The organism is Streptomyces sp. NPDC002324 (assembly GCF_053593335.1).
In genome coordinates this window covers 1-55980 of sequence record NZ_JBSFCF010000052.1, presented here as the reverse complement: position 1 = coordinate 55980, position 55980 = coordinate 1, and the positions used below count along the sequence as shown (strand labels likewise).

At 70.9% G+C, this 55980-nt stretch carries 52 protein-coding genes and 2 pseudogenes; 31 read left to right on the top strand and 23 right to left on the bottom strand.

Features of this window, described 5'->3' with window-relative positions; genetic code table 11:
• Window positions 1-58 precede the first annotated feature (58 nt).
• Together ACWCRJ_RS40135 and ACWCRJ_RS40130 are read right to left on the bottom strand one after the other, a co-directional pair.
• Complete coding sequence (locus tag ACWCRJ_RS40135; protein WP_450943930.1) at window positions 59-307, bottom strand: RICIN domain-containing protein; 249 nt, start codon at window positions 305-307, stop codon at window positions 59-61.
• Window positions 246-904, bottom strand: a pseudogene (locus tag ACWCRJ_RS40130) (alpha-L-fucosidase); the annotation flags it as partial. The pseudogene ACWCRJ_RS40130 and the gene ACWCRJ_RS40135, both read right to left, overlap by 62 nt.
• 294 nt (window positions 905-1198) lie before the next feature.
• On the opposite strand from ACWCRJ_RS40130, the gene ACWCRJ_RS40125 reads away from it, so the two are divergent.
• The 12 genes from ACWCRJ_RS40125 to ACWCRJ_RS40070 all read left to right on the top strand — a co-directional run bounded on the left by ACWCRJ_RS40125 (window position 1199) and on the right by ACWCRJ_RS40070 (window position 12950).
• Entirely contained in the window at window positions 1199-2263 is a 1065-nt protein-coding gene (locus ACWCRJ_RS40125) for a sugar ABC transporter substrate-binding protein (protein WP_450943929.1), read from the top strand.
• Window positions 2264-2309: 46 nt separating this feature from the next.
• Window positions 2310-3872 (top strand): sugar ABC transporter ATP-binding protein, encoded by a 1563-nt coding sequence (locus ACWCRJ_RS40120; RefSeq protein WP_450943928.1) that lies wholly within the window; start codon window positions 2310-2312, stop codon window positions 3870-3872.
• Window positions 3865-4908: an ABC transporter permease gene (locus tag ACWCRJ_RS40115; protein WP_450943927.1), complete on the top strand. Its 1044-nt coding sequence runs from the start codon at window positions 3865-3867 to the stop codon at window positions 4906-4908. Before ACWCRJ_RS40120 ends, ACWCRJ_RS40115 begins: the two co-directional genes overlap by 8 nt.
• Window positions 4909-5016: 108 nt before the next feature.
• Window positions 5017-6342 carry an L-fuconate dehydratase gene (locus ACWCRJ_RS40110; protein ID WP_450943926.1) on the top strand — a complete coding sequence of 442 codons (1326 nt, stop codon included), beginning with the start codon at window positions 5017-5019 and terminating at the stop codon, window positions 6340-6342.
• On the top strand, window positions 6335-7225 hold the full coding sequence (locus ACWCRJ_RS40105) for an amidohydrolase family protein (protein WP_450943925.1): 891 nt from the start codon (window positions 6335-6337) through the stop codon (window positions 7223-7225). Before ACWCRJ_RS40110 ends, ACWCRJ_RS40105 begins: the two co-directional genes overlap by 8 nt.
• Before the next feature lie 67 nt (window positions 7226-7292).
• Window positions 7293-7730, top strand: a complete 438-nt coding sequence (locus ACWCRJ_RS40100; RefSeq protein ID WP_450943924.1) for an RbsD/FucU domain-containing protein — start codon at window positions 7293-7295, stop codon at window positions 7728-7730.
• Window positions 7727-8770 (top strand): zinc-dependent alcohol dehydrogenase, encoded by a 1044-nt coding sequence (locus ACWCRJ_RS40095; protein WP_450943923.1) that lies wholly within the window; start codon window positions 7727-7729, stop codon window positions 8768-8770. Before ACWCRJ_RS40100 ends, ACWCRJ_RS40095 begins: the two co-directional genes overlap by 4 nt.
• The gene (locus ACWCRJ_RS40090; RefSeq protein WP_450943922.1) at window positions 8767-9528 is read left to right on the top strand and encodes an SDR family oxidoreductase; all 762 of its coding nucleotides are present in this window, start codon (window positions 8767-8769) and stop codon (window positions 9526-9528) included. Before ACWCRJ_RS40095 ends, ACWCRJ_RS40090 begins: the two co-directional genes overlap by 4 nt.
• A complete protein-coding gene (locus tag ACWCRJ_RS40085) occupies window positions 9525-10154 on the top strand; it encodes a bifunctional 4-hydroxy-2-oxoglutarate aldolase/2-dehydro-3-deoxy-phosphogluconate aldolase (protein WP_450943921.1) in 630 nt (209 codons plus the stop codon). Before ACWCRJ_RS40090 ends, ACWCRJ_RS40085 begins: the two co-directional genes overlap by 4 nt.
• Window positions 10151-11188, top strand: a complete 1038-nt coding sequence (locus tag ACWCRJ_RS40080) for a PfkB family carbohydrate kinase (RefSeq protein WP_450943920.1) — start codon at window positions 10151-10153, stop codon at window positions 11186-11188. The genes ACWCRJ_RS40085 and ACWCRJ_RS40080 overlap by 4 nt, the downstream gene beginning before the upstream one ends.
• Before the next feature lie 35 nt (window positions 11189-11223).
• Window positions 11224-12237: an aldo/keto reductase gene (locus ACWCRJ_RS40075; RefSeq protein WP_450943919.1), complete on the top strand. Its 1014-nt coding sequence runs from the start codon at window positions 11224-11226 to the stop codon at window positions 12235-12237.
• Window positions 12228-12950, top strand: coding sequence for a FadR/GntR family transcriptional regulator (locus ACWCRJ_RS40070; RefSeq protein WP_046916374.1), 723 nt, complete (start codon window positions 12228-12230; stop codon window positions 12948-12950). The genes ACWCRJ_RS40075 and ACWCRJ_RS40070 overlap by 10 nt, the downstream gene beginning before the upstream one ends.
• 43 nt (window positions 12951-12993) lie before the next feature.
• Here ACWCRJ_RS40070 and ACWCRJ_RS40065 read toward each other — a convergent pair whose 3' ends face one another.
• The 4 genes from ACWCRJ_RS40065 to ACWCRJ_RS40050 all read right to left on the bottom strand — a co-directional run bounded on the left by ACWCRJ_RS40065 (window position 12994) and on the right by ACWCRJ_RS40050 (window position 16810).
• Window positions 12994-13833: an MHYT domain-containing protein gene (locus ACWCRJ_RS40065; RefSeq protein WP_450943918.1), complete on the bottom strand. Its 840-nt coding sequence runs from the start codon at window positions 13831-13833 to the stop codon at window positions 12994-12996.
• 402 nt (window positions 13834-14235) lie between these two features.
• Window positions 14236-14916 carry a 3-oxoacid CoA-transferase subunit B gene (locus ACWCRJ_RS40060; protein ID WP_450943917.1) on the bottom strand — a complete coding sequence of 227 codons (681 nt, stop codon included), beginning with the start codon at window positions 14914-14916 and terminating at the stop codon, window positions 14236-14238.
• Window positions 14913-15608: a 3-oxoacid CoA-transferase subunit A gene (locus ACWCRJ_RS40055; protein WP_450943916.1), complete on the bottom strand. Its 696-nt coding sequence runs from the start codon at window positions 15606-15608 to the stop codon at window positions 14913-14915. The genes ACWCRJ_RS40060 and ACWCRJ_RS40055 overlap by 4 nt, the downstream gene beginning before the upstream one ends.
• Window positions 15605-16810, bottom strand: coding sequence for a thiolase family protein (locus ACWCRJ_RS40050; RefSeq protein ID WP_450943915.1), 1206 nt, complete (start codon window positions 16808-16810; stop codon window positions 15605-15607). The genes ACWCRJ_RS40055 and ACWCRJ_RS40050 overlap by 4 nt, the downstream gene beginning before the upstream one ends.
• Window positions 16811-16881: 71 nt before the next feature.
• Here ACWCRJ_RS40050 and ACWCRJ_RS40045 point away from each other — a divergent pair, with 71 nt between their 5' ends.
• Entirely contained in the window at window positions 16882-17763 is an 882-nt protein-coding gene (locus ACWCRJ_RS40045; protein ID WP_450943914.1) for a LysR substrate-binding domain-containing protein, read from the top strand.
• A 162-nt stretch (window positions 17764-17925) separates the two neighbouring features.
• Window positions 17926-18720, top strand: coding sequence for a class I SAM-dependent methyltransferase (locus tag ACWCRJ_RS40040; RefSeq protein ID WP_450943913.1), 795 nt, complete (start codon window positions 17926-17928; stop codon window positions 18718-18720).
• Window positions 18721-18762: 42 nt separating this feature from the next.
• On the opposite strand, the gene ACWCRJ_RS40035 is transcribed toward ACWCRJ_RS40040, so the two are convergent.
• Both ACWCRJ_RS40035 and ACWCRJ_RS40030 read right to left on the bottom strand, forming a co-directional pair.
• Entirely contained in the window at window positions 18763-19197 is a 435-nt protein-coding gene (locus tag ACWCRJ_RS40035; RefSeq protein WP_450943912.1) for a cupin domain-containing protein, read from the bottom strand.
• Between the two features lie 160 nt (window positions 19198-19357).
• Window positions 19358-20899, bottom strand: a complete 1542-nt coding sequence (locus ACWCRJ_RS40030; protein ID WP_450943911.1) for an AMP-binding protein — start codon at window positions 20897-20899, stop codon at window positions 19358-19360.
• 227 nt (window positions 20900-21126) lie between these two features.
• Here ACWCRJ_RS40030 and ACWCRJ_RS40025 point away from each other — a divergent pair, with 227 nt between their 5' ends.
• The 4 genes from ACWCRJ_RS40025 to ACWCRJ_RS40010 all read left to right on the top strand — a co-directional run bounded on the left by ACWCRJ_RS40025 (window position 21127) and on the right by ACWCRJ_RS40010 (window position 27601).
• The gene (locus ACWCRJ_RS40025) at window positions 21127-22323 is read left to right on the top strand and encodes a carboxylate-amine ligase (RefSeq protein ID WP_450943910.1); all 1197 of its coding nucleotides are present in this window, start codon (window positions 21127-21129) and stop codon (window positions 22321-22323) included.
• Between the two features lie 247 nt (window positions 22324-22570).
• Window positions 22571-24355 carry an N-acetylglutaminylglutamine amidotransferase gene (locus ACWCRJ_RS40020; RefSeq protein WP_450943909.1) on the top strand — a complete coding sequence of 595 codons (1785 nt, stop codon included), beginning with the start codon at window positions 22571-22573 and terminating at the stop codon, window positions 24353-24355.
• Window positions 24328-26724 (top strand): prolyl oligopeptidase family serine peptidase, encoded by a 2397-nt coding sequence (locus tag ACWCRJ_RS40015; protein ID WP_450943908.1) that lies wholly within the window; start codon window positions 24328-24330, stop codon window positions 26722-26724. The genes ACWCRJ_RS40020 and ACWCRJ_RS40015 overlap by 28 nt, the downstream gene beginning before the upstream one ends.
• A gap of 172 nt (window positions 26725-26896) precedes the next feature.
• Window positions 26897-27601, top strand: coding sequence for a phosphodiesterase (locus tag ACWCRJ_RS40010; protein ID WP_450943907.1), 705 nt, complete (start codon window positions 26897-26899; stop codon window positions 27599-27601).
• A 17-nt stretch (window positions 27602-27618) separates the two neighbouring features.
• On the opposite strand, the gene ACWCRJ_RS40005 is transcribed toward ACWCRJ_RS40010, so the two are convergent.
• The 3 genes from ACWCRJ_RS40005 to ACWCRJ_RS39995 all read right to left on the bottom strand — a co-directional run bounded on the left by ACWCRJ_RS40005 (window position 27619) and on the right by ACWCRJ_RS39995 (window position 29827).
• Window positions 27619-28164, bottom strand: a complete 546-nt coding sequence (locus ACWCRJ_RS40005) for a DUF1360 domain-containing protein (RefSeq protein WP_450943906.1) — start codon at window positions 28162-28164, stop codon at window positions 27619-27621.
• Window positions 28148-29119, bottom strand: a complete 972-nt coding sequence (locus tag ACWCRJ_RS40000; RefSeq protein WP_450943905.1) for a Rieske 2Fe-2S domain-containing protein — start codon at window positions 29117-29119, stop codon at window positions 28148-28150. Before ACWCRJ_RS40000 ends, ACWCRJ_RS40005 begins: the two co-directional genes overlap by 17 nt.
• Window positions 29120-29356: 237 nt before the next feature.
• Window positions 29357-29827, bottom strand: coding sequence for an SPW repeat protein (locus ACWCRJ_RS39995; protein WP_450943904.1), 471 nt, complete (start codon window positions 29825-29827; stop codon window positions 29357-29359).
• Between the two features lie 291 nt (window positions 29828-30118).
• Here ACWCRJ_RS39995 and ACWCRJ_RS39990 point away from each other — a divergent pair.
• Window positions 30119-30459, top strand: a pseudogene (locus ACWCRJ_RS39990) (hypothetical protein); the annotation flags it as partial.
• Between the two features lie 137 nt (window positions 30460-30596).
• On the opposite strand, the gene ACWCRJ_RS39985 reads toward ACWCRJ_RS39990, so the two are convergent.
• The 3 genes from ACWCRJ_RS39985 to ACWCRJ_RS39975 all read right to left on the bottom strand — a co-directional run bounded on the left by ACWCRJ_RS39985 (window position 30597) and on the right by ACWCRJ_RS39975 (window position 33267).
• Window positions 30597-31127 carry a cupin domain-containing protein gene (locus ACWCRJ_RS39985; protein ID WP_450943903.1) on the bottom strand — a complete coding sequence of 177 codons (531 nt, stop codon included), beginning with the start codon at window positions 31125-31127 and terminating at the stop codon, window positions 30597-30599.
• A gap of 83 nt (window positions 31128-31210) precedes the next feature.
• Complete coding sequence (locus ACWCRJ_RS39980; protein WP_450943902.1) at window positions 31211-32266, bottom strand: phosphotransferase family protein; 1056 nt, start codon at window positions 32264-32266, stop codon at window positions 31211-31213.
• A complete protein-coding gene (locus ACWCRJ_RS39975; protein WP_450943901.1) occupies window positions 32263-33267 on the bottom strand; it encodes a C-terminal binding protein in 1005 nt (334 codons plus the stop codon). Before ACWCRJ_RS39975 ends, ACWCRJ_RS39980 begins: the two co-directional genes overlap by 4 nt.
• A 737-nt stretch (window positions 33268-34004) precedes the next feature.
• Here ACWCRJ_RS39975 and ACWCRJ_RS39970 point away from each other — a divergent pair.
• Window positions 34005-35273: an MFS transporter gene (locus ACWCRJ_RS39970; RefSeq protein WP_450943900.1), complete on the top strand. Its 1269-nt coding sequence runs from the start codon at window positions 34005-34007 to the stop codon at window positions 35271-35273.
• 561 nt (window positions 35274-35834) lie between these two features.
• Here ACWCRJ_RS39970 and ACWCRJ_RS39965 read toward each other — a convergent pair.
• Complete coding sequence (locus ACWCRJ_RS39965) at window positions 35835-36659, bottom strand: fumarylacetoacetate hydrolase family protein (RefSeq protein WP_450943899.1); 825 nt, start codon at window positions 36657-36659, stop codon at window positions 35835-35837.
• A gap of 139 nt (window positions 36660-36798) precedes the next feature.
• Between ACWCRJ_RS39965 and ACWCRJ_RS39960 the strand changes: the two genes are divergently transcribed.
• Window positions 36799-37830, top strand: a complete 1032-nt coding sequence (locus ACWCRJ_RS39960) for a LacI family DNA-binding transcriptional regulator (protein WP_450943898.1) — start codon at window positions 36799-36801, stop codon at window positions 37828-37830.
• A gap of 94 nt (window positions 37831-37924) precedes the next feature.
• On the opposite strand, the gene ACWCRJ_RS39955 is transcribed toward ACWCRJ_RS39960, so the two are convergent.
• Window positions 37925-38518, bottom strand: coding sequence for an NADPH-dependent FMN reductase (locus ACWCRJ_RS39955; RefSeq protein WP_450943897.1), 594 nt, complete (start codon window positions 38516-38518; stop codon window positions 37925-37927).
• A gap of 472 nt (window positions 38519-38990) precedes the next feature.
• Between ACWCRJ_RS39955 and eno the strand changes: the two genes are divergently transcribed.
• The 6 genes from eno to ACWCRJ_RS39925 all read left to right on the top strand — a co-directional run bounded on the left by eno (window position 38991) and on the right by ACWCRJ_RS39925 (window position 45332).
• The gene (gene eno, locus ACWCRJ_RS39950; RefSeq protein ID WP_450943896.1) at window positions 38991-40301 is read left to right on the top strand and encodes a phosphopyruvate hydratase; all 1311 of its coding nucleotides are present in this window, start codon (window positions 38991-38993) and stop codon (window positions 40299-40301) included.
• A 95-nt stretch (window positions 40302-40396) separates the two neighbouring features.
• Window positions 40397-41410 carry a VOC family protein gene (locus ACWCRJ_RS39945; RefSeq protein WP_450943895.1) on the top strand — a complete coding sequence of 338 codons (1014 nt, stop codon included), beginning with the start codon at window positions 40397-40399 and terminating at the stop codon, window positions 41408-41410.
• Window positions 41411-41435: 25 nt separating this feature from the next.
• Complete coding sequence (locus ACWCRJ_RS39940) at window positions 41436-41987, top strand: carboxymuconolactone decarboxylase family protein (protein WP_450943894.1); 552 nt, start codon at window positions 41436-41438, stop codon at window positions 41985-41987.
• A gap of 60 nt (window positions 41988-42047) precedes the next feature.
• Window positions 42048-43154, top strand: a complete 1107-nt coding sequence (locus ACWCRJ_RS39935; RefSeq protein ID WP_450943893.1) for an alcohol dehydrogenase catalytic domain-containing protein — start codon at window positions 42048-42050, stop codon at window positions 43152-43154.
• Window positions 43155-43285: 131 nt separating this feature from the next.
• Window positions 43286-44194, top strand: coding sequence for a LysR substrate-binding domain-containing protein (locus ACWCRJ_RS39930; RefSeq protein ID WP_450943892.1), 909 nt, complete (start codon window positions 43286-43288; stop codon window positions 44192-44194).
• A 271-nt stretch (window positions 44195-44465) separates the two neighbouring features.
• Window positions 44466-45332, top strand: a complete 867-nt coding sequence (locus tag ACWCRJ_RS39925; RefSeq protein ID WP_450943891.1) for a 3-hydroxybutyryl-CoA dehydrogenase — start codon at window positions 44466-44468, stop codon at window positions 45330-45332.
• Window positions 45333-46037: 705 nt separating this feature from the next.
• On the opposite strand, the gene ACWCRJ_RS39920 is transcribed toward ACWCRJ_RS39925, so the two are convergent.
• The 7 genes from ACWCRJ_RS39920 to ACWCRJ_RS39890 all read right to left on the bottom strand — a co-directional run bounded on the left by ACWCRJ_RS39920 (window position 46038) and on the right by ACWCRJ_RS39890 (window position 53422).
• Complete coding sequence (locus ACWCRJ_RS39920) at window positions 46038-47003, bottom strand: electron transfer flavoprotein subunit alpha/FixB family protein (protein WP_450943890.1); 966 nt, start codon at window positions 47001-47003, stop codon at window positions 46038-46040.
• 43 nt (window positions 47004-47046) lie between these two features.
• Entirely contained in the window at window positions 47047-47838 is a 792-nt protein-coding gene (locus ACWCRJ_RS39915; RefSeq protein ID WP_450943889.1) for an electron transfer flavoprotein subunit beta/FixA family protein, read from the bottom strand.
• A 41-nt stretch (window positions 47839-47879) separates the two neighbouring features.
• Complete coding sequence (locus ACWCRJ_RS39910) at window positions 47880-49058, bottom strand: acyl-CoA dehydrogenase family protein (protein ID WP_450943888.1); 1179 nt, start codon at window positions 49056-49058, stop codon at window positions 47880-47882.
• Between the two features lie 71 nt (window positions 49059-49129).
• The gene (locus ACWCRJ_RS39905) at window positions 49130-50329 is read right to left on the bottom strand and encodes a CaiB/BaiF CoA transferase family protein (protein ID WP_450943934.1); all 1200 of its coding nucleotides are present in this window, start codon (window positions 50327-50329) and stop codon (window positions 49130-49132) included.
• A 98-nt stretch (window positions 50330-50427) separates the two neighbouring features.
• Window positions 50428-50772, bottom strand: coding sequence for a zinc ribbon domain-containing protein (locus ACWCRJ_RS39900; protein ID WP_450943887.1), 345 nt, complete (start codon window positions 50770-50772; stop codon window positions 50428-50430).
• A 528-nt stretch (window positions 50773-51300) separates the two neighbouring features.
• Entirely contained in the window at window positions 51301-51984 is a 684-nt protein-coding gene (locus tag ACWCRJ_RS39895; RefSeq protein WP_450943886.1) for a hypothetical protein, read from the bottom strand.
• A gap of 556 nt (window positions 51985-52540) precedes the next feature.
• Window positions 52541-53422: a radical SAM protein gene (locus ACWCRJ_RS39890; protein ID WP_450943885.1), complete on the bottom strand. Its 882-nt coding sequence runs from the start codon at window positions 53420-53422 to the stop codon at window positions 52541-52543.
• A gap of 276 nt (window positions 53423-53698) precedes the next feature.
• Between ACWCRJ_RS39890 and ACWCRJ_RS39885 the strand changes: the two genes are divergently transcribed.
• The 4 genes from ACWCRJ_RS39885 (at window position 53699) to ACWCRJ_RS39870 (ending at window position 55928) form a co-directional block, all read left to right on the top strand.
• Window positions 53699-54079, top strand: a complete 381-nt coding sequence (locus ACWCRJ_RS39885) for a VOC family protein (protein ID WP_450943884.1) — start codon at window positions 53699-53701, stop codon at window positions 54077-54079.
• A gap of 146 nt (window positions 54080-54225) precedes the next feature.
• Window positions 54226-55008, top strand: coding sequence for an MBL fold metallo-hydrolase (locus tag ACWCRJ_RS39880; protein WP_450943883.1), 783 nt, complete (start codon window positions 54226-54228; stop codon window positions 55006-55008).
• A 26-nt stretch (window positions 55009-55034) separates the two neighbouring features.
• Window positions 55035-55430 (top strand): nuclear transport factor 2 family protein, encoded by a 396-nt coding sequence (locus ACWCRJ_RS39875; protein WP_450943882.1) that lies wholly within the window; start codon window positions 55035-55037, stop codon window positions 55428-55430.
• Window positions 55431-55502: 72 nt separating this feature from the next.
• Window positions 55503-55928 (top strand): PPOX class F420-dependent oxidoreductase, encoded by a 426-nt coding sequence (locus tag ACWCRJ_RS39870; protein WP_450943881.1) that lies wholly within the window; start codon window positions 55503-55505, stop codon window positions 55926-55928.
• Window positions 55929-55980 lie beyond the last annotated feature (52 nt).

Genomic DNA, 55980 nt, shown 5'->3' with positions numbered 1-55980 from the left:
CGCCCGGCCGGTCGGCACGCACGCGCACCGGCCGGCCGTCGTCGTGCGCCGGGGTGGGTCACAGTGCCGTGAAGGTCCACCGCAGGTTGGTGCTGCCGTTGTACGCCCATTGTTCGGCGACGGATCCCGAGGCCGCGTTGCCTGCGCCGTCGAGGGCCATGCCGGTGCCCCGGTCGGTGATCGAGTGCCGGCCGTCGCCCCGGTGGGTGATCTTCCACTGCTGGTTGGCGGAGCCGTTCCAGGCGGACTGCCTCCTTGAGCTTGTCGTACCAGAGCTGGTCCTCCGCCGCCCGGCTGAGCTTCCCATACAGCTTCTTCAGGCTGTCGTCGCTCTGCTGGGGCGCGAACTCGTAGGAACCGTTGCAGTTGTACGCGTGGTGCATGGCGACCAGGAGCTTGAGGTTCCTGCCGCGGATCGCCGTCGTGAACAGGTCCAGCAGGGGGGGCCGACGAACTTCGCGCCCGCGTCGACGAAGAGCTGGACCCATTCGCCGGGGTCGAAGTTCCCGCCGGCCGACTTGAGCTTCGGCGCGAACTTCACGGTGTTGCCCGCCAGGTCCCGGGCGCCGTCGATGAGGTCGTGGTACGGCCAGGAGGAGGGGCTGCCGTAGGTCGTCGTGTGGTGCTTGTCGGCGTTGCTCCCGCTCTGGTACGTCGAGCGCGGGTACCACTCGTTCTCGTAGGCGGGGACGCTGAAGACACCCCAGTGGAAGTAGATGCCGAACTTGGCGTCCTGGAACCACTCCGGGGCCGGCGGGTGCTGGTCGACCGAGTTCCAGTCGGGCGTGTACGTGCCGGGCGCGGCCTGCGCCGTGCCGGCGCCGAGGATGCACCCGGCGACCACCGCCGCGACCACGCAGGTGGCGCCGGCCAGGAGCTGACGTCTGTTGATCGAACTCGACAGTGCCCAGCTTTCCTCGTTTTTGCGACCCGTAAGACATCGCATGTTTCGCCCCGCCCCACCTCACCCCGATCCGTCACGGACCGGTCACGATTGATGGGATGGATTCATCCACTCTGGCGATCCCTCTCGCCATGGAAGCGCCGAATGAAACGGTTTTTCCAGGCAAAACATACGAAGGGCTGGACAGAATGTGAATCCCGGCCTATATATACATCCCATCTCTCCCCTGGCGACGGCACACAGCCGTCGCTCACGAAACATCTCCCGCTACGGGACCAGCGTGAGGAATCACCGATGAGAGTCAGAACCGCCCTCTGTTCCGCCGCCTCCGCCCTCTCCGCCCTGGCGCTGCTGACCGCCTGCGGCGGCTCCGGCAGCACCACCGCGTCGAGCGACTCCGAGCCGCTGGTCGGCGTCGACTACCCGCGCTCCGACACGGACTTCTGGAACTCGTACATCAAGTACACGCCGGAGTACGCCAAGGAGCTGGGCCTCTCCCTGAAGACCACCAACTCGCAGAACGACGTCGCCAAGCTGACCGCCAACGCCCAGACCTTCATCAGCCAGGGCGTCAAGGGCCTGGCGATGGCCCCGCAGGACACCGCCGCCATCGCGCCCACTCTGGCGCAGCTGGAGGCCAAGAAGATCCCGGTCGTCACCGTCGACACCCGCCCCGACAGCGGCAAGGTCTACATGGTCGTGCGCGCGGACAACCGGGCGTACGGCGAGAAGGCGTGCCAGTACCTCGGCACGAAGCTCGGCGGCAAGGGCAAGGTCGTCATGCTCCAGGGCGGCCTGGACTCCATCAACGGCCGTGACCGCACCGAGGCGTTCAACGAGTGCATGAAGAAGGACTACCCGGACATCAAGGTGTTCGGTGAGGCCACCAACTGGGACGGGGCCGTCGCCGCGCAGAAGCTGCAGACCGACCTGACCGCCAACCCGGACATCAAGGGCATCTACATGCAGTCGAGCTTCGCCCTGTCCGGCACCCTCCAGGTCCTCAAGCAGAAGGGCCTGCTGATCGACCCGAAGAATAAGAAGCACGTCTTCGTCGTCTCCAACGACGGCATCCCCGAGGAGCTGAAGTCGATAGCGGCGGGCAAGATCGACGCCACCGTCTCCCAGCCGGCCGACCTCTACGCCAAGTACGCCCTGCACTACCTGAAGGCCGCGATCGACGGGAAGAGGTTCAAGCCCGGCAGGACCGACCACGACAGCACGATCATCCAGGTCCGTGACGGTCTGCTGGAGGACCAGCTCTCCGCACCGCTCGTGACCGCCGACGGCGGCACCTACGGCGGCGTGCCCAGCGTCAAGAGCGACGACTCGTCGCTGTGGGGCAACAACCTCGGCTGACGGCTCTCCGGCGAACGCGACGGCTCACGAACACAAGGCGGTTGAGATGAGCGACGGGGAGCGGACAGTCACCCCCGCGCCCGCCCCGGCGGACGACGGACGGGCCCCGGCGGGTCCGGCCGTCGTCGAGGCGACGGGCATAGTCAAACGATTCGGTCCGACGGTGGCCCTGGACGGCGCCCGGATCACCATCAGGCCCGGCGAGACCCACGCGCTCGTCGGCCGCAACGGCGCCGGCAAGTCGACCCTGGTGTCCGTCCTCACCGGACTCCAGGCTCCGGACGAGGGCACGGTCACCTTCGGCGGCGCCCCGGCGCCCCGGCTCTCGGACCGCGACGCCTGGCGGCGGCACGTGGCCTGCGTCTACCAGAAGTCGACGATCATCCCCACCCTGACCGTCGCCGAGAACCTCTTCCTGAACCGGCACGATCACGGCCGGCACCGGCTGATCAGCTGGCAGGGGGTGCGCCGACGTGCGCAGGAACTGCTGTCGACCTGGTCGGTGGACGTGGACCCGCAGACACCGGCCGGCGAACTCGACGTGGAACAGCGGCAGTTCGTCGAGATCGCCCGCGCCCTGTCCTTCGGCGCCCGGTTCATCATCCTCGACGAACCGACCGCGCAGCTCGACGGCGCGGCGATCAACCGGCTCTTCGACCGCATCCGCGACCTGCAACGCCAGGGCGTCACCTTCCTGTTCATCAGTCACCACCTCCAGGAGATCTACGAGATCTGCGACATGGTGACGGTGTTCCGGGACGCCCGGCACATCCTGACCGCACCGGTCACCGAACTCCCCCGCACCGAACTCGTCGCCGCCATGACCGGCGAGGCGGCCGCCGACCGCCGCCAGGAACGGCCGAGTTCACTGAGCACGCGGACCACCGCGGCCCTGGACATCAGCGACCTGGACGGCGACGCCTATCACGGTGTCACCCTCCAGGTGCGCGCCGGGGAGATCGTCGGGCTCGCGGGGGCGGCCGGCAGCGGCCGTACCGAGGTCGCCGAGACCGTGGTGGGACTGCGGGCCGCCGACGGCGGCCGGGTCGAGATCGCCGGAACGCGTCCCCGTCCGGGAAGCGTCCCCGCCGCGCTCGCCGCGGGTGCCGGGTTCGTGCCCCAGGACCGGCACCACCAGGGCTATGTCCCCGACATGTCGATCGCGGACAACGCCACGCTGTCCGTGCCGCACCGGATCGGGCACAACGGATTCCTCAGCGGCCGCGCCCGGGACCGGCTCGCCGACGGCATGATCGAGAAGCTGGCGATCAAGACCCCCGGTCCCGAGCTGCCCGTCTCCTCCCTGTCGGGCGGCAACCAGCAGAAGGTCGTCATGGCCCGAGCCCTCGCCGACGACCCCCGGCTGCTGGTCCTGATCAACCCGACCGCGGGCGTGGACGTGCGCTCCAAGGAGTTCCTCCTCGGCAAGGTCGAGGAGACCGCGGAGACCGGCACCGGAGTGCTCATCGCCTCCGACGAGCTCGACGACCTGCGCATGTGCGACCGGGTCCTGGTGATGTTCCAGGGCCGAGTGACCTCGGAGATCGCCCGCGGCTGGCACGACCACGACCTCGTGGCCGCGATGGAAGGAGTGGACCTCAATGCCTGAAACCGTCCTCGCGGACACGCCCGCCCCGAAGGCCGCGAAGGCCCGGGCCAAGGGGACCGCGCTGCTCGGCGGTCGCATCCCGCTGGCCCGGCTGCGTGACCTCGCCCTGGTCCCCGCGATCGTCGTCATCGCGATCGTGGGCCAGATCGTCAACCCGGTCTTCCTCCAGGGCGACAACCTCGTCAACGTCCTGCAGACCATGTCCGAGATCGCCCTGCTGGTCCTCGCCCAGACGATGATCCTGATCGTCAAGAAGATGGACCTGTCCCTGGAGTCCACGATGGGCCTCGCGCCCGGCGTCGCGGCCTGGCTGGTCGTGCCGACCGGCGCCGGACACGGTCTCGGTCTCCTCCCCGGCGCCTGGGCGATCCCCGTCACCCTCGTCGTGGGCGCGCTCATCGGCGTGATCAACGCGCTGCTGATCATCCGCTTCGGCCTCAACGGGTTCATCGTCACCCTCGGCATGCTGATCGTGCTGCGCGGCGTCCTGACCGGCATCTCCGGCGGCCAGACCTTCTTCCAGCTGCCGGGGTCGATGCTCTATCTCGGCACGGCACAGTGGCTGGGGGTGCCCGCCTCCATCTGGCTCTGCCTCACCCTGTTCGCCGTCGCCATCGTCGTCCTCGGCTGGACCAGCTTCGGCCGCTCCCTGTACGCCATCGGCGGCAACGTCGACGCGGCGAAGGCGGCCGGCATCCGCACCGACCGGGTGCTGTGGATCGTCATCGTCACCGGCAGCCTGCTCGCCGCCCTCGCCGGACTGCTGCTCTCCGGACGCCTCGCCTCCGTCGCCTCCGCACAGGGCAACGGCTACATCTTCACCGTCTTCGCCGCCGCCGTGATCGGCGGCATCAGCCTCAACGGCGGCAAGGGCACCATGTTCGGCGCCTTCAGCGGCATCCTGCTGCTGTTCATGATCCAGAACGTGCTCACCCTGGCCGGTGTGCCCGCCCAGTGGATCGGCGCCCTCAACGGCCTGATCATCCTGGTCGCGCTCATGATCTCCCGCATCACCGGCGGCAAGGTCCAGGAGTGACTCCGGGCGGCAGTCGCCCGGACCACCGTGCCGGCCCGGCCGCCGCACCCCGGTCTTCCCCCATCTCGTCGCAGGGGCCCATCGTCCCCCGCTCGCACAGGAGTTGCCATGTCCTCCGCTGAGTCCTCCTCCCCCCGCATCACCGCCCTGGACGTGCTCGACGTACGTTTCCCCACGTCCGAGCATCTGGACGGGTCGGACGCGATGAACCCCGAACCCGACTACTCGGCCGCGTACGTCGTCCTGCGCACCGACGCCGGTGACGGACTGGAGGGCCACGCGCTGGCCTTCACCACCGGCCGCGGCAACGACGCCCAGGCCGCCGCCATCGCCACCCTCGCCCCCCATGTCGTGGGCCTCTCCGTGGACGAGGTCTGCGGCGACCTCGGCGCCTTCTCCCGCTCCCTGGTCCACGACCCCCAACTGCGCTGGCTGGGACCGGAGAAGGGCGCCATCCACATGGCGACGGGCGCGGTCGTCAACGCGGCCTGGGACCTCGCCGCCAAGCGGGCCGGGAAGCCCGTGTGGCGCTTCCTCGCCGAGATGACGTCCGAGGATCTGGTCGCGCAGGTCGACTTCCGCTGGCTGTCCGACGCCCTCACCCCCGAGGAGGCACTGGAGATCCTGCGCCGCGCCGAACCGGGCCGCGAGGAGCGGATCGCCCACCTGCTGGAGCGCGGCTACCCCGCCTACACCACCACCCCCGGCTGGCTCGGCTACTCCGACGAGAAGCTGTCCCGTCTCGCCCGCGAGGCCGTCGCCGACGGCTTCACCCAGATCAAGCTGAAGGTCGGCGCGGACCTCCAGGACGACATTCGGCGCATGCGCACCGCCCGCGAGACCGTCGGCCCGGACATCCGCATCGCCGTCGACGCCAACCAGAGATGGGACATCCAGCCCGCCATCGACTGGATGCGCGCCCTCGCCCCGTACGACCCGTACTGGATCGAGGAACCCACCTCCCCCGACGACATCCTCGGCCACGCCGCCATCCGCCGGGCCGTGACCCCCGTCAAGGTCGCCACCGGCGAACACGTCGCCAACCGGGTCGTGTTCAAGCAGCTCCTCCAGGCGGGCGCGGTGGACATCGTGCAGATCGACTCCGCCCGGGTCGGCGGTGTCAACGAGAACCTCGCGATCCTGCTGCTCGCCGCGAGGTTCGGCGTGCCGGTCTGCCCGCACGCGGGCGGGGTCGGCCTGTGCGAGATGGTCCAGCACCTGTCGATGTTCGACTACGTCGCCGTCTCCGGCACGACCGAGGACCGGGTCGTCGAATACGTCGACCACCTGCACGAGCACTTCGTCGACCCGGTACGCATCGCCGGCGGCCACTATCTGGCGCCCGAGCTTCCCGGTCTGAGCGCGGAGATGCACCCCGAGTCCCTGAAGGAGTACACCTACCCCGACGGCCCGGTCTGGTCCTCCCGTGTCTGACACCAGGCGACTGGTGGACGCCCACCACCATGTGTGGGACCTCGACCACCGGCCCCAGCCCTGGCTGGACGAACCCGGCCACGAAGCGATCCGCCGCACCTTCGGCACGGACGACCTGCGCACGGCCGCGACCCGGCCGATCGCCGGCCGGACGCCGGGCACCACCGTCGTCGTCCAGTGCGTCACCTCCGTGCCGGAGACACGCGAACTCCTCGCCCTGGCCGAGCGCGACCCCCTGATCGGGGCGGTCGTCGGCTGGGCCGACCTGACCTCGCCGACGGCCGGCGACGTACTCGACGAGCTGCGGGCCGGTCCGGGTGGCGGGCACCTGCGGGCGGTACGGCACCTCGTCCAGGGCGAGTCGGACCCCGGGTGGCTGCAACTCCCGTGCGTGGAGCGGGGGTTGCGGGCCGTGGCCGAACGCGGTCTGGCGTACGACGTACTGGTACGCGACCACCAGCTCGGCCAGGCCGTCCTGCTCGCCGAACGCTTCCCCGGTCTGCCGCTCGTCCTCGACCACGCCGGCAAGCCGCCCATCGCCTCGGGCGGGCTGGAGCAGTGGGAGAGGGAGGTACGGCGGCTGGCCGGCCGTCCCCAGGTGCGCTGCAAGGTGTCGGGGCTGGTCACAGAAGCAGACCACCGGACGTGGACCACCGACGACATCCGTCCGGTGTGGCATGTCCTGCTCTCCGCGTTCGGCGCCGACCGGCTGATGTTCGGCTCGGACTGGCCGGTCTGCGTCCTCGCGGGCGGCTGGAACAAGTGGGCCGCCACCGTCGAGGACCTGCTCGGCGAGTGCTCCGCCGCCGAGACCGAGGCGGTCCTGGCCGGCACCGCGACCGCGTTCTACCGCCTCGACTCCCCTGCCCGGAAAGCCCTTTGAAGCCTCGAAGCCGTCGAAGCCCTTCGACGGCCGCTGAAGCCCTTCGAGAGAGGAAGGAGGAAACACCGTGCTTCTGACCGACCTGCTGCACCCCGGCATCCTCGAAGCACTCGCCGGAGCCGGCCACGGCGCCCGCGTCCTGCTCGCCGACGGCCACTACCCCGCGAGCACCGCCACCGGGGACCGCGCACGGACCGTCCACCTCAACCTGACCCCCGGCCTGCTGGACGTCACCACCGTCCTCGACGTCCTGCTGAACGCCCTGCCCGTCGAGTCCGCCCAGGTGATGGTGCCGCCGGAGGGCGAACCGGAACCACCGGCCATCGCCGAGTACCGCATCCGGCTGGCGCCCGTCCCGGTCGACACGCTCGGCCGCTTCGAGTTCTACGACGCCGCCCGCTCCCCCGACGTGGCACTGGCGATCGTCACCGCCGACACCCGCACCTACGCCAACCTGCTGCTGACCATCGGCGTCCGCGCTGAAGGGACCCTGAGTACACGATGACCCTCGCTGTCCGTTACACGGCCGCCCGCACCCTGGACACGGCTCCCGCGCTCGGCGTGCCACCCGGTCCCGGTGAGGTGGAGCTGGCGCCCGCCTATGTCGGTATCTGCGGCACCGACCTGCACATCTTCCACGGCGACATGGATGCCCGGGTCGCCGCGCCCGCCGTCCTCGGGCACGAGATGTCCGGCCGGATCGTGCGCGTCGGCCCGGGTGTGGAGGACTGGGCGCCCGGTGACGCGGTGACCGTGATGCCGCTGCGCTGGGACGACACCTGCCCGGCCTGCCGGGCCGGCCACCGGCACATCTGCCAGAACCTCGACTTCATCGGCATCGACTCCCCCGGCGCGATGCAGCAGCGCTGGACCGTACCCGCCTCCACCCTGATCCGGCTGCCCGCCTCCGTCCCCCTGGACCGGGCCGCGCTCGTCGAGCCCACGGCGGTCGCCGTGCACGACGTGGGCCGAGCCGCGGTACGCGAGGGAGAGAAGGTCGTGGTGGTCGGCGGAGGGCCCGTCGGTGTCCTCATCGCGCTGGTCGCGCGGGCGGCCGGGGCCGAGGTGCGGGTGGTGGAGCTGAGCGCCCACCGCCGAGCCCTCGCCGAGGAGGTGGGGCTGAGCACCTGGGACCCGGCCGCGGAGGACGTGCCCGCGCTGGTCGGTGAGTGGACCGGCGGCGCGGGTGCCGAGGTCGCCTTCGAGGTGTCCGGCGCGGCGGGCGGCGTGGACACGGCGGTCGAGGTGCTGGGGGTGCGGGGCCGGCTGTGTCTCGTCGCGATCCATCCCCGGCCGCGCGAGATCAACCTCCACCGGTTCTTCTGGCGCGAACTCACGCTCGTCGGGGCTCGGTTGTACGACCGCTCCGACTTCGAGCGGGCGGTCGTCCTCGTCGCCGACGGCACGATCCCGGCCGACCGGCTGATCAGCAAGGTCGTGCCCCTCACCGACGCTCCCGCCGCGTTCGAGGCGCTGGAGGGGGGCGGCGACGTCATGAAGATCCTCGTCGACTGCACCGACGACGCGCAGGGAGTCACCATATGAACGCCTTCGACCTCACCGGGAAGCTCGCGGTGGTCACCGGTGCCAGGCGCGGGATCGGCCGGGCCATGGCGCGGGCACTGGCCGAGGCCGGCGCGGACATCATCGGCGTCAGTGCCACGTTGGAGGAGTCCGGCAGCGAGGTGGAGAAGGACGTCCTCGCCGCGGGCCGCTCCTTCGAAGCCCTGCGCACCGACTTCGCCGACCCCGACGCCGTCCGCGCCCTGGGCGAAGACCTCGCCGGACGGGAGCGCCCGGTGGACATCCTGGTGAACAACGCGGGCACCATCCACCGCGCGCCGGCCGCACAACACCCGGACGCGGACTGGGAGTTGGTGCTGCAGGTCAACCTGACCGCACAGTTCGCCCTCACCCGCGCCGTCGGCGCCGCGATGGTCGCCCGGGGCAGTGGGAAGGTCGTCTTCACCGCGTCGCTGCTCAGTTTCCAGGGCGGGATCACCGTGCCCGCCTACACCGCCGCCAAGCACGGCATCGCCGGACTCACCAAGGCACTCGCCAACGAGTGGGCCCCGCACGGTGTCAACGTCAACGCCATCGCCCCCGGCTACATCGCCACCGACAACACCCAGGCCCTCCAGGACGACCCCGCCCGCAGCAGAGCCATCCTGGAGCGCATCCCCGCCGGACGCTGGGGCAACGCCGACGACCTCGCCGGAGCCACCGTCTTCCTCGCCTCCGACGCCGCCTCCTACATCCACGGCACCGTCCTGCCCGTCGACGGCGGATGGCTCGGCCGATGACCACCCACCTCGCCGATTTGCTCGACGGCGCCCGGATCATCCCCGTCCTGACCGTCCCCGACCCCACCACCGCCACCCCCCTCGCCGACGCACTCACCACCGGCGGCGCCCGATGCGCCGAAGTCACCTTCCGCACGCCCGACGCCGAACACGTCGTCAAGGCGATGGCAGCGCGCGGCGGGCTGATCGTCGGCGCCGGCACGATCCTCACCCCGGAACAGGCCGAACGCGCCGTGGCGGCCGGCGCCCGCTTCCTCGTCTCCCCCGGCCTCGACGACGAAGTCATCGCCACGTGCCGGGAGTTGGGGGTGCCGGTGGTACCCGGCATCGCCACCGCCACCGAACTGATGCGCGCCCTGCGGGCCGGTGTCGACACCGTCAAACTCTTCCCCGCCGAGGCCATCGGCGGTCTGCGCACCCTCCGGGCGCTCGCCGCTCCCTTCCCCCACGTGCGCTTCGTCCCGACCGGCGGCATCGGCCCCGACCTGCTGGCCGGCTACCTCGCGGAGCCACCGGTCCTGGCCGTGGGCGGCAGCTGGCCGGCCACCCCCGCCCACCTCGAACGCGGCGACTACACGGAGATCAGCCGCCTGACCGCCGAAGCAGTGGAAAGGAGCACGCCATGACCGACGTGGTGGCGCTCGGCGAGGTCATGCTCCGCCTCGACCCCGGCGAGGGACGCATCCGCACCACCCGCACCTTCCAGGTGTGGGAAGGCGGCGGCGAGTACAACGTCGTGCGCGGACTGCGCCGCTGCTTCGGACTGCGCACCGCCGTCGTCACCGCGCTGGCCGACAACCCCGTGGGACGCCTCGTCGAAGACCTCATCCTCCAGGGCGGCGTCGACACCACCCCCATCCGCTGGATCCCCGACGACGGCATCGGCCGCACCGCCCGCAACGGCCTCAACTTCGTCGAACGCGGCTACGGCATCCGCGGCGCCCTCGGCGTCAGCGACCGCGCCCACACCGCCGTCTCCCAGCTCCGCACCGGCGACATCGACTGGGACACCCTCTTCCAGGCCGGGGTGCGCTGGTTCCACACCGGCGGCATCTTCGCCGGCCTGTCCGACACCACCACCGACGTCGCCGACGAAGCCATGGCAGCCGCCCGCCGCCACGGCATCACCGTCTCCTACGACCCCAACTACCGCCCGAGCCTCTGGACCGGCCGCGGCGGCCCCGACCACGCCCGCGAAACCGACCTCCGCCTCGCCCGCCACGCCGACGTCATCACCGGCGCCCTCGGCCTGGCGGGCAGGCATCCCGGCGCCGAACGCTTCCTTCCCGACGAGGTACCGGACGCCCTCACCTCGGTCGCCGACCTGCTGCCGGAGGCCAAGGTGCTCGCCACCACCCTGCGCGACGTCCCCTCCGCCGGTGTCAACGACTGGACCTCGGCCGCCTGGTCACCCGAGACCGGCCACGTCACCGGACCCCGCATGCCCGGCCTGCACGTCCTGGACCGCATCGGCTCCGGCGACGCCTTCGCCGCCGGACTCCTCTACGGCCTCCTCACCGGCACCACCCTCGAACGCGCCCTCGCCTACGGCACCGCCCACGGCGCCCTCACCATGACCACCCCCGGTGACGTCTCCATGGCCTCCCTCGCCGAGGTCGAGGCACTGATCGCGGGCGCTTCGGCCCACGTCAGACGCTGACCCGGCCTTCGCCCCCCGCCTCCCAGGAGCACGTCTTGCAGCACCGGAAGATCACCAGCACCCCTGTCGAACTCACCGAACTCGGCTTCGGGGCCTCCGTCATCGGCAACCTGTACCGGGTCACCCCGGTCGAGGACGCCAACGCCGCGATCGAGACCGCGTGGGACGCGGGCATCCGCTACTTCGACACCGCCCCGCACTACGGGCTGGGCCTGTCCGAGCTGCGCCTGGGAGCCGCACTGCGCAAGCACCCCCGGTCCGAGTACGTCGTCTCCTCGAAGGTGGGGCGGCTCCTCGTGCCCAACGAACGCCCGCAAGGCGTCGACAGCGAGGGTTTCGTCGTACGGGACGATCTGCGGCGCCAGTGGGACTTCAGCCGGGACGGTGTACTGCGGTCCATCGAGGCGACGCTCACGCGGACGGGCCTCGACCGGCTGGACGTCGTCTACCTGCACGACCCCGACGACCACTGGCGGCAGGCCGCCGACGAGGCCATGCCCGCCCTCGCCGAGCTGCGCGACCAGGGAGTCATCGGCGCCATCGGCGCCGGTATGAACCAGTCCGCCATGCTCGCCCGCTTCCTGCGCGAAACCCCCGCCGACGTCGTCATGCTCGCCGGCCGCTACACCCTCCTCGACCAGACCGCACTCGACGACGTCCTCCCCGCCGCGCGGGAACACCACAAGAGCGTCGTCGCCGTCGGCGTCTTCAATTCAGGCCTGCTCTCGCGCGACCGGCCCGCCGAGGGAATGAAGTACGACTACCGGGCCGCCCCGACCGCCCTGGTCGACCGGGCCCGGGCGATCGCCGAGGTCTGCGCGGCCCACGGGACGACCCTGCCCGCCGCCGCGATCGCCTTCCCGCTCACCCATCCCACTATCATCAATGTCACCCTCGGTATGCGGACTGCGGAACAGGTCGGACGGAACGTGCAACTCCATCAGCGGCAGGTTCCCGACGGTCTCTGGGACGACCTCCGCGCCCAAGGACTGATCAGGTCGGATGTGCCCGGCATGGGCGGTAGGGCGAGGAGTTCGCAGTGTCTCTGACGGACAGGGCCATCGATCAGATCCGTGAGCTGATCCGCACGGGTGCGCTGCCTCCGGGATCGAAGCTCCCCCCGGAACCGGATCTCGCGGCCCAGCTGGGCCTGTCCCGCAATCTCGCGCGTGAGGCGGTCAAGGCACTGGCCGTCGCCCGGGTCCTGGAGGTCCGCCGCGGCGACGGCACCTACGTCACCAGCCTGCAGCCGAGTCTGCTCCTGGAGGGGCTCGGCGGCGCGGTGGAGCTGCTGCAGGGCGACTCGGCCGCCCTGCAGGACCTCATGGAGGTACGCCGGCTCCTCGAACCCGTCGCCACCGGACTGGCCGCCCTCCGGATCGACGACGAGCAACTGGCCGAGGTGAAGGGCCACTTGGACGCCATGCGGGACGCCCGCGACGACGTGGAGCTGCTCAACCGGCACGACGCGGCCTTCCACCGCGCCGTCGTCGCGGCGACGGGCAACGAGACCCTGCTGACCCTGCTGGAGAGCGTCTCGGGCCGTACGCTGCGCGCCCGGATCTGGCGCGGCCTGGTCGACGACGAGGCCGCGGGCCGGACCCTCGCCGAGCACGAGGCGATCTACTCGGCCCTGGTCACCCGCGACTCCGGCCTCAGCCAGGCGGCCGCCCTGCTGCACGTGAGCAACACCGAACGGGCCCTGCGCGAGCACCTGCGCACCAACCGGCACCTCGGCTACGAGGCGCCGGCACAGAGCTGACGATCCGCCGCCGTGACGCCCCGTCGCGGGCGTGGCCGGCGGGTCACCAGCGGTTGTGGGGCGGGGAGGACTGCCGCGCGTGGGTGTCGTCCGTGCCTTCGTGCGGGGCGCGTACGGGTGCAAGTGCAGGCGCGGGCCGGCGCCAGTCGTCGTCGCCGAGCACCATGTCGGGGTCGAACATGACGATGACCGCGGCGACCAGGAGGACGACGAGCGGGCCCGCGAGCATCGCCAGCAGGAACGACAGCAGGTCGGCGGAGGACTGCGAGACGGCCGACTGCCCGGTGAGGTGGACGGAGACGGCGGCCATACCGGTGTAGTGCATGCCGGTGACGGCCACGCCCATGACCAGGCTCGCTCCCAGGCTGGCCCACAGCGTATGGATGGAGACCGCGGCCCACAGCGCCGCCGTGGCGGCCACGACGGCGATGAGGACGGACAGGGCCACCGTCCAGTTGGCGTAGTGGACCGTGCCGTTGGTGTGCACGGCGGCCATGCCCAGGTAGTGCATGGCCGCGACGCCGAGGCCGGTGACCGCGCCCGCCGTCGCCAGGGTCGTCGGGGAACCGCCCCGGTAGCCCACGAGGAACACGCCGAGGGCGACGACACCGATGGCGACCGCGAGGCTGAGGACCGTCTTCGTCAGGTCGTAGGTGACCAGGGCGCCCTGCACGCTGAACCCGATCATCGCGACGAAGTGCATGGTCCAGATGCCGCAGCCGATCGAGATCGCGCCCAGGCACAGCCAGCCGGCCCTGCGCTCCGGTCGCCGTAGCGACCGTGTCGTGCACCGCAGTCCGAGCGCGGCACCGAGGCATGCCATCAGATAGGCGGCGACCGGGGTCGCTGCGCCGTAATAGAAATTGGAGACGGTGGCGTTCAACGCAGGTTCCCTCACAGGCATGACCGCGGGTGGTGGCGAGGCACGGGTGTGCCGGCACGGTGGTGTGGCGCACGCACCTGCCGCGTCGCGGGCCGGACCGACGCGGTACCGGGATGTCCGGCTCCTCGTCGGCCGTCGATTCCTGGGCCTGACCGCGGAGCCGACCGAAACAGCCCCCTGTCCCCCGTCCCTCTCCCCCGACGCACGTGTGGTGCGCCTCGGCCCGGGTGACACCTGTCACCGGACCACGCGGAAGCCCTGCCCCAGGGCAGAGCGCGTGGACCGGGCGATGAGTTCAAGCCACCAGGCCGGTTGTCCACGATTCAACCACATGGGGTGCGTGTTCTGTCCCCGTCGAGGACAACCGTCCCGTGCGACCCGCCCCCTCCGGGGCGCCGTGCGCTAGGCCGGCGTGATGCCGAGCCGCTCCGCGAGTTCGTGGGCGTCGACGCCGTACGTCTCCCGGATGCTCACCCCCTCGGGGCCCACGTCGAAGACGCCGTGGTCGGTGTAGACACGGCTGACGCAGCCGACGCCGGTGAGCGGGTAGGAGCACCGCGGCACGAGCTTCGGCTCCCCGGAGCGGGTGAAGAGGGTCATCATCACGTAGACGTCCTTGGCACCGATGGCGAGGTCCATGGCACCGCCGACGGCGGGGATGTCGTCGGGTCCGCCGGTGTGCCAGTTGGCCAGGTCGCCGTCGAAGGCGACCTGGTACGCCCCGAGGACACAGACGTCGAGGTGCCCGCCGCGCATCATCGCGAAGGAGTCGGCGTGGTGGAAGTACGCCGCCCCCGGCAGCTCGGTCACCGGTACCTTGCCGGCGTTGGTCAGGTCCGGGTCGATCGCGTCGCCCTCGGCCTTCGGACCCATGTTGAGCATGCCGTTCTCGGTGTGGAGCACCACCCCGGAACCGTCCGGCAGATGGTCGGCGATCCTGGTGGGCTGACCGATACCGAGGTTGACGAAGGCGCCGGCCGGGATGTCGCGTGCGATGACGGCGGCCAGTTCGTCCGTCGAGAGCCGGTGGTCGGCGCTCCTCGGCACCCCGGCGTACGCCTGTTCGCGGGACGTGGTGGTCATCGGGCCCCCTGCACGGTGTAGCGGCGGGCCTGCACCTGGACGACCCGGTCGACGTAGATGGACGGGGTGACGACGGCCTCGGGATCGAGTTCGCCGGCCTCGACGACCTCGTCCACCTGGACGATGGTCGTCGTCGCGGCCGTGGCCATGACCGGGCCGAAGTTGCGGGCCGTCTTGCGGTAGACGAGGTTGCCCAGCGTGTCCGCGGCATGGGCGCCGATCAGCGCGTAGTCACCCTTGATGGGGTACTCCAGGACGTACCTCCGCCCGTCGATCTCGCGCTCCTCCTTGCCCTCGGCGAGCGGTGTGCCGACCGCGGTCGGGCAGTAGAACGCGCCGATGCCGGCCCCGGCCGCGCGCATCCGCTCGGCGAGGTTGCCCTGCGGCACCACCTCCAGCTCGACCTTCTTCTCGCGGTAGAGGCCGTCGAAGACCCAGGAGTCGGCCTGGCGCGGGAAGGAGCAGAGCACCTTGCGCACCCGGCCGGCGGCGAGCAGCGCGGCCAGCCCGACCTCGCCGTTGCCGGCGTTGTTGGAGACGATGGTGAGGTCCTTCGCGCCCTGCCGGATGAGCGCGTCGATCAGGTCGAACGGCATCCCGGCCAGTCCGAAGCCGCCGACGAGGACGGTGGAGCCGTCCTCGATCCCGGCGACCGCGGCGTCGGCGCTCTCGACGATCTCCGCCCGGCTCACGCGGCCGCCCCCGTCACGTCGCAGTTCTCCAGGACGACGGCCAGGCCCTGACCGACGCCGATGCAGATCGCGGCGACGCCGTAGCGCTGCCCCGTCTCGCGCAGCACCTTGGCCAGCGTGCCGAGGACCCGTCCTCCCGAAGCGCCCAGCGGGTGTCCGATGGCGATGGCGCCGCCCTTCTGGTTGACGATCGCGGGGTCGATCTTCCACGCGTCGAGGCAGGCGAGCGACTGCACGGCGAAGGCCTCGTTGATCTCGACCGCGCCCACCTGGTCCCAGCCGACACCGGCTCGGGCCAGCGCGCGGTTCGCGGCCTCGACCGGCGCGTAGCCGAAGGCCTCCGGTTCCAGCGCCATCACACCGCGGCCGGCGATCCGGGCGACCGGGTCGGCCCCGATCGTGGTGGCGGCCCGCTCGCTGCCCAGCAGCACCGCGGAGGCGCCGTCGTTGAGCGGGCTGGCGTTGCCCGCGGTGATGGTGCCGCCCTGTTCCGGCGTACGGAAGACCGGCTTGAGCCCGGCCAGCACCTCGGGCGTGGACCCGGCCCGGATGCCCTCGTCACGGGTCAGGTCGGCACCGTCGACCGGCACCACCAGGTCGTCGTAGAAGCCCGACTCCCATGCCTCGTGGGCGAGTCGGTGGGAGCGGGCGGCGAACTCGTCCTGGCGTTCGCGGGAGATGTCGAAGCGGTCGCGGAGCCGTTCGTTGGACTCGCCGAGGCTGACCGTCCACTCCTTCGGCATCCGCGGGTTGACCAGGCGCCAGCCGAGCGTGGTCGAGACGGCGGTGATGTCGCCGACCGGGAACGGCTTGGCCTGCTTCGGCAGCACCCACGGCGCCCGCGTCATCGACTCCACGCCGCCGGTCAGCACCACCTCGGCGTCCCCGGACTCGATCGTCCGGCTCGCGATCATCGCGGCGTCGAGGCTCGACCCGCACAGCCGGTTGACCGTGGTGCCGGGCACGCTCACCGGGAGCCCGGCGAGCAGCGCCGCCATGCGGCCGACGTTGCGGTTCTCCTCGCCGGCGCCGTTGGCGTTGCCCCAGACCACGTCGTCGATCGCGGCGGGGTCGAGGTCCGGCACCCCGGCGAGTGTCGAGGTGATCGCGGCGGCGGCGAGGTCGTCGGGACGGACCCCGGCCAGCGCGCCGTTGAAGCGACCGAAGGGCGTCCGGGTCGCGGCGTACAGGAATGCGCTCATGACAGCGACGCTACCGCCGGGTCGCGATATTCTGAAGTACGCATATCGCGGCCGATTGATATGGACGACATATGGATCTGCGACATCTCCGGTACTTCGTGGCGGTGGCCGAGGAGCGGCACTTCGGTCGCGCCGCCGAGCGGCTGCACATGGCCCAGCCGCCCCTGTCCCAGCAGATCCGGCAGTTGGAGGCCGAGCTGGGTGTCGAGCTGCTCCACCGCACCACACGCCGAGTCGACCTCACCGAGGCGGGCCGGGCCTATCTGGAGCGGGCGCGGGCGATCCTCGCCGACGTCGGCGAGGCCGCCCACCACGCCCGGCGCGTCGCCGCCGGTACGGTCGGCCATCTCGCGATCGGGTGCGTGGGCTCGGCGACGTACAGCCTCCTGCCGGCGCTCTCCCGCCGCCTCGCGGAGGAGCTTCCCGGCGTCGACTTCTCCTTCCGCGGCGAGATGCTGGCACCCGACCAGGTCGAGGCGCTGCGCGCCGGTGCGATCGACGTGGCGCTGCTGCGCCCCCCGGTGGCCGATCTGTCCCTGACCGTGCGCGCGCTGCGCCGGGACCGGCTCGTCGTCGCCGTACCGGTCGACCACCCGCTCGCCCGCCGGAAGCGGCTGCGCGCCGCCGACCTCGACGGCGCCGACCTGATCGTGCACTCCGCCGACCGCCGTTCGGTGATGTACGACGTGGTCCTGAGGCTCCTGCGTGACGCGGGCGTCCAGCCGCACGTCCGCCACGAGGTCGGCGAGACGTCGACGCTGGTCACGCTCGTGGCCGGCGGTCTGGGTGTCGCGGTGGTGCCGGAGCCGGTGACCGCGCTGGCGCTCGACGGCGTCGCCTATCTGCCGCTGGCCGGGGCGGACGCGCGCGTGGAGCTGGCCGTGGCCCACCGCGCCGAACGCTCGGAGCCGCATCTGGCGCGCACCGTGGGGATCATCCGGGCGATGTTCTGAGACGTCCGCCGTGACCGGAGGAGGCCCTGTCTCCGTCTCGCGCCGCGATCGGCCCGCCGCCCGGCCGCCGTCGACCGGCGGAACGCCGGGTGCGTCAGAGGGTCCGCGACGGCGTCCGTGCGACCACAATGAGCTGCCGAAGCACCAGGGAAGGAACCCCACGTGGCCGACTACGCACTGAGCCTCGACGACTCGGAGATCGCGCGCTACCGGCTCATGGCCGACCTCGCCGAGCGGCGTGAACGCGAGCTGTGGACCGCCGCCGGGGTGGTCTCCGGCGCGCGGATCGCGGACGTGGGGTGCGGGCCGGGCGCGCTCTCGGTGCGCCTGGCGGCCATCGCGGCCCCCGGGGGCGGAGTCTGGGCCGTGGACCGCGACGGGGAGGCGCTGGCCGTCGCCGCGGCGCTCGCCGAACGCTCCCGAGTCCCCGTGCACACCTCCACCGGCTCCGCCGACGCCACCGCTCTGCCGGAGGGCACCTTCGACGTGGTGATGCTCCGGCACGTCCTCGCGCACAACGGCGGCCGGGAGCAGGCGATCGTGGACCATCTCGCCGACCTGGCCAGGCCCGGGGGCGGCACGGTGTACCTCGTCGACATCGACGCGACCGCCTTCCGGCTGCGAGGCGCGCCCCCGGCGTACGAGGAGATGAGCGAGCGCTACCACGAACTGCACCGACGCCAGGGCGACGACCTCGCCGTCGGCACCCGGCTCGACGAACTCCTCACCGCGGCCGGCCTCGAAGTCAGCGCCTACGAGGGCCACATCAACGTCCTGACTCCCCCGCCCGGTATGCGGGGCCCGGCCTGGGCCGCCCGGGAGACCCTGCTCGCCGAGGGGCTGGCCACCCCGGACGACATCGCCCGCTGGGACGAGGCGTTCAGGCGGGCCGAACAGTCCCCGGCCGGCCTCCGCTTCTTCGGCAACACCTACGTCGCCGTCGGCCGCCGCGCCTGAACTGCGGGTCCCTGCGCGGCGGCATGGCCGCAGGGCCGTCGTTCACTCGAAGGAACAGCCCGGGTTCGGGGCGTCCTCGGAGAACGGGGAGCCGTGCGGGAGGACGTAGAGCACGACCAGCACGAGCGGGGTGTCGCCGAGATTGCGGCCGAGGTGGACGTAGCCGGTACCGGCCGGCTCCTGGATGGTGTCGCCGGTGGCGTAGACGCCGTCGGACTCGCAGGTGGAGTCGTAGTGGCTGAGGGTGCCCTGCTTGACGACGCCGTAGAGCGGCCCGTCGTGGTAGTGCCAGCCGGTGGCCTGGCCGGGCGGGATGGTGACCTCGCGCAGGATGTGGTCGGTACCGTGCGCGGTGGTCTGACTGATCACCCGGCCCGTGACCCCTGGGCCCGCGGGGGTGGCGTGGGCGGTGCCGCCCGCCACGAGGGCGGCGGCGGTCACCGCCCCGGCGACGGCGGTACGGAGCGTGCGGCGCATACGGGGCCTCCTGCAGGGCGGGGGAAGACAGCGACTGCCGCCGTGAACATAGGCCGCCTCAGAGGCTGTTGACGACGGAATCCCGAAGATCCACACCCGTCCGCACGGAACTCGACGCGTTCTCGTCGTCAGTGTGACCGGCGCCCGGCGAACCGTCCCGTCAGCCGACGCCCCGGTCGTGCCCGGACCAGTAGGGCTCCCGCAGCTTGAACTTCTGGATCTTCCCGGTGGCCGTGCGCGGAATGGCGTCCCGGAACTCCACGCTCGTCGGGGCCTTGAACCCGGCCATGCGCTCCTTGCAGTACGCGATGATCTCCGCCTCGGTCACCGTCGCCCCCTCGGCCAGGACGATGAGCGCCTTGACCGTCTCGCCCCACTTGGTGTCCGGCACTCCGATGACCGCGACCTCGGCCACCCCGGGGTGGCCGAAGATCGTGTCCTCCACCTCGATCGACGACACGTTCTCGCCGCCGGTGATGATGACGTCCTTCTTCCGGTCCGAGATGGTCAGATGGCCGTCTCGCGCGTCGACGCTCCCGCCGTCGCCCGTGCGGAACCAGCCGTCCTCCAGCACGGCCGCCGTCTCCTCCGGTTTCTCCCAGTACCCGTCGAGGACCACGTTCGACCGCGCCAGCACCTCACCGGAGTCCGCCACCTGGAGCTTCACGCCGAGTGCCGGCAGCCCCGCTCGTGACAGCTTCCGCGCCCGCTCCTCGCCCCGCAGAGCCTCGTCCCCGGGCCGCGCGCGGTTGAAGGTCAGCAGCGGGGAGGTCTCCGTCAGGCCGTAGATCTGGGTGAACTCCCAGCCCAGTTCCTCCTCGACCCGCTGGATCGTCCGGCTCGGTGGAGGTGCTCCCGCGCACACGATCCGCACCCGGTCGCGGCCCGGCACCGGGCCCTCCCAGCCCGCCGCCGCGTCGAGCACCGCGTTCCACACCGCCGGCGCACCGCACATCAGCGTCACACCGTGCTCGTCCACCCGGCGCAGGATCTCGGCCCCGTCCGCCTTGCGCAGCACGACCTGCCTGGCGCCGAGCCCGGCCATCACGAAGGGCATCCCCCAGCCGTTGCAGTGGAACATCGGCAGTGTGTGCAGGTACACGTCCCGCTCCCAGGCCCGCGTGTGCAGACCGAAGGTCAGTCCGTTGACCCAGATGTTGCGGTGCGTGAGCTGGACACCCTTGGGGCGCGCCGTCGTTCCCGACGTGTAGTTGATCGTGGCGGTGGCGTCCTCGTCCGGGCTCGACCAGGGCCTTGGCTCCACCCCGAAACGCATCAGCTCGTCGTCCGTCCGCGCTCCCAGCGTGAACCGGTGGGCCACCCGGACGCCGGCGACCGTGTCCGCCACCTCGGGATCGGCCAGTAGCACCGAGGCGCCGCTCTGCCGTACCACGTACTCGATCTCCTCCGCCTTCAGCCGGAAGTTGACCGGAACACAGATCCGCCCGCTCATCGGTACCGCGAACAGCAGTTCGAGCAATCGGGCCGAGTTGTGGCTGACCACCGCCACCCGCTCACCCTCTCCCACCCCCAGCGCGTCCAGCCCCGCCTGCCAGGCCCGCACCCGCTCCGCCAGCCGTCCGTACGTCGAGGGCGCCACCGGCGCCGCGGGCTGGTCCGGCTCGTCGATCACGCCCGGGCTGTCGGCGAAACCCAGCTCCGCCCGGTCCAAAAAGTCGGCGATCGTCATCGGAACGCGCATCTGTCTCCCATTCCCCTGCGTCCAACCCGGCCTGGACCAGGTAACCGCACTTCGCCCGGACGAAGGCCGAGGTGGGCGGCGTGGCGTCTCCCCGGACGAGCGGGATCGGGCACATATGTGCATCGTTGAGGCTTATCCACGCATTTGCCGGGAACTCGGGATGCGCAGCGGTCGTCGGTGGGGCTCCGGCCCGAAAGACGGCCTCGGCGACGGATGAGGGAGAGGCCGTGACCGTTCGTGTGGGCGTAGAGGAAGAGTTCCATGTTCTGGACGCGGAAAACGGGCGGCTGACACCAGAGGCCGGCGCGATACTCGGTCGCCTGCACAGATCGGAGTCGGAGTTCAAGCCCGAGCTGCAGCGGTCGGCTGTGGAGTGGAACAGCCAGGTCCACGCCTCGCTGGAGTCCCTGCACGCCGACGTGACGGGAGCGCGGCGCCGGCTGGACGCGGCGGCCTCCGGGGCCGGACTGGCCGTCGTCGCGGCCGGGACCGTTCCGTTCGCACGGGTGACGTCCGGTGACACGACCCCGGATTTCCGCTACCGGTACATGGCCGACGAGTACCGGCGGGTCTCCGACGAGCATCTGGTGTGCAGCGCACAGGTCCACGTCGACGTACCCGACCGCGACACGGCCGTACGGATCATGTGCGCCGTCTCGCCCTGGCTGCCCCCGCTGCTGGCGCTGTCCGCCAGCTCGCCGTTCTGGCTGGGCTCGGACACCGGGTACGCGAGCTGGCGCACCATGCTGTGGCAGCGCTGGCCCACCGCGGGCCCGGTCGGCTGCTTCGCCGGAGCCGCCGAGTACGACGCCGCCGTCCAGGACCTGATCCGCTCCGGCGTGATCAGGGATTCGGGAATGGTCTACTACGACCTCCGGCCGAGCGAACACCAGCGGACCCTGGAACTGCGCATCTGCGACGCCTGTCCGCGTCCCGAGACGGTCGTGCTCATCACCGGACTGTTCCGGGCCCTGGTCGAGGACGCCCGGGGCCTGCTGGAGCGGGAACCGGAGCGGGTGTGCGAGGGCGGGCACGAATGGCTGCGGTCCGCGGTCTGGCGCGCGGCCCAGTCGGGTCTGGAGGGCGACCTCGTCGACCCCGTCACCCGTCTCGCCGAGCCCGCGCCCGACGTCCTGCGCGGGATGCTACGGCGCCTGCGCCCGACCCTGGAGGCCCTCGGCGACTGGGACACCGTACGCGTCCTCATGGAGGAGGCGCTGGCCCGGGGCAGCGCCGCGCACGGCCTGCGCCGGGTGGCCGAGGAGCAGGGCCTGTCGGCCTGCGTCCGGACGCTGGTCGCCGAGACCCGTGGCGAGCGCGGGCGGAGCCCCGCCGCCAGGGCCGTACGCCGGCCCGTCACAGTGGCCGAGGCCGCCCCGCCCGGGGCCCCGGCGACGTTCTCGTCGGGGACCCTCGGCGGCTGACACCCGCGCCGTCATGCAGGAAGGCAGGCACCGGCCGTCACCCCCGCTGACGCGCCCCGGCGCGGAGAACCCGGACGGAAAGGCCGTCGTCCGCGCCCGTGGTGCGGTGCCGCCCGTGATCAAGGAGAGTGGCTCGCATGCCCAGCAGCAAGACCGACGCCCAAGCTAATCCGAGCGGCTCGTGCCCGCTCGCGGCTCCGCCCCCGAGCGAGGCCGGCGGCCTGCCCCTGCGAGGGGGTGCGGTCTGATGTGCGGTCTGAGCGGAGAGATCCGCTTCGACGGCGGACGGCCCGATCTGGCCGCCGTCGAGCGCATGACCGACCGACTCGCCCCCCGGGGACCGGACGGCAGGGGCCTGTGGTCGCAGGGCCCCGTCGCACTGGGGCACCGCCGGTTGAAGATCATCGACCTGTCGGAGTGCGGGGCCCAGCCGATGACCGACCCCGAGGGGCGCATCGCCGGTGTCTTCAACGGCTGCATCTACAACTACCGGGAACTGCGTACCGAACTGCGCGGTCTCGGCCACCGCTTCTTCTCCGGCTCCGACACCGAGGTGGTGCTCAAGGCCTACCAGCAGTGGGGAACCGCCTGCGTCGAGCGCTTCTACGGCATGTTCGCCTTCGTCATCGTCGAACAGACCACCGGCCGCGTGGTGCTCGCCCGTGACCGGCTCGGCATCAAGCCGATGTACCTGGCCGAGGCGCCGGGGCGGCTGCGCTTCGCCTCCTCGCTGCCGGCCCTGCTGGCGGGCGGCGGTGTCGACACCTCGCTCGACCCGGTCGCGTTGCACCAGTACATGAGCTGGCACGCCACCGTGGCCGCGCCCCGCACGGTCCTCACCGGCGTCCGCAGACTGCCCGCCGCCACCGTGCGCGTCGTCGAGGCGGACGGCGGTCAGCGCGACACCTGCTACTGGCGGCCTCCGTACACCCGCCGGCCCGAGCACGCGGGGATGGAAGCGGACGACTGGCGGGACGCGGTGCTGGACGCGCTGCGCACCGCCGTACGCCGGCGCATGGTCGCCGACGTGCCCGTGGGTGTCCTGCTGTCGGGTGGTCTCGACTCCAGCCTGATCGTGGCCCTGCTGGCCGACGAGGGCCAGCGCGATCTGGCCACGTTCAGCGTGGGCTTCGAGTCCGAGGGCGGCGAGACGGGTGACGAGTTCCCCTACTCCGACCTGGTCGCCCGGCACTTCGGCACGGACCACCACCAGCTGATGGTGCCCTCCGACCGGGTGTCGACGGCACTGGACGCGGCGATCGAGGCGATGAGCGAGCCGATGGTCAGCCATGACGTGGTCGCCTTCCATCTGCTGTCCGAGCAGGTGGCGAAGGAGGTCAAGGTCGTCCAGAGCGGTCAGGGCGCCGACGAGGTCTTCGCCGGCTACCACTGGTACCCGGACATGGCCGCCGTCGAGCGGGAGCGGGCGCACGAGGCGTACGCCGACACGTACTTCGACCGCTCGCACACCGATCTCGTGGGGATCCTCCAGCCCCATCTGCTGCCCGACCACGACGTGTCCGGCCGCTTCGTACGGGAGCACATGGCCCGTCCGGGTGCCGAGACCGCGCTGGACGCCGCGCTGCGGCTGGACGCCGAGGTGATGCTCGTCGACGACCCGGTCAAGCGCGTCGACAACATGACCATGGACTGGGGGCTGGAGGCCCGCGTCCCCTTCCTCGACCACGACCTCGTGGAACTGGCCGCCGCCTGCCCGCCCGAGCTGAAGCTCGCCGACGGCGGCAAGGGAGTCCTGCGCGCCGCCGGCCGCCGGGTCCTGCCCTCGGCGGTCGTCGACCAGCCCAAGGGCTACTTCCCGGTACCCGCCGTCAAGCACATGGCCGGGCCCGTGCTGAGCCGCGTGCGTGAGGCTCTGACGGCGCCCGAGGCAAGGTCACGGGGCGTCTTCAAGGACGCGTACGTGCAGCGGCTGCTGTCGGCGCCGGACGAGCACCGCACCAGGCGTGGGGCGAACCAGCTGTGGCAGGTAGCTTTGCTGGAGATATGGCTGCAAACGCACGGAATCCGTTGACCGGCGCGCAGGGGACCCATGCCCCGCGCCCCGCGACGCAGGCCCCGCCGTCCCCGCCGACGGGTTCCCCCGCACACGCCCCCGTCGGCGATGACGTCGTCGACGGGATGCCGTGGCGCCTCAGGGAGCACGGCCCGCTCTCCGCCCCCGTGGGGACGGCCGACAACCCGACGGCGGCGGCCACGGTTCCGGCGCCGTCGCCGGTCGCGCTGCCCGACACCGCCGGACCGCTGGACACACCGCAGCCGCTGAGGTCCCACGGCTGCTGGTACCCGTCGGTGGACCCCAGCGGCGGGTACGTCGCCTTCATATGCGACCGGGGCGGTGTGCCGCAGCTGTGGAGCGGCCCTGTCGACGGGGACGAGGTCCATCTGCTGGACTCCGATCCCCATCCCGTCAAGGAGGTGGCCTGGTCGCCCGACGGCCGCTGGATCGCCTACACCACAGCGCCGGGCGGCGGCGAACACACCCGGGTGCTGTGCGTACGCCCGGACGGCACCGGGCGCCACATCCTCGCCGGTGCCGAGCCCGGCAGCTCCGCCCACCTGGGCTGCTGGCAGCACGACGGCTCCGCCGTCGCCGTCACCGTCGCCGAGCCGGTTCCCGTGCCGGGCGAGCCGGAGGCGGAGGAGTGGCCGGCCTTCGCGGAGCCGGGCCTCGCCGACCCGGGGACGTACACCGCCCGCCGCCCGCCGGGGTGGGCGACCCGGGACGGCCGGGCGGTCCTGCTGGGCGGCCCGCACTACGGCGACGCCGGCCCCGCCGGCCATGCCGCGGAACGCCTGGGAGGGGCGGTCGACGGTGCGGCTCACGCTCGGGCCCACCTGTACGGGGCCGGGCCGGCACAGCCGCCGGACCCGGCACCCGCCGACGGGGAAGGCGGCGAGAGGGCCTCGCGGGGGACGGCCGGTGGAGGACTGGCCGCCTACCTCGTCGACCCGCTGGGCGTGGCGGCCCCGGCCCTGCTGGCGGTCGAACGCGGCGCCGCCACCCTGCGCGTGTGCGACATCAGCCGGGACGGACGCCTGGCCCTGGTGCGCCGGGGCCCGCGCGGCCGCCGTGAGGCCCTCGTCGTACGCACCACCGATCTGCGGACCACCTTCGCCCTGCCGGTCGCCGACGGTGATCCGTGGATCGGCCGGTTCTCCCCCGACGGCGGCACCCTGTGGCTGCGCAGCGACGCGTCCCGCGAGTTCGCGGCGCTGTTCGCCGTCCGTCTCGATCCCGCCGGGGAACGGCTCGGACTGTCCGTCGCGGCGGAGCGCGCGGACTGCGGACTGGAGCTGCTGGCCTTCGGACACGACGGGCGCACCGCCGCGCTGGCCTGGAACGTGCGCGGCGCCAGTGAGGTGGAGGTCACCGCCGTCTCGGCGACGTCCGGCGGGGACGCCCGGACGGGGCCCCGGCAGACGGTGGCGCTGCCGCACGAGGTGGTGACGCGTATCCCGCGCGTCGGCGGCCCGGCGGGACTGGTGCTGGCCCTGTCCGGCTCGCAGCGCCGGCCGGGGGTGTGGTCGTTCGCCGGCGGCGTCGCGCGGCGCACGCGGTGGTCGTCCCGCGACGAGGACGCCGTCCCTCCCGGCCGTCCCCCCGTGCGCCCCGTGCCGCTGCGGCTGGCGGCGCGCGACGGGCTGCCGCTGAACGGCTGGTACTACCGGGCACCGGGCCGGGGGCCCGGAGTCCCGGCGCCCTGCGTCCTGCATCTGCACGGCGGGCCCGAGGAACAGGAACGCCCGGTCTTCAACCCGCTCTACCACGAGCTGCTGGGCCGGGGCGTCGACGTCTTCGCGCCGGATGTGCGCGGTTCCTCGGGGCACGGCCGGTCGTTCGTCGACGCCGACCTCGGCACCGGACGGTTCGCCGCGATCGAGGACGTCGCCGACTGCGCGGCCCACGTCGTCGTGACCGGTCTCGCCGATCCGCGACGGCTCGCCGTCATGGGCCGCTCGTACGGCGGCTACCTGGTGATGGCCTGCCTCGTGTGGCACCCGGACCTCTTCCGCACCGGCGTCGCGGCCTGCGGCATGTCCGACTTCGCGACCTTCTACGCCGGGACCGAACCGTGGATCGCGGAGTCGGCCGCGCACAAGTACGGCCACCCGGAACACGACCGTGAACTGTTGCGCGCCCTGTCCCCCATGACCCGCGTCGACGCGCTGCGCGTCCCCGTGCTCACCGTCCACGGTGAACACGACACCAACGTGCCGCTCGGCGAATCCGAGCAGTTCGTCCGCGCTGCCCGCGAACGCGGCCTGGAGGCCGAGCTGCTGATGCTGCGCGACGAGGGTCACGACTTCCTGCGCGCGGACAGCCGGAAACTCTTCCGCCGGACCGCCGCCGACTGGATCCAGCGGCACATCGCCGAGTGACACGGCACGGGAACGACGGGCCGGGCCGGCGAGACGTGCCCCGGACAACCCCCTCGCAGGCCGAGGGCGACGACGCGGAGAGCGAGGACGACGAAGGCAGGGGAAGCGAGGAAGGCGCCGCCGGGAAGGGCGAGGAACGGACCGAGGCGCGGGACTCCGGGTGGTCCGGTCCGTGAAGCCGTCGCGTTCGCGTCCGGACAGGGCCGTGGAGAGCGGCTTCCGTCTGCTCGCCCGGCTGCGCGGGGCCCCGGCGCTCCACCCCGACGGCCTCACCTGCACGGCCGAGGTGGAGGTCGTCGACGAGGGTCGACGGCCCTGGGGCGTGCCGTGGCTGGACACTCCCGCGCGCCACGACGCCGAGGTGCGCCTCTCACGGGCGGCGGGCCTGCCCCGGCGGTGGCCCGACGGGCTGGGGCTGGCGGTACGTGTCGAAGGGGCGGGCGGCGCCGACGGACCCCTGGACCTGTTGCTCACCAGCAGTGGCGAGGGCCCGCTCACGCGGCATCTGCCGCTCCCGCGCACCGACGTGCTCAGCGGCCCCTACTCCAGTTTGCTCCCCTACCGGATCGGCCATCGCGGCGGCGTCCTGGCCGCCTTTCCCCGCTGCTCCGGGCGGGCTTCCGTGCACGGCGACCCGCCGAGCCTGACAGCGGCCCTGGCCGACGAGCCGCTCGTCTTCGACCTGTGTGCCGAGACGTACCGCCGGTCATGGCGCGAGTTCGCCGTGCTCACGGTGCGTACCGTCCTGCCCGTACCGGCGGGGGACACCCTCGACTTCGACATCTACGGTCACAGCGCCCAGGGCTTCGCGCCGGGGCACGCTCTGGCCGGGGCCCGCCGCGCCGCCTACCGGGGCTCCCGGGCGGGTCGCGGCTGACCCCGTGGTGCGCGGGGTCAGCCGTCTCCCGTCGCCCTGCCCATCAGCGCGCCATACGCCAGTTGCAGGGCGTCCGCGCCCGCCAGGGACGCGAGTGCGCCCATCGCGGTGCGGGTCGCGCGGGGCCAGAGCAGACGGCCGGCCGTCAGGGTCGAGGCCACCCAGACGCTCACGCAGAAGGGGCAGGTCACCAGTTCACCGACGGTGTCCTTGCCGCCCCCGGTCCGTGCCTCCTCGTGCAGCTCGGCCGGCCCTTGGGGGCCCACGTACCGCGTGAAGGGCGCCCGCAGCGGGCTGGTGACGGCCGCCTTGCTCAGCAGGCGGCTGAGCCGGAACGTGGCCACCGAGGTCAGGACGACGTCCCAGGGGTCGGGTCGCTCGGGCAGCGGGCGCCCGCTGCGTCGTACCGCCGTGGCCCAGGCCGCCGTGTACACCCCGAATCCCGCCATGGCCGTCAGATAGCCGCCGAGCGGCCGGTCCTCTCCCGCCGAGTAGCGGCGTTGCGTACGCTCGACGAGCCGGTGCAGACGCCCGATGCGGCGGTCGTCAGTCGTGGTGCCCATGGATGTGGCCCGCCTCCGTCCCGGTGCTTCGTGAATCCGCTTCCTGCCCGTTCGACGACGGTTCTTCCGGGCCGCCTTCGCGCAGCCGCACCTCCACATGGCCGCCGACGACCCGGGTGTCGAAGGGCGGCTGGGGCGCTGTGGCGGGGCCGCGTACGTTCCAGCCGTCCGAGAGCCGGAAGACGCTGCCGTGCCAGGGGCACCGGACACAGCCGTCGGCGACGGTGCCCTCGGACAGCGGCCCGGCGAGGTGGCTGCACCGCTCGGCCAGCGCGTGGAGCGTCCCTCCGGGTTCCCGTACGACGAGAACGGGCACGTTGTCAACGGTGCGCCGCACCGGCCGTCCCACCGGGAACTCGTCCACTCCCCCGACCCGGTGCCAGCCCTGGGAGACGACCTGCGGCACCTCCTCGGCGTGGTTGGCGCCCGACGCCTGTCGGTAGGCGAGGTGGCCGCCCAGCATGCCGCCGAGGCCGACCGCCGTCAGTCCCAGGAAGCCGTACGTCCGGCCCGCCCCCGCGCGGCCCCTGACGCGGCAGGCGAGGGAGGCGGCGTACAGCCCGAGGGCCACGGAGTTGGCCACGGCGTGCGCCAGGCCGGTCCGCTGCTGCCGGCGGTGCAGTTCCGCCCAGTCGACGGCGCCGGCCAGGGCTGCCGGGGCGGCCGCGGCCAGACCGACTCCGACCAGCAGCCCCGCCTCGCGCGAGCGGCCGGGGCGCAGATCGAGCACGGCCGCGGACAGCCAGGTGCCGATCGGCACCTGGACCATCAGCGGATGCACGGGGTGCCCCAGCCACCTGCCGTGCAGCAGGTCCCTGCCGCGTCCCAGCGGCAGGGCCCGCACGCCGAGCCGGAGCGCGTCGATGACCGTGTCCGCCCGGGGCTCCCGCTCCAGCCGGTCCAGCAGGGACAGGACCCGGTTCCGCCCGGTCAGGCGGCGTGATGGCGTACTCATGGCGTGGCGGGTCCCCGCCCCCGAAGACGGCAAACGGGGCGAGTGGCGCGCATCGGACATACGTCGGGCGGCGCATCGGACATCCGACGGCCCGGCAGCCCCCCGCCCTGGTGCGCACACGTCCGAGGCCGGACCGGCGACGACTGCGCCGGTCCGGCCTCGGGACCGCACATCTTCCGAGCCGCCCTTGCCCTGCGGGGTCCGCCCGTGGAGTGAGCGGCGCGGGGTGCGCGCGAGTCAGTGGTCCGCCCGGGCCGTACGGCCGCGGCCGGTCCTGTCGGTCTTGCCGGCGGCGGCGCTCGCGGCCAGTGCGAGCAGCAGTGCGATGACGCCGACGATGATGTTGTTGACAATGGTGCGTGTGGTGTCCACCTCTCCCGCCACCACCCAGGGAGCGAAGACGGTCCAGGCGCCCAGCAGCGCGGCAGCCCACGCCCTGGCGTGGGTGCGCTCGTAGGCGTGGCCGAAGCCGCTGAGCAGGAACGCGTACGCGATACCGGTGATCAGATTGTTGATGGCCAGGGTGTTGAAATCATTGAAGCCCGCGATCCAGGGCGACGCGGCCAGGTACAGGCCGGTGACCAGGGCCAGTGCTTCCACGGCCTGCCCCTGCTGGGTCGAGGCCGCCCGCTCGGCGCGGGCGTGACGCTCGCGCATCTCCTGGATGTCCGGGTGCGACTCCAGAGAGCTCTGGGTCCGTTCGGTCATACCCGCCTCCTTCGACAGGGGTCCACGATCCACGCGTCCCCGGTGAATCAACCTCCGGGTACCCGCCAGACCGGCCTGAACCAGGATATGTCGCACCAAAACGCCGCCGAACAGCCCCGCACACTCGCTCGAAGGGAGCCCCGGTCCGACCGTCCAGGCTTGTGCCATGGCCGGGGAAACCGCATGGCTGAAACATGTCCGCGAGGCCTTGCCCCCGCGGATGCGGTCGGGCGACGGGGGTACTTCGGCCGGCCAGCGTTCCATCCCCGGGCTTTCACGAGAAGTCCGTCCATGACCTTCGATCCCCTGGAACAGCGGGGCATCCCGCTGGACCGCCAACTGCGCAACCGGCGCGAGCTGAACGTGCAGCCGATCGACCCCGACCACCGCGACCCCTACACCCGCTGCCGGATCATCACGATGAACGGCATCGAGGTCGAGGCGATCCTCGTCAGCCACCAGCTCGCCCGCAACACCATCGACCCCGAGGTCAAACGCCGGCTCGCCCGGACCCGCTACATCGAGGCGCAGCAGCAGAAGGTCGTGAACTGGCTGCTGCCCGGCGTCTCCTCGGCGCTGGAGACGACGATCGCGCACGAGCAGGTCGCGGTGGATCCTGACGGCGTGGCCCGGCCCGTCGCTGTCCTCACCTCTGGCCTCGAGGACCGCCGGGCTGGGATGCGGACTCATCACCGTTGTTCAGGATGTGCCCCACGCAACCACCGGGCCCCTGTCCCACGGCAAGCCGCATCCCTTCACTCCGACCCTGTCAGCCCTCTCGCTCCGCGCCCACGAGGACGAAGGCCATCGTCACCGGCTGGTCGCTGCGGTTGTGCCAGCTGTGCCGTGTGCCGTTCTGGATCACGATGTCGCCTGCCGAGAGGGGGGTGCAGTTGCCGTCGTCGAGTTCCAGGACGATGTCGCCCTGGAGCACGATGCCGTAGTCGACGGTCGGCGTGGTGTGCATACCGTCGGGCTCCATGAGGTCCGCGATGCCGGGCGAGTCCGCCCGCGATTCCCGCTCGAAGGCGACGGGGTCGAACGCCGGGTCGGCCATCGCGCTGTCCGGTGGGAAGGTCAGGACGATGAACCGTGTGCCACCGGGCGCCGGGAGGAGGCTGGTGACCTTCGGTGTGGGGTCCTCGCCGGTCCGGGTGACCTGCTCGCCCGGTTCTGTGGCCCACGGTAGACGGGACACCCAGCCCGGCAGGCTGGTGAAATCCCGGCTGCGGGGGACGGGGCCGTCGCTGACGACGACCGACCTGCCGTTCTCGTCATGGCCGGTGACGACTCTGCGCATGTGTCTCTCCTCGGTCGGGTCCGTCGGTCTGCCGGTCCGTCAGGTGCCAGGACCCCGACGAATCGGTTCGTCAGTCGGGGCGGTCACTGCCCGGCTCGGCCGGGGGCGACTTCGAGCGCGGTGGCCCAGGCGTCCAGGGCGTCCGTCGGCGTCGGGGCGGGCGCCCTCAGCAGGGCCGCGGCCACGGTGCGTACGAACAGCCGGTGCCCGTCGTCCGTGAGGTACTCCGCCGGGGACTTGCCGTCCACGCGCGCGAGCAGCAGCGCCGGCAGCAGTGACGCGACCCGCGCCTCCAGGGCCTGCCGGGGCTCCCAGTCGACGCACCGAACGTACGCCTCGACGAGGACCCGGGCGGAGCCGAGGAGATCGGCTCGGCGCCCGGGTACCACCAGGCTCTTGAGGAGCAGATGGTTGACGCAGAAGGCCAGGTCGAAGGCCGGGTCCCCGTACCAGGCGCACTCGGCGTCCAGCAGCACGGGCCCGGCCGGGCCGACGAGGATGTTCTTGGGGCTGACGTCGCCGTGCACCAGGGCCCGGTGGGTCGTGGCCGTCCGGTGGGCGAGGCCATGGAGGGTGTCGCTCAGCTCCGGGTGCGCCGCCGCGGTGGCCAGCAGGTAGGGCTCGATGCGCAGCGCGTGGAAGTTGTCGTCGGTGGCGAACTCCGTGGCGAGGGCGGCATCGCCCGCACTTGCCGCGTGCAGGGTGCCGAGCAGTTCTCCGACGGCCGCGGCGGTCGCCGCCTCCACCTGGCCGGCGAACAGCTGCGCCTTCCACACCGGGTACTGCTCGGGGGGCAGGAACGCCATCGCGAAGAGGCCGGCCTCGGCGTCGTGGGCCAGCAGCTCCGGCACGCTGTCCGGCCGGTGCCGGGACGCGAACCGCATCCACGCCCATTCGTACGCGTTGCGCGACACCGGAGCCTGCCAGTCGGCGGCGACCCGCAGCCGGGCCAGGGCGCGCTTGACGCACAGGGAGCGTCCCGGCAGGTCCACCCGCCACAGGTCGGACGAGACACCGCCGGCCAGCGGCGTCCACCGCGCGGCCTCGCCGGGCTCGGCGAGCCCGTGGGTGAGCAGGAAGTCGGTGAGCGAGGTGTCCGGCACCGGGTCCGGGCCCACCGGCTCGGAGAGCGAGGTCATCGCCGGTCACCCGACCCGGCCGGCAGACCGTGGGGGCTGTTGCGGGCGTGGGCAGGTGCCTCGCCCGCCAGGATCCGTACGACTTCCTCGGCGGCCCGGCGGCGCAGTTCCGTGACCGAGGCGTCGGAGGAGAAGGCGACGTGCGGGGTGAGCAGAGCGCCCGGCTGCGCCAGCAGTCCGTCGGGGACGTGCGGCTCGCTCTCCAGGACGTCGAAGGCGGCTCCGTCCAGGTGCCCGCTGTCGAGCGCCTTGATCACCGCGTCGGTGTCCACCAGGCCGCCCCGGCTGACGTTGACCAGCAGGCCGCCCCGCTGCATCAGCGCCAGTTGCTCCGCTCCGATGATGTGGTGCGTGTCCGGTGTCAGCGGCACGTGGAGGATCACCACGTCGCTGCGGCGCAGCAGTTCCTCCAGGCCCACCATCTGCACGCCGGGGGTGTCTCTGGGCGGGTGCGGGTCATGGGCCAGGATCCGGCAGCCGAACGCGCCGAGTCGACCGGCGGTGGCGCGTCCGATGCGTCCGTACCCGACGACGCCGCAGGTCAGTGTCGACAGACGGCGCAGCCGGGCACCGGCGGGGTTCCAGCGGCCCGCTCGGACGTCCCGGTCGAAGAGGGCAATGCCACGCGTCCAGGCCAGCACCATGGCGACGGCGTGGTCCGCGACCTCCTCGACGCAGTAGTCGGGCACGTTGGTGACCCAGACGCCCCGGTCGGTGGCGGCGTCCACGGCGATGTTGTCGAGGCCGACGCCGAGCCTGGCCACGATCCGCAGATCCGGCGAGGTGCCGATCGCGGTGGCGGAGACGGGCGCCCAGCAGGTCAGGATGCCGGCGGGCCGGTGTTCGGCCACCAGTTCCTCGATGGCCTCGGCGGACACCGGTTCGGCGGGGCCGGTCACCAGGGCGTGGCCCGCCCCCTCGATGACGGATCGCTCGACGGAGTCGTCGGGCCAGGCGTAGTCGGTGAGCAGCACGGTGCCTGGGCGGCTCGATTGGTTCATGGCAGGTCGTCCTCGCAGAGTCGTGCGGCCGCGGCGGAAGGTCGGGCGTCGCGCCCGGTCGCGTCCGGTGAGCGGTTCGATCGCCACCCGGAAGGGCGGCCGACGGCATGTCCGATGGGCCGTCGGTCGCCTCGGGTGGGCCGGAGGGGGTCACTGGGCTCGTCGGCGCTCGCCGACTTGTGGTCGGACGGGCCCCGCAGTACGGCCCTGGAACGGATCGCGGGACAGCAGGGCACGTCGAATCACTTTGTCACAGCCACGCGATGCTAACGATAGCATTCGCAGCCTTCGATTCGTCAAGGGTGCGGAACACACCTTGCTGATCATCGGCGGCCGGCCCCTCAGCAGCGCCCACTTCGGAGCGGAGAAACCTCAGCGCTTCAGGGGAAGACGAGGACCGCCGAAGAAATACGCCGTTCACGTCTTGACGCGCCAGGTACTTCCCTTCATGGTTTCAGCCAGCGCCGACCGTGTGACCGAGAAGTGTCCGCACGAAGTCCGGCTGTCGAAGACGCCATAGCCACGGACGTCCCGACGAGCGATCAGGGCTGAATTCCGCATGCGGTGTCCGACCGCGCGACAGCCCCTCGCCCTCATTCCGTCAGTCGACGACCGCATCCTCGTCGCCGACTCGATTCCGTATTCAGCTCACCGCTTCTCGTCATCGCCCGTACGGCCCCGTACGGGCGATGGACCCGCCGCGGCCCGCCGTGGCCCATTCCTCTTCAGGAGCCGCTATGACTCACGCAGCGCCAGTCGACACCACCACGGTGCCCGTCGGCGAAACCCAGGACAGCAACCGGCCCTCCATTTCCCGTCCCATGATCGGGGTGGGCTTCCTGCTGATCGTCCTCTCCTACATGGTCAACGCGATGGACCGCCAGGTCTTTCCTCCCCTGCTGCCCAACATCCGGGAGGAGTACGGGTTCTCCCTGGAGCAGGGCGGGCTGCTGGCGACGAACTTCACCCTCGGCATGGCCCTGGCCGGCCTCCCCGCCGGCTACCTCCTGGACCGCTTCCGCCGCAAGACCGTCCTGGTGGCCAGCATCGTGATCTACTCCCTGGGCACGATGGCCACACCGCTGGCGACCGGTTTCGCCGACATGACCCTGTACCGGGTCGTCTCGGGCTTCGGTGAGGGCATGCAGTCCGCGGCCATCTTCGCGGCGATCGGCGCCTTCTTCGCCCAGCGGCGCGGCCTCGCCTTCGGCGTCATCGGCGTGGGCTACTCGATCGGAGTGTTCATCGCCCCGCTGATCGGCGTCCAGCTCATGAGCACTCATGGCACCTGGCACTCGCCCTTCTACCTGTTCGGCGCGGCCGGGCTGCTGATCGCCGCGGCCTGCCTGTTCCTGGTGAAAACCGGGCTGACCGAGCACTCCGTCGAGAAGGTCGCCTCGACCAGGACCTTCGAGTACATGCCGGCCTCCGCCTACAACCGCAACTCCGTCGCCCTGGCCGTCCACGCGGTCGTCAGCGGTGTGGCCATCTACGGGTTCCTCGGCCTCTACCCGACGTTCCTCATCACCTCGCTGCACTACACCCCCGGACAGGCCGCACTGTCCATGAGCTTCCTCGGCTTCGGCGGCATGACAGCCATCTTCGGCGGCTGGCTCGGCGACCGCTTCAACCAGCGCAACCTGCTGATCCTGAGCCTGCTGGCCGTCTCCGCGATCAGCGTGTGCATCTACTCGACGCACGCAGGGGTGGCGGTGCAGTGCATGTTCGCCTTCCTCATGGGCGCCTTCGGACTGGGCTTCATCTACCCGAACACCAACAGCGCGATCCAGCGTGCCGTCCGCCCTGGGCAGATCGGACGCGCCTCCGGCCTCTTCGTCACCAGCTACTACGGACCGGCCGCGTTCTCGGGCCTGCTCTTCGCCGCCCTCGTGGACACCTTCGGCTGGACCCGGGCCGGGCTGCTGCAGGTCACCGTTCTGCCGCTGCTGGGCGTCGTAGCCCTGGGCTTCGTCCGCACCTCACAGTTCAACAACGCGACCCGCTGAGCGCTCCGCAGGAAGCACGGAACCGAACCCACGGGCCGACGGCGGCCGGCCGCCCCTCAGCGGCGGAGCCGCGGCATCTCCCAGCCTCGCGCTCCGTGGGATGCTGTGGGTCAGTTCGGGGCCTGGCGTGACGTCGGCCTTTCAAGACCTGGTTGAGGTCTTGAAAGGCCGACGTTGTCGTATGGGGTGAGTGCGGACGGCGATGCAGCCGAAGGCCCTGGGGAGATCCCGGGTACAGCACTTCCGTCCGGTCGAGGGCGAGGGGCGGGCAGGGACCCACAGGACCGGCCGCCGGGCGCCATGCGCCTGGCCACCCCCTAGGACGTCGAAGCGCGCGACAGCGTCAGGCGCGACACGCTGTGGGACGGGCTTCGGTGGGCCCGCTCGGCAAGCCCGCCCGCCGGACATCCGCCACCGTGTTGCGCCGGGCCGGAGCCCGGTGCAACACGGTCGCAGTTCACCAGCGGGGCACAGCGGCACAGCGCTCCGCACATGCCACGGGCCTGCCCACCGCTGAGCGGTGGGCAGGCCCGTGGCATGTCGCCGGGCAGGCGTCCCGAGTCAGAGGCTCTCGGCCACAACAGGGTTGCGCAGTACGCCGATGCCCTCGATCTCCACCTCGACCACGTCTCCGGGACGGATCGGTCCGACGCCGGCGGGCGTGCCGGTCATGATCGCGTCTCCGGGCAGCAGCGTCAGGTAGCGGCTGAGGTAGCTGACGATGTCAGGAACGGAGAGCAGCAGGTCGGCGGTGCTCGCCGACTGCATGACGGCGCCGTTCACACGGGTCGTCAGCGACAGCGCGGAGGGGTCGAGCTCGGTCTCGACGGCCGGCCCGAGCGGAGCGAAGGTGTCCTGCCCCTTCCCGATCAGAAGTGTGCCGAACGCGCTCTCCTTGCGCTGGACGATGCGGTCACTGACGTCATTGCCGCACGTATATCCGAGGATGTACTCGTGGGCCTCAGAGGGCTTCACATGCCGGGCTTCCTTTCCGATGACGACGACCAACTCGCCTTCGAAATGGATCAGTTCACCATCCGCCGGATAGACGATGGCGTCACCCGGACCCACCACGGCGGTGCTCGGCTTCATGAAACACACCGGCACTTCCGGAACCTCACGATCGGTCTCGTCGACATGTGAGGCGTAGTTGTAGGCGAACCCGAATATCCGGGGTCGTTCGAGCGGCGAAAGAACGGTCACATCGCCGATTTCGTCGACGCGTCCGGTAGGAGACAGCCCCGTGTAGGGATCCCCCTGGAATCTCGCGATTCCCGCCTCACCGGATACAAGTTCTCCGTAATGACGCTCACCGCCGACGGCGTACCTGATGATCCGCACGGAAACCTCCGCAACTAGGCAGCCACGGGCGGCCGCATGACCCATCCAACAATGCTAACGTTAGCACGAGGATGGAGATCAACATCAGAGGTCCACTCCCGTGACCACGGAGCGCAACGAGAGTGCTATCGTTGGCATACGGAAAGTGGCGACACGAGATCAGTCGGCTCAAGGGGGCACCCACGTGATCACGACCAAGGACATCGCGGAACGCCTCGGAGTCTCCGTCTCGACGGTCGGCCGGGCACTCGCCGACGATTCCCGTATCAGCGAGGAGACCAAGTACAAGGTCCGCCAGGCCGCTTCCGAGATGGGGTACGTCGGCAACCGCGCGGCACGGATGATGCGCGGGGCGTCGAGCAATGTGGTCGCGCTGGTGATCCCGGACATCCGCAACAGCTTCTACTCGACCATCGCGCACGAGCTGTCCAAGAACATGGAGGCCGAGGGCTTCCAGTTGATGCTCGCGGAGACCGACGACGACCGGATGGTCGAGCTTCGCCATCTGCGGGAGCTGGCCGCGACGCGTGTGGCAGGCGTCATCATCGTCCCCACCGCGCGCCCGCACAGCGACACGGTCAAACTCCTGCGCACGGTGCCGCACCTGCAGTTGCTGCGCCGCCACCCGTCGCTCGGCTCCCAGTGGTTCGGAGTGGACGACCATGAGGCGCTGCGCCGGGCCACGGCCCACCTGGTGTCCCAGGGCCATACGCGTATCGCGTACATGGGCGGCCCCGAGGAACTGCCCACGGGCGCTGAGCGTCTGCGCGGCTTCCGCAGCGGCCTGCGCGACGGCGGCCTGCCGGACGACGCCGGGCGCACGGAACTGGGCCCGCCGTCGTCCGTGGACCACGGCCGCCAGGCGGTGCGCCGACTGCTCAAGGACCCGGACGCGCCCACCGCACTCGTACTCGGATCGATCCAGCTCACACGAGGCGTCCTGGAGGAACTGTCCGAGCAAGGTGTGAGGGTACCCACGGACCTGTCCGTGATCGGGTTCGGTGACGAGCCGGGGTTCTCCTGGTGGGGCCCCGGACTCACCACGATCGGCCTGCCGATCCAGGAGATGGCCACCGGCTGCGCGCTGTGGATGATGCGCCGGCTGAAGACCGAACCGGGCAACGACGGACCGTACACATCGGTCTCCCCCGGATCGCTGATCCTGCGCGGCAGCACGGCGGCCCCGGACGGAAAGGGGCCGTCCAGGTCCCGCTGAGCCATCGATGCCCCCATTCGGACACGCGAAGGCGCCCGGAGCACACCGCTCCGGGCGCCTTCGCTCGCACCCGCCGTATCCGGGGACGGTGGGTTCAGTACGTTCCGCCCCGCAGTCGACGCATGACGCGGGCGGTACGCACGAGTTCGTCGAGCACCTGCTCGGCGGCGGCCTCGTGGATCTTGCCGGGCCGGAAAACGCCGTTCTCGACGCACTCGTTGACGAACGGGATGCTCACGGTCGGGCCGATCGGCAGCATCCTGAGGTTCGCCACGACCTGCTTGCCCATCTGCACCGCCCGGGTGCCCGCCGAGACGCCTCCGTAGCTGACGAAGGCGGCCGGCTTGTGCTGCCACTCCAGGACGAGGTAGTCCCACGCGTTCTTCAGCGGGGCGGGGAAGCCGCCGTTGTACTCGGGGGTGACGAAGACGAACGCGTCCGACGCCTCGACGATCCGGCTCCACTGCCGGGTGTGGCTCTTCGTGTACTGCCGCAGGGCGGGCGGATGCGGCTCGTCGAAGAAGGGAAGGGCGAGTTCCCGCAGGTCGACGGTGTGCGACTCGAACTGGTCACACGCCGCGGCCCGGGTGGTGAACCAGTCCGCGACGGACCTTCCCACGCGCCCGGGACGCGTACTGGCCACCACGGTGGTGAGGGTCATCGGCGTCACAGAGGGCTCGGCTGTCATATCGGGCTCACTTTCCTTTCGGCCGCGCCCCGGCCCGGCGGGCCCGCCCTTCCTGTGCTGTCCGTCCGTCCAGGAAGCGTGCGGGCCCGCCGGAGTCCTTGCCGGAGCAGGATTGTGCGAACGATAGCATTCGCCTTGAAGCACACCAAGAGAGCAGAGTCACATGGCAGGACGACAGGAATGGAGTGCAATCCACCTCTTGACATCACTGCCGACAGTTCGCACGATTGCGCTATCGTTAGCACGACGACGAAGAGCCGTACGCCCCTTCCGAAGAGAGCCGTACGCCCCTTCACTCGCTCGCAGCGCCCTCGTATCGCTCCGGGTGCCACTGGCTCGGGAGCCGCACGCCCCCGTTCGTGAGCGACGGCCTCCGTACGCCTCGGGCCGTGCGGATCCCCCTCCCTCGACAACACACACGGGCTCCCCGCCCGACACCCCGGTCGTCCGAACTCCGAAAGGTTGCACCGCCATGACTGACGCGCGGATCGCCAAGCTCCACGGCCGCAGAGTGTGGGACTCACGTGGTCGGCCGACCGTCGAGGTCGAGGCCCACCTCACGGACGGCGCGGTCGGGCGGGCCATCGCACCGGCGGGGGCTTCCACGGGCCAGGGCGAGGCGCTCGACCTGCGCGACGGCGGCAGCCGCTTCGGCGGGCTCGACGTCCAGCGCGCGGTGGGCTCGGTGAACCACGAGATCGCGCCCTCCCTCGTCGGTCGGGACGCGGGTGACCAGGAAGCCGTCGACCGGCTCCTGGTGGACCTCGACGGAACCCCCGACCGCGGCCGTCTCGGCGGCAACGCGATCGTGGCCACGTCCATGGCCGTCCTGCACGCCGCCGCCGCGTCGGCGGGCGTCCCGCTGTGGAAGCACCTGGCGGGCGACCGCCCGGTCCGTATCCCGCTGCCCGAGATCCAGATCTTCGGCGGCGGCGCCCACGCGGACCGTCGGGTCGACGTGCAGGACTTCATGGTGATGTGCCCGGCGGCGGACAGCTTCTCCGAGGCACTGGACTGGACCGCGGAGATCTACCGGGCGGCCGGAAGCCTGATGCGCGCGGCGGGGAAGGCCCAGGGCGTGGCCGACGAGGGCGGTTTCTGGCCGGCCTTCGACTCCAACGAGGAGGCGCTGGAGATGTTGACCCGCGCCATCGGCACCGCGGGCTTCGCCCTCTCGACCGAGGTGGGTATCTCGCTGGACGTCGCGGCGTCCCAGTTCGGCAGCGGCGGGCGCTACACGCTGGCCCTCGACGACCGCACGCTGGACACCGCGGCGTTGATCGACATGCTGGGCGGCTGGATCGAGCAGTACCCGATCCTGTCCATCGAGGACCCGGTGGGCGAGGACGACCACGACGGCATGCTGGAGTTCACCCGGCGCTACGGCGACCGCTGCCAGGTGATCGGCGACGACTACCTGGTCACGAACGCCAAGCGCGTCGAGGCCGCGGCCACGGTCGGAGCGGTGAACGCGGTCCTCGTCAAGCCGAACCAGGCCGGTACGGTCACGGAGGCGTTCCAGGCACTGCGGGCCGGGAAGGAAGCCGGCTTCGGCACGATCGTCTCGGCGCGTTCCGGCGAGACCGAGGACATCACCATCGCCCATCTGAGCGTCGGCTGGGACGCCGGCCAGTTGAAGGTGGGCTCGTTCACCCGCTCCGAGCGCATGGCCAAGTGGAACGAGGTTCTGCGCATCGAGGAGTCCCTCGGTGAATCCGCGGAATTCAGCGGCTGGTCCGCCTTCACATTCGCCGGATCCCGGGCTTTCAACTCCAATCCGTAGCTTTTACCTCCAAGCCGTAGAACGCCCGCAGAATGTCACGTATCACGGTCATCACACATACGAAATCCAGAGCCGATCCGAGCACGGAGACCAGCATGCTGCCACCCGTCAATCTGCGCCCGAGTTTCAACATCACCCGCTCCAGCCACGTCCGGCTCACCGTGGCCGATCTGGCCGAGAGCCGGAACTTCTACGTGAACGTGCTGGGACTCGTCGTCAGCGACGAGGACGAGCGCACCTGCTATCTCCGTGGCCTGTCGGAAGCCTGCCACCACAGCCTCGTCCTGGAACTGGACGAGGAGGGCGCGGGCCGGAGCAGGAGGATCGGCTTCCGGGTCTTCTTCGACGAGGACCTCGACATCGCGTACGACTGGTTCCGTGAGCGGGGACTGCCCGCCGAGTGGGTCGACGCCCCGTACCAGGGCCGCACCCTGCACGTCAGCGACCCGATCGGCACTCCGCTCGAACTCTGTGCGCACATGGAGACCCGGCCGAGGCTGCACATCGACTTCCAGCTCCACAAGGGCGCGCACGCGCAGCGGCTCGATCACTACCAGACCTTCGCGCCCGACACCTACGAGCTGTGCGCGTTCTACGGCGAGCTGGGCTTCCGCAACTCCGAGTACCTGGCGCACGGCGACAAGCTGCTGGGCGCGTTCATGTACCGCAAGGGCACCTGTCTGGACCTGGCGATCGTCGAGAACACCGGCCCCGCCCTGCACCACTTCGCGTACACCGTCTCCGAGAGCCACGACATCTTCACCGCCTGCGACTTCGCGGGCATCCACGGCTACGGCGAGGGCGTGGAGCGTGGCCCCGGACGTCACGGTCCGGGCGGGATGCTGTTCGCCTATCTCCGTGACCCCGACGGGCACCGGGTGGAGGTCTTCAACAGCCACTACCAGACCATCGACACCGAGATCGAGCCGGTGCGGTGGGACGCGGGATCGCTGAGCACCAATGCCCGCTGGGGCCTCCCGGCGCTGGAGAAGTGGTACTTCGAGGCGTCGCCCTTCGTGGGGGTCGAGCAGATTCCGCCGGCCGAGCCGCCGAAGCCCATGTCGCTGGAACGGTTCCTGCTCGAACAGTCCCAGTCGTCCACCCGCTGATCCCTTCGTCCCCCGAGGAGACACCATGGCACGCGTTCCCTATCTGCGCCGCGAGGACGCCGATGAGTCGCAGAAGCCCCTGTACGACCGGCTGGAAGCCGAACGCAAGGTCCCGACGGCGAACATCTTCCTCGCCCTGACCAACGCGCCGGCCCAGCTGGACGCCTTCCTGACCTACGCCAACTCGCTGCGGGCCGCCGACCTCAGTCCCAAGCTGCGGGAGCTGGCCATCCTGACCGTGGGGTACGCGACCCGGTCGGCGTACGAGGTCGCGCACCACCAGTCGCACGGGCTCAAGGCCGGGCTCACCGAGGAACAACTCGCGGCGGTGGCCGGCTTCGAGTCGTCCGCTCTGTTCGACGACACGGAGAAGGCGGTGATGCGCCTCGCCAAGGAGTCCACGCTCCAGGTCGACGTCTCGGAGGAGACCTGGCGGGCCGCCGCCGACCGTCTGACGGACAAGCAGATGGTGGAACTGTCGTTGTCCATCGCCTGGTACAACTCCGGCGTCCGCATCATGGGACTGCTCGGCATCGACCTTGAGGACAACTACCCGAACCCTTTCCCGAATTCTTAGGGAATTCCTGATTCTCCGCACCCGGCCGCCCGGGACGGAGCTGTTCCAAGGAGTATTTCCATGGCGAAAATGCTCGCTGCCCGACTGCACGCGCTCGGTGAGCCGATGTCGGTGGACACGATCGACGTGCCCACGCCGCGCCCGACCGACGTACTGGTGCGGGTGAAGGCGTGCGGGATCGTGCCGAACATGGCCAATGTGATCAACAACTGGCCCACGTGGTTCCCGCATCAGCCGTTGCCGAAGTTTCCCGCCATCTTCGGGCTGGACGCCGCCGGCGTGGTCGAAGCGGTCGGCGAGGCGGTGCTGCACACCAAGCCGGGTGACCGGGTGTACGTCAACCCCTTGCGTTCCTGCGGCAGTTGCCAGGTGTGCCGGGGCGGGGAACTGAGCCGGTGCCGCTACTTCACGCTGAACGGCTACTTCAGCACCTCCCGTGACGGCCAGCGGATCTTCGACCTCTACCCCTACGGCGGTTTCGCGGAGTACATGACCGCCCCGCAGTACTCGATCGTCAACATCCCCGACAACATGACGTTCGAGCAGGCCGGCAAGCTGGGTTACATCGGCACCTCCTACGGCGCTCTCAAGAACGCCGCCGCCGGCCCCGGCCAGGTCGCGCTGATCGACGGGGTCACCGGCACCCTCGGCGTCGCGTCCACCGTGCTCGCGCTGGCCTCCGGTGCCTCGCGGGTCCTCGGGACCGGCCGCAACGAGGAACTCCTGAAGCGCGTCAAGGAACTGGACCCGGAGCGGGTCGAGGTCTTCCGGCTGGGGGACGGCTCCACCGGTGAGTGGGCGAAGTCCCGCACCGGCGGCGAGGGCGCGGACTACGTGATCAGCGCGCTGGGCGCCAAGGCCCCGGTGGAGACGATGCTCGACTCCATGCAGGGCGTCCGGCGGGGCGGCAAGGTGGTCAACGTCGGCGGCGTGGCCGACCGGCTGCCGGTGGACGTGAAGTGGCTCATGGACGAACAGGTCCAGCTGATCGGCTCCAACTGGTTCAGCACCGCTCAGGGGCAGGAACTCGCCGACATGGTGGCCACGGGCGCCCTGGACCTGTCCTACCTGCAGGTCAAGCCCTTCCCTCTGTCGAGGGTCAACGAGGCGATCTCGGGCCTGGAGGACCGTGACGGCGGATTCAGCAACTACGTCGTCATCCCCTGAACCACGGCGTACCGTACTCACCCCGCGGCGGTCCTGTTCTGCCCTGACGGCGCCGCGGGGTGTCCCGGCCCATCGGCCGTACACTCGGCCGATGGCCGCCTGAGCACACGCCCAGCAGGACGGAGGAGCCGGTGGAACTGCGCTGGCTGGAGTCGTTCGTCACCGTCGCGGAGGAACTGCACTTCGCGCGCGCGTCGGACCGTCTGCATCTCGCTCCGTCGGCACTCAGCGCCCAGATCAGGGCGCTGGAGTCGCACCTGGGCGTCCGCCTGATCGACCGCGGACGACGCTCCCGCCCGGCACTCACCAGCGCCGGACAGCTGTTCCTCGAAGAGGCACGGCTGACCCTCGCCCAGGCCGCGCGGGCCGAGGCCGTGGGCCGACGTGCCGGTCGCGGAGAGCTGGGGCACGCCCAGATCGCGTACGTCGCCTCGGCCGCGTTCTCCGGGGTGCTGACCGACGTCCTCACCCGCTGCGCGGCCCCCGGCACACAACTCACCGTGCAGGTACGCGAGTTGGAGACACCGGCGCAGCTGGAAGCCCTGGCCTGCGGGGACATCGACGTCGGGTTCCTGCGCTGGAGACCGGAGTACCCGCCCGAAGTCACCGCCATCCGTCTCCTCACGGAGGAGGTCGTCCTGGCGCTGCCTGTCGACGCGCCGCTCGCGGCGTACGAGGCGGTACCGGCGGCGGAGCTGCGCGACGAGCAGTTCGTCGCCCCGCACTTCGACGAGGAATACGGCTGTCGCGACCAGATCCTGGAAGTGGCGGAGCGGGGCGGTTTCAGCCCGCGGTGCGCTCCCCCGGTGCGGGACTTCATCGCGGCTCTGACATTGGTGGGCGGTGGTCTCGCGGTGGCCCTGGTCCCCGCTTCGCTGCGTCGCGTGCAGATCCCCGGGGTGGCCTATCGCCCGCTGGCGGATGTACCGCTCACCACTCGGCTGGTGGGCGCCTACCGCAGAGGCGAGACCTCGCCCGCCGTGCGCGGTGTCATCCGCCGCCTGCGGGAGGCGGCTGCCGCCACGGCCGCCGCCGTCTGAGGCCACGGAGTCCCGGCAGGCGGCCCGCACAGGGCGAAGCGCGCGATCCGCGGCCTGTCGGGACCACGCCTGGTCCGGTCTGGCGCGACTTCCGCGCGACTTCCGCGCGGCACCCGTCGGCGGACAACGGACCGACGCATCTTTGTACGCGGATGACGCACCGTCCGAGCAGTTCAGAGGGGGTCTGACCGGCCTAGGCTCAACACGGAACCACTGAGCGTGGCGGCGTCCGTCGACTGTCGCGGACGGAGAAGGACAGGCGGAGGAACACATGACATCGATCAAGCACGTAGGCGTCGTCGGCGCCGGGCAGATGGGCCGGGGCATCACCGAGGTGTGTGCCCGGGCCGGCCTACGCGTCACCTTGTGCGACGTGACCGAGGACAGGTCCCGCGCCGGTCTGGCCGGTGTGGCGGACTCCCTGCTCAAGGCGGAGAAGCGCGGCGCCCTCACCTCGGAAGACCGCGCCCATGCCCTGGCCGGAATCACGGTCGCCGCGGACCTCTCCTGTCTGTCCGGGGCGGACTTGGTCATCGAGGCCGCCGTCGAGGACGAGCGGGCCAAGACGGCTCTGTTCCGACAACTGGACGAGGTGGTCACCAACCCTGCCGCCGTACTCGCCAGCAACACTTCCTCGATCCCCATCGCCCGGCTCGCGGCAGCGACCGGACGACCGGAGTCCGTGATCGGCCTGCACTTCTTCAACCCCGTCCCTGTCATGCCGCTGGTCGAGATAATCCCCTCGCTGCACACCTCGAAGGCCACGGAGCTGCGCGTACGTGCCTTCGCCGACGAGGCTCTGGGCAAGAAGGCGATCGTCACGCAGGACCGCGCCGGCTTCGTCGTGAACTCCCTGCTGGTTCCCTACCTGTTGGCAGCGGTACGGATGGTCGGCTCCGGCGCAGCGACGGCCGAGGACATCGACACCGGGATGACCGCCGGTTGCGCCCACCCCATGGGCCCGCTGCGCCTCGCCGACCTCATCGGCCTCGACACCGTGGCAGCGATAGGCGAGGCGCTGTACGAGGAGTACCGCGAACCGCTGTACGCCCCTCCCCCGTTGCTGCGCCGCATGGTCGAGTCGGGCCTGCTGGGCCGTAAGTCGGGACAGGGGTTCTTCAACTACCAGGCGGCCTGAAGGCCGGTAGGCCGCCGGTCGTAAAGCCCGGCCAGTCGGTTCCTTCCGCAAGCGCCCTGCCGTGCAGGGTTGCTTCCCTGTCCGCGCGGAGCGCCGCCAGCCGACAGGCCACGAATCTCCCGCTCCCGCTCCGGAGTGCGTGGCATGGAGAGGTCGCCCCCGGAGCCGGCCCGGTCCCCACCGGGCGAACTGATTCAGCCTCGTGCCGGTCCCCTGGGGCTCAAGATCGAAGCGCCATGTGGCAGGGGCTTCGCGGGGTCCGTGACCGGGTCACCGAAGCGGCAGTCCGGGTCGACGACCGCCCGGCCGAAGACCCGTTGTTCCTCCGGCTCGACGACGTACCACTCGGCCCGCCACTCCCGATCATCCGGTGGCGGTCATACCCGCGAAACGGGCTCCCACCGCGGTCTCCTCGGCGCCGTCGAGCCATTCACCCGCCGCAGCTCAGGGCTCAGGCGGGCCGGCAAAGCGATGTCCGTCAACAACGCCCACACCCGTGTGGGGTCGGGGTCGATGTTCACGTCGCAGCAGGTCTGGCCTTCCCGGTGTGCCGCATGGTGTCCTCCCCCCGTCGTCGTCGGTGCCTCGATGCCCCGATCTCAAGCTTGGCATCACTCGCGGAGGTGCTGCGGGTGGACGCGCACCGCAGTCGGCGAATGGCTGGAGGGGGCGGCCGTCGGCCGCCCCCTCCGGTCGCGCAGCACCTCAACCGACGGCGCGGCGGGCTGCAACTTCCTGTGTGAGCTGGGGAGTCACCGCGAACAGGTCGCCCACCACGCCGTAGTCGGCGAGGTCGAGGATGGGCGCCTCCGGGTCCTTGTTGACCGCGACGATCGTCTTGGAGGTCTGCATTCCGGCGAGATGCTGGATGGCCCCGGAGATGCCCAGGGCGATGTACAGCTGAGGGGAGACGGACTTGCCGGTCTGCCCGACCTGGAACCGGTGCGGGTAGTAGCCGGCGTCCACCGCGGCGCGCGAGGCGCCGACCGCGCCTCCGAAGGCGTCCGCCAGCGCCTCCACCACCTCGAAGCCGTCCGCGCCTCCGACACCACGTCCGCCGGAGACGACGACGGCGGCCTCGGTGAGCCCGGGCCGGTCTCCCGCGAGTACGGTGCGTCGTTCGGTGATACGGGCGGAGGTCGTGGGGTCGACGGCCGGCGGGACCAGTGTCCACTCCGCGGCACCGCCGGGCAGTTCCTCCGGTTCGAAGGCCCCGGGGCGCACGGTGATCACCGGTGTCCCATGGGTGACCTGGGAACGCACGGTGTACGAGCCCCCGAAGACGATCTGAGTGACGACACAGGAGGAGTCCAGGTCGACCGCGTCGATCAGCAGCCCGGCGTCCAGCCGTGCGGCGAGACGCGCGGCCACCTCCCTGCCGTCCGTCGTCGCGGGGACCAGAACGGCGACGGGAGAGTTTTCGTGCACCGCCTGTTCCAAGGCGTCCACGGCAGGCGTGACGAGGAAATCCGCCGCCTGCGTGGATTCCGCCGCGTGGACGCTCGTGGCGCCGTATCGGGCGAGGGATCGCTTGAGGCGCGCCGCCGTGCCGGGGGTTCCCACGACGACGGCGGCGGGGTCTCCCAGCCGCCGTGCGGCGGCCAGGAGTTCATAGGTGGTCTTGTTGACACGTTCCCCGTCGTGGTCGACGAGTACGAGGACATCGGGCATGGGGCCTGTATTCCTGTGCGGGCGGACGGACGGTTCAGACGGTTCAGAAGGTTCGGACGAGCTTCTGGGCGATCAGATACGCGGCGAGCTGCCGGCCTGCCGAGCCGTCGTCCGTGATGCGGGTTCCGGCTGAACGCGGGGGACGCGGGATGGCCTCCAGCACATGGGTGCGCGTCACGAGGAACGCGGTGTCGTCCGCGTCCGGGAACAGGTCGTCGAGGTCGACCGTGTCCACCGGCTTCTTCTTGGCGGCCATGATCCCCTTGAACGAGGGGTAGCGCGGCTCGTTGATCTTCTCGGTGACGCTGACCAGCGCGGGCAGCGGGGCGTCGAGCGTCACCTCACCGTTCTCGGTCTCGCGCTCGGCGCGCACCCGTCCGGCGTCCACGTCGATCTTCCGTACGTGGGTCACCTGCGGCAGGGCGAGCAGGTCCGCGACGACCGCGGGGACCGCGCTCGCCCGACCGTCGGTGGTCGTGTCACCGGCGAGTACCAGGTCGACGTCCTCCACGGTCCGCACGGCGGCCGCCAGAACCTTCGCGGTGGTCACTACGTCCGCGCCGCGCAGACGGTCGTCGCAGATGTGGATGCCCCGGTCGGCGCCCATCGCCAGGACCTTGCGGATGGCTTCGAGCGCGGAGTCGGGTCCCATGGAGACGACGGTGATGTGGGCGTCCGCCGACTCCTTCAGAGTCAGGGCCTCTTCCGTGGCGCGCTCGTTGATCTCGTCCAGGACGAGGTCGGCGTCCTCGCGGTCGAGGAGGTGGTCGGCCTGGGACAGAGTGCGTTCGGCACCCGTGTCCGGGACCTGTTTGACGAGTACGACGATGTTCACGGGTGTCTTCCTTCAGCCTGCGGTGGTCCGGCCTTCGGTGGTCAGCGGAACGCGGCCTGGCCGGTGAGCGCCTGACCGACCACGAGGGTGTGCATCTCGCTGGTGCCCTCGTATGTCAGGACGGACTCCAGGTTGTTGGCGTGGCGCAGGGGTGAGTACTCCAGGGAGATGCCGTTGGCGCCGAGAATGGTGCGGCACTCGCGGGCGATGGCGATCGCTTCGCGGACGTTGTTGAGCTTTCCGACGCTGATCTGCTCGGGGCGGATCCGGTGCTGGTCCTTGAGCCGGCCGAGGTGGATGGCGAGCAGCGCGGCGTTGCCGGTGGAGACACTCATGTCGGTGAGCTTCTTCTGGGTGAGCTGGAAGGCGCTGATGGGCTTGTCGAACTGCACGCGGGAGTCTGCGTACTCGATGGCGGCCTGGATGCAGTCGCGGGCCGCGCCGACCGCACCGAACAGGATGCCGAAGCGGGCCTCGTTGAGGCAGGACAATGGTCCGCGCAGGCCCTGGGCGAGCGGCAGTCGGGCGGAGTCGGGCAGCCGTACGTTGTCGAAGTACAGCTCCGAGGTGATCGAGGCGCGCAGGGACATCTTCTGCTTGATGTCCTGGGTGGTGAAGCCGGGAGTCCCGCGGGGGACGAGGAAGCCACGGATACCGTCCTCGGTCTGCGCCCACACGGTGGCGACATCGGCGATGCCGCCGTTGGTGATCCACATCTTGGAGCCGTTGAGGATCCAGTCGGCGCCGTCCCGGACGGCCCTGGTGCGCATCCCCGAGGGGTTGCTGCCGAAGTCGGGCTCGGTCAGGCCGAAGCAGCCGATGGCCTCACCGGCGGCAAGCCGGGGAAGCCATTCCTGCTTCTGCTCCTCCGAGCCCCACTTCCAGATGGAGAACATCGACAGCGAGCCCTGCACGGAGACGAAGCTTCGGAATCCGGAGTCAGCCGCCTCCAGCTCCAGACAGGCCAATCCATAGCTGACCGCGTTCGTTCCGGCGCAGCCGTAGCCTTCGAGATGCATACCCAGAACACCCAACTTGCCCAGTTCCGGGGCGAGTTCGCGGGCAAAGTGCGCGTTCTCGAACCACTCGCCGATGTGCGGGCGCACCCGGTCGGCGAGGAACTTCGCCACGGTGGCCTGGATCTCGCGCTCCTCGTCGCTGAGGAGGGAGGAGATGTCCAGCAGGTCGAGGGGGTCCTTCATCGGCTTGGCGCCGCTCATCGTGAGCTCCTGGGGGTTGCGGGTAATCGGTTCGGTCGTGGTGCTCGCGCCTGGAACGGTCGGCTGACCGCTCAGTTCGGCGGGGAGGTGTGGTCGTGGTCGGAAGGGCGGTGCAGGATCTCCGCGGTGTGCTGGCCCAGGCGCGGTGGCGGCAGGCGGTACTGCGCGGGCGTGGCGCTCATCGCAATGGGGCTCGCGACGTGACGGAAGGGCCTGTCCTCTGCTCCGTGGGCGGATGCGGCCGGGAGGTCGACGATGCCGGGAAGGCCGAGCTTGTGAGCGAAGTCGAACGCCTCGTCGAGGGTGTTGACCGGCCCGGCGGGCACCCCTGCGGCCAGGAGCACGGTCGACCAGTGGTCGGCGCCGGCAGCGCTCAGCCGCCGCGCCAGGATGTCCCGCAGTTCGGTGCGGTGGGCGACTCGGTCGGCATTGGTGCGGAAGCGGTCGTCGAGAGCGAGACCGGGTTCCCCGACGAGATCGGCGAGCGCGGCGAACTGCCGGTCGTTGCCCACCGCGAGAGCGATCGGACGATCGGCGGTCGGGAAGGTCTCGTACGGGGCGATGCTCGGGTGCGCGTTGCCCATACGACCCGGCACCACACCGGCCACCGCGTACGCCGATGCCTGGTTGACCATGGCCGACAGCAGCGAACTCAACAGGTTCACCTCCACGTGCTGCCCCCGCCCGGTGGCGTCCCGGTGCCGGAGAGCGGCGAGGATGCCGAGGGAGGCGTGCAGGCCGGTGATCACATCGACCAGGGCCACACCCGCCTTGACCGGCTCACCGGACGCGTCCCCGGTCACGCTCATCAGACCGCCGACGGCCTGCACGAGCAGGTCGTATCCGGGGATCGCCGCACCCGCGCCGCTGCCGAAGCCGCTGATCGAGCAGTAGATCAACCCTGGTTGCCGGTCCCGGAGTTCGCGGGGGCCGAGGCCGAGCCGTTCCATCGTTCCGGGACGGAAGTTCTCCACCAGCACGTCGGACTCGGCGGCCAGGGCACGGGCCTGTTCACGGCCGGTGTCGGTGGTGAGGTCCAGGGTGACGGACTTCTTGTTCCGGTTGACGCTGAGGAAATAGGTCGAGGTGCCGTCGTGGTCCGCCGGAGGGTTCCAGGCCCGGGTGTCGTCCCCGATGCCCGGCCGTTCGACCTTCACCACGTCCGCGCCGAGGTCGGCGAGAAGCATGGTGGCGTAGGGGCCCGCGAGGACCCTGGAGAAGTCGGCGATCCGCAGACCCTCCAGCGCCCCGCGCCCCGTTCCCTCGACCATGCCGGCCCGTCCGTCCGGCATGTCGTGCTCGGTGCCCACGTGCCCTCCTCTCTGATCGTTCCGCTTGCGCGAGGTGGCTGCATTCGAGCCGTTTCCCGTTACCACCAGCGGTTCGAAGTCGGCGGGCGAGTGGGTTCGACGACGGGAAGTCCCTGCCCGAGGGGAGCGACAGCCTGTATGACGCTCACCCTCGACCCGACCGCGACCGGGGCCTCGCCGGTGGCCTGGCAGAGCAGGTTGAAGCCCTCGTTCATCGCGACGAACCACGTGTTGTGCGGGACCTGGCCGTGGCGGCGAACGACGACCCCGGCGCCCGCGCTGCGTTCCCGTCGAAAAGCCACGGACCCGCAGGCATGGCAGAACGAGCGGCGGTAGGCCGGAGTGCCGCACCACAGGCAGCGCTGGAAGAGCAACTCGTTACGGTCCGCCGGTGCGGTCGGCATGGCGGACACGGTCGTGGCGACGGCAGCCGCTGCGTGGTTCTCTCTCGGTTCGGTGTCTTCAAGGGGGTCTGTCCGGAGCATCACTGCCTCCTACGCGGTTCGCTGACCGGAAACGGGGAGATCGGAATCCGATCCGGCTCCATCACACTGGCCCTCCCCTGGACCGCCGGTCAACGACGAACTGACGCATCTTTGTGCGCGGAACGCGTTCCATTCGCCGAGGTCAGAGCTGCTTTCCAGGAGCTACCCTCAGAGCGGAGCCCTCGTTGCGGACAAGTCGGGTCAGCGGGGTGGTCCGCGTCAAAACGGGAGCGGGTGGTTCCTGGGCCATGACGCCCTGCTGCGCGACGACGCCGGCGCAGCCGTTTTTGCCCGCGGTCCCCGCGCCTCGGGCACTGAACCTCGCGTTCGGCCGCTTCCTGTGCTTGGCGGCGTCACGCGTCTTCGACGCGGCGGGCGAGGGCGTCGTCCCGGCGGGACGATGAGGCGCGACGGCCGACTGCCCACGGGTGCCCATGTGCGAGCCGCTCACGAACGGTCGACGTCCGCCGTGCTGGTGGTGAGGCCCGTAGGCTGATGTTTCGGTTGGTCAGGTGCCGCCGGCAGCTCGGCGTGCGTGACCTTATATCCGCCCCTGGTCACCGGGGCGTAGGGAGCGGGGGCCATGCAGGTGCCGACCGGGGCCTCTTCGGGAGCGGCGTCTTTGTCCGGCAGCAGGTTCACGCCGTTCCAGGAGAAGCCCACGCGATCGGCGGAGCGGCCCTTGTCCTTGCCCCCGTCGTAGACACTCAAGCCGACCCGGCGCCCGAGGCTGGGCGGTCCGCCAGGACTCACCTCGGTGATGACCGCTGTCAGCGTCGCGGTGCGTGGTCCGGTGACCAGGCAGTCCACAGTCCCCTTCGACGTGTACGTGATGTTCCGGTCGGCCGAGTAGTGGGAGATGGTGATCGTCCCCGTGGCGTCGGTGGGCAGACCCGTGGGGATCGTGGGCAGCGGGCGGCTGTACGGGGCGCCATGAGCGTCGAAGGTGAACGAGCGGATGTCGTCGTCCTTGTAATAGGGCAGCACGAACCGGGCGCTTCCGACGACGCTCGCACGGACCGGCTTCTCCTCCCGGTCTCCCGAGGAAGCGCCGGCGGCGCTGGACAGAGTGAGACCGGTGGCGAGTGCAGCGAGGACAGCCACGGTCCTGCGGCGTAAACGAGATGTCATGGGGATCTCCTGCTCTCCTGAGGGAGTCGGTGCCTGACAGAAGTAATCCTGTGCGTTCACGCCGTCCCGGTCATCGCTCCGCAGCCGGACATTCCAGCGGTCGGTCACGCCTCGCGACGTAGGTTCCGTCAACCTCAGGTCGCATGCGGCCGACTGAAGCAAAAGCGACGGCTCCCACAGCGGGCTCGCGAGCCCGGCCTCTCGCCGTGGAAGCACGGGCCGCCCATGGTGTGCTGCGGGCGCCGGGTGCCGCTGTCCGCAGGGGTGGCTGCGCATCGCCGGCGCCCAGGAGGCCGTCCCGCGCGTCCTGCAGCCGGCTGGTCGGCATCGACGCCTTGATCCCCTGCCACCCCACCATCGAGCAGGCACTGGCGCGCGATCCGCGGCCTGTCGGGACGCGCCTGACCGCTTCACTCGGGCCGGTCGGGGGCTCACCCCCGATGCGGGCGTTGCAGCACCGCCGCGTCCAGCACCTGGCCCACCGGCTCCGGCCGCGGGTTGCCCGGCGCCCAGGCGATCAATGCTTCCGCGACCTGGCCCGGCGGCCCGGACGCGGTCACGGCGAGGACGCGAGCCGCTGCCGCAGGGCGTCGTTGTCGTCGTGGTGGACGACCTCCTCGAAGCGCAGCCGCAGCCCGTGCTTGCCCAGCAGCTCCGCCACGATCGCGTCCAGCTGTGCGCGGTGCTCCTTCGTCTGCGCCTGGAGGTACGCCTCTCGGACGTCCTCGGGCTCGTCCGCGAGGACCTGATCCATGCGCTCGCGGATGTACCGCTTGAGGTTGATGTGCTCCATGAACACCTCACCTACTCCCGCGTCGACGAGCCGGGCGAAGAGGTCGTCGAGGAGTTCGGGCCGGGTGGCGAAGTGGGGCAGGAGCGGGCCGACGAAGGCGTAGGTGTGGATGCCGGCCTCGTTGAGTTCGGCCAGGGTGCGCAGACGGCGGGAGGCGAGTGGGGCGCGGACCTCCAGCCAGCGGCTGACCTTGTCGTCGGTGCTGGTCACGGTCATGCCGACCTCGGCTTGGGGCAGGCTGGTGAGCAGGTCTATGTCGTGGGTGACGACGGGTGACTTGGTGAGGATGCGGACCAGGCCCGGATACTCGACCGCTTTCAGTTCGCGCAGGATGCCGCGGGTGAGCCGGTACTTCGTCTCGTGCCCCTGGTAGGGGTCGGTGACCGAGCTGAGCAGCATCGTGCCCTGCCTCTTGTGCTCCGGCATCTTCGCCAGCTCCTTGCGGGCGAGCTCGACCGCGTTCTTCTTCACGTACAGGTAGTCACCCCACTCCTTCACCGGCCGGCCGAAGCGCCGCCCGGCGAAGCTGGCGAAGCAGTAGGCACAGCCCAGCACACAGCCGGTGTACGGGTTGATGACGTAGTCGTTCGACGGGGTCTTCGACTTCTGGATCAGGCTCTTCGCCTCGATCTCGACCGGCTCCATGACGTGCTTCCTTCCTGCGGCCCGCGTCCGTGTCCGACAGGCCGGGGTCCTGTGCTGTCCGGGGGCCGACTGACGGTCGCCGAACACCTACACATGGAACAATAATCCATGGAAGTTGCTTCCATGGAATGTAAATGGTTTGCTGGAGGCCGCCGAGCCGGTCCGGAGCCCGTCACCTCCGCCGGGTTCGCGAGCCCCCACAGGGCGGCCGTCACCGCTTGGACTGGACTGCCTCAGAGACATTTCTCCCTTTTCAGGGTGTAAGGAGTGCGTGTCATGACCGTTCCCGCCTTCAACTCGGTCGCCTGGTTCGAGTTCGGCACCGACCAGCCCGAGAAGGTCAAGGAGTTCTACGGACAGCTCTTCGACTGGAAGTACGCCCGCAACACCAACACCCCGGGCGTGACCTACCACTCCGTGATGACGCCTGGTGCCGGACAGCCGACCGGCGGCGTGTGGGAGTCGGAGGGTGACTTCCCCGACTACGCGATCTTCTACGTCCTGGTCCAGGACATCGCCGCGACTGTCGAGCGCGGCCGGGAACTCGGCGCCAAGGTCCTCATGGAGCCGGTCTCCGACTCCGCAGGCCTCACCTTCGCCCGGCTGGAGGACACCGCCGGCAACCACTTCGGCGTCTTCTCCGCCCCCGCCCCATGAGCCCGACCACGGCCGCCGGCCGCCCGCAGTCGGCCGCTTCCAAGGAGCGGGCGGGCCCGTAGACCCGTGCCTCTTCCGCCCTGCCTCCCGCCGGAGCGCGCCGCAGGGCCCTCGCACCACCGTTCCCCCGACCGGGAGGTTCCCCGATGTCCGGCGCCAGCGCCACCAGCGAAAAGATCCCCGTCCGCGTCTACGGCGGCCCGACCACCCTGATCGAGTACGGCGGGCTCAGGTTCGTCACCGATCCCACCTTCGACCCGCCCGGCGAGTACTCCATGCCCCTCCCGGGCGACCACAAGCTCGTCAAGACCGACCCCTCACCGGTCGCCGCCGCCGACCTCGGCCCCATCGATGCCGTCCTGCTCTCCCACGACGAGCACGACGACAACCTCGACAACACCGGCCGGGCCCTGCTGGCCGAGGTGCCGGTCGTCCTCACCACCGAGAGCGGCGCCGACCGCCTGGGCGGTAACGCCCGCGGCCTCGCCTTCTGGCAGACCGCCGAACTCAAGCGGCCCGACGGCGGCACCGTGACCGTCACCGGCGTGCCCGCCCGGCACGGCCCCGTGGGCTGCGAGCCGATCACCGGTGACGTCATCGGCTTCATGCTCACCTCCGACGCCCTCCCCTCGGTCTACGTCAGCGGCGACAACGCCGCCCTGGAGCACGTCAAGGAGGTGGCCGAGAGGTTCGCACCCGTCGACACCGCGGTCCTCTTCCTCGGCGGTGCCCGCATGCCGTTCGCCTTCGACGGCGCGCTGCTCACCCTCGACAGCGCCCTGGGTACCGAGGCCGCCAAGACGCTCGGCGCCCGACGCGTCGTCCCCGCGCACTACGACAGCTGGGCCCACTTCCAGGAAGGCCGCGCCGAGATCGAGGCCGCCTTCACCGAGGCAGGCCTCGCCGACCGCCTCGACTTCGCCCGATGACCCCGACCGAACCTACGGAGACCACGATGACCACTGCCGACCTCGGCCTTGCCCGCGCCTACTTCCAGGCCGTCCAGACCGGAGACATGGCCGCCCTCGCCAACCTCCTCGACGCCGACATCATGTGGCACCAGCCCGGCGCCAACCAGTTCTCCGGCGACCACAAGGGCCAGGGTGCCGTCTTCCAGATGCTCGGCGGCATGATGGAGGCCAGCCAGGGCACCTTCGCCATCGACAAGATCCACTCGCTCATGGGCAACGGCGACCTGGTCGCCGCCACCATCCACTTCACCGGCCGCCGCGGCGACACGTCCATGGCCATGGACGGCGTGGATCTCCTGCGCATCCAGAACGGCAAGATCACCGAGATGTGGCTCTTCTCCGGCGACCAGAACGCCGAAGACGCCTTCTGGGGCCGCTGACACCCGCTGTGTGCCCCGAGGCCGGCCCGGCCTCGGGGCGGCGAACGGCCCCACCAGCATGAAAGGCATCGCATGCGGAAGATGACCGGCGAGCAGTGGCGGGCGTTCGTCACGCACGGCACCCGCACCGGCAAGCTGTCGACCGTCCGGGCCGACGGCAGCCCGCACATCACCCCGGTGTGGTTCCTTCTCGACGGCGACGACATCGTGCTCACCACCGAGAAGGACGGCGTCAAGGGCCGCAACCTCGCCCGCGACGGACGCTTCGCCCTCTGCGTCGATGACGACCGCCCGCCGTACGCGTTCGTCAACCTCCAAGGACGCGCCGAGACCTCCGCGAACCCCGACGAGATGCTGCACTGGGGCGGTCTCCTCGGCGCCCGCTACATGGGCGAAGAGCGCACCCAGGAGTACGCCGCCCGCAATGGCGGCCCCGGCAACCTCCTCGTCCGCGCCCACATCGACAAAGTCATCGCTTTCGACGGCATCGCCGACTGAACGGCGGCGGGCGGCTGGTGCGGGGCGGGTGACCATGGTCACCCGCCCCGCA

Excerpts from the sequence above, each read along its gene's own strand:
- ACWCRJ_RS40080 (WP_450943920.1), top strand. The coding sequence starts at position 10,151 with ATGACCGACGTGGTGGCGCTCGGCGAGGTCATGCTCCGCCTCGACCCC.
- ACWCRJ_RS39900 (WP_450943887.1), bottom strand. The coding sequence starts at position 50,772 with ATGCCGACCGCACCGGCGGACCGTAACGAGTTGCTCTTCCAGCGCTGC.
- ACWCRJ_RS40090 (WP_450943922.1), top strand. The coding sequence starts at position 8,767 with ATGAACGCCTTCGACCTCACCGGGAAGCTCGCGGTGGTCACCGGTGCC.
- ACWCRJ_RS40030 (WP_450943911.1), bottom strand. The coding sequence starts at position 20,899 with ATGCGCGTTCCGATGACGATCGCCGACTTTTTGGACCGGGCGGAGCTG.
- ACWCRJ_RS40125 (WP_450943929.1), top strand. The coding sequence starts at position 1,199 with ATGAGAGTCAGAACCGCCCTCTGTTCCGCCGCCTCCGCCCTCTCCGCC.
- ACWCRJ_RS40005 (WP_450943906.1), bottom strand. The coding sequence starts at position 28,164 with ATGGGCACCACGACTGACGACCGCCGCATCGGGCGTCTGCACCGGCTC.
- ACWCRJ_RS40120 (WP_450943928.1), top strand. The coding sequence starts at position 2,310 with ATGAGCGACGGGGAGCGGACAGTCACCCCCGCGCCCGCCCCGGCGGAC.
- ACWCRJ_RS39945 (WP_450943895.1), top strand. The coding sequence starts at position 40,397 with ATGCTGCCACCCGTCAATCTGCGCCCGAGTTTCAACATCACCCGCTCC.
- ACWCRJ_RS39995 (WP_450943904.1), bottom strand. The coding sequence starts at position 29,827 with ATGACCGAACGGACCCAGAGCTCTCTGGAGTCGCACCCGGACATCCAG.
- ACWCRJ_RS40015 (WP_450943908.1), top strand. The coding sequence starts at position 24,328 with ATGGCTGCAAACGCACGGAATCCGTTGACCGGCGCGCAGGGGACCCAT.
- ACWCRJ_RS39895 (WP_450943886.1), bottom strand. The coding sequence starts at position 51,984 with ATGACATCTCGTTTACGCCGCAGGACCGTGGCTGTCCTCGCTGCACTC.
- ACWCRJ_RS40020 (WP_450943909.1), top strand. The coding sequence starts at position 22,571 with ATGTGCGGTCTGAGCGGAGAGATCCGCTTCGACGGCGGACGGCCCGAT.
- ACWCRJ_RS40035 (WP_450943912.1), bottom strand. The coding sequence starts at position 19,197 with ATGCGCCGCACGCTCCGTACCGCCGTCGCCGGGGCGGTGACCGCCGCC.
- eno (WP_450943896.1), top strand. The coding sequence starts at position 38,991 with ATGACTGACGCGCGGATCGCCAAGCTCCACGGCCGCAGAGTGTGGGAC.
- ACWCRJ_RS39905 (WP_450943934.1), bottom strand. The coding sequence starts at position 50,329 with ATGGTCGAGGGAACGGGGCGCGGGGCGCTGGAGGGTCTGCGGATCGCC.
- ACWCRJ_RS39975 (WP_450943901.1), bottom strand. The coding sequence starts at position 33,267 with ATGAACCAATCGAGCCGCCCAGGCACCGTGCTGCTCACCGACTACGCC.
- ACWCRJ_RS40050 (WP_450943915.1), bottom strand. The coding sequence starts at position 16,810 with ATGAGCGCATTCCTGTACGCCGCGACCCGGACGCCCTTCGGTCGCTTC.
- ACWCRJ_RS39965 (WP_450943899.1), bottom strand. The coding sequence starts at position 36,659 with ATGGGTCATGCGGCCGCCCGTGGCTGCCTAGTTGCGGAGGTTTCCGTG.
- ACWCRJ_RS39980 (WP_450943902.1), bottom strand. The coding sequence starts at position 32,266 with ATGACCTCGCTCTCCGAGCCGGTGGGCCCGGACCCGGTGCCGGACACC.
- ACWCRJ_RS40115 (WP_450943927.1), top strand. The coding sequence starts at position 3,865 with ATGCCTGAAACCGTCCTCGCGGACACGCCCGCCCCGAAGGCCGCGAAG.
- ACWCRJ_RS39920 (WP_450943890.1), bottom strand. The coding sequence starts at position 47,003 with ATGCCCGATGTCCTCGTACTCGTCGACCACGACGGGGAACGTGTCAAC.
- ACWCRJ_RS39890 (WP_450943885.1), bottom strand. The coding sequence starts at position 53,422 with ATGGAGCCGGTCGAGATCGAGGCGAAGAGCCTGATCCAGAAGTCGAAG.
- ACWCRJ_RS39985 (WP_450943903.1), bottom strand. The coding sequence starts at position 31,127 with ATGCGCAGAGTCGTCACCGGCCATGACGAGAACGGCAGGTCGGTCGTC.
- ACWCRJ_RS39875 (WP_450943882.1), top strand. The coding sequence starts at position 55,035 with ATGACCACTGCCGACCTCGGCCTTGCCCGCGCCTACTTCCAGGCCGTC.
- ACWCRJ_RS40110 (WP_450943926.1), top strand. The coding sequence starts at position 5,017 with ATGTCCTCCGCTGAGTCCTCCTCCCCCCGCATCACCGCCCTGGACGTG.
- ACWCRJ_RS39925 (WP_450943891.1), top strand. The coding sequence starts at position 44,466 with ATGACATCGATCAAGCACGTAGGCGTCGTCGGCGCCGGGCAGATGGGC.
- ACWCRJ_RS40095 (WP_450943923.1), top strand. The coding sequence starts at position 7,727 with ATGACCCTCGCTGTCCGTTACACGGCCGCCCGCACCCTGGACACGGCT.
- ACWCRJ_RS39940 (WP_450943894.1), top strand. The coding sequence starts at position 41,436 with ATGGCACGCGTTCCCTATCTGCGCCGCGAGGACGCCGATGAGTCGCAG.
- ACWCRJ_RS39935 (WP_450943893.1), top strand. The coding sequence starts at position 42,048 with ATGGCGAAAATGCTCGCTGCCCGACTGCACGCGCTCGGTGAGCCGATG.
- ACWCRJ_RS39955 (WP_450943897.1), bottom strand. The coding sequence starts at position 38,518 with ATGACAGCCGAGCCCTCTGTGACGCCGATGACCCTCACCACCGTGGTG.
- ACWCRJ_RS40045 (WP_450943914.1), top strand. The coding sequence starts at position 16,882 with ATGGATCTGCGACATCTCCGGTACTTCGTGGCGGTGGCCGAGGAGCGG.
- ACWCRJ_RS39870 (WP_450943881.1), top strand. The coding sequence starts at position 55,503 with ATGCGGAAGATGACCGGCGAGCAGTGGCGGGCGTTCGTCACGCACGGC.
- ACWCRJ_RS40135 (WP_450943930.1), bottom strand. The coding sequence starts at position 307 with ATGGGAAGCTCAGCCGGGCGGCGGAGGACCAGCTCTGGTACGACAAGC.
- ACWCRJ_RS39970 (WP_450943900.1), top strand. The coding sequence starts at position 34,005 with ATGACTCACGCAGCGCCAGTCGACACCACCACGGTGCCCGTCGGCGAA.
- ACWCRJ_RS40085 (WP_450943921.1), top strand. The coding sequence starts at position 9,525 with ATGACCACCCACCTCGCCGATTTGCTCGACGGCGCCCGGATCATCCCC.
- ACWCRJ_RS39910 (WP_450943888.1), bottom strand. The coding sequence starts at position 49,058 with ATGAGCGGCGCCAAGCCGATGAAGGACCCCCTCGACCTGCTGGACATC.
- ACWCRJ_RS40060 (WP_450943917.1), bottom strand. The coding sequence starts at position 14,916 with ATGACCACCACGTCCCGCGAACAGGCGTACGCCGGGGTGCCGAGGAGC.
- ACWCRJ_RS40000 (WP_450943905.1), bottom strand. The coding sequence starts at position 29,119 with ATGAGTACGCCATCACGCCGCCTGACCGGGCGGAACCGGGTCCTGTCC.
- ACWCRJ_RS39885 (WP_450943884.1), top strand. The coding sequence starts at position 53,699 with ATGACCGTTCCCGCCTTCAACTCGGTCGCCTGGTTCGAGTTCGGCACC.
- ACWCRJ_RS39880 (WP_450943883.1), top strand. The coding sequence starts at position 54,226 with ATGTCCGGCGCCAGCGCCACCAGCGAAAAGATCCCCGTCCGCGTCTAC.